Origin of the sequence: Flavobacterium sp. MFBS3-15, from assembly GCF_026107645.2 — a bacterium.
In the GTDB taxonomy this organism is placed as follows: domain Bacteria; phylum Bacteroidota; class Bacteroidia; order Flavobacteriales; family Flavobacteriaceae; genus Flavobacterium.
The window spans coordinates 1-57,671 of record NZ_JAPCHV010000021.1 but is presented as its reverse complement, the minus strand read 5'-3'; the positions used below and the strand labels follow the sequence as shown (position 1 = coordinate 57,671).

Genomic DNA, 57,671 nt, shown 5'->3' with positions numbered 1-57,671 from the left:
CCTCGATAATATTCGCCACCGAATAGCCGAGCAGTACGTTACGCACGTGGCCCAAATGCAGGGGCTTGTTGGTGTTTGGCGAAGCATACTCCACCATCACGGCCTTACCGCCCTCAACAGGTTTTTGCGTGCCGAAGTTTTCGTCGCCCTTGATGCCGTTGAAGAAGTCGATGTAAAATCTGTCGGAAATGACAAGGTTAAGGAACCCGCCGCCCGCTACATTGAACTTTTCCACCTCATCGGTGTTGTCCACAAGGTACTGGCCAATGGCGCTACCAAGTGCGGCCGGGTTGCTTTTTACCAGCTTCAGCAGTGGGAAAATAACCATGGTGATATCGCCCTCAAATTCCCTTCGGGTCGCCTGCAGTTCTATCTTTTCAACAGAAATACCGAACAAAGCTTCAACCGCTTTTTGTATGTGTGGGACAAGGATTTGTGATAACACCATTTTAGTATATTTTTTTAAGGGTGCAAAGATAAAAATTTTTAAGCAACGTATTGAGTGGAAAAAACTTAAATTATTCAGTCGAAAAGTCTTAATGTCGAAAGTTGTAAAGTCACACAAAGTTTTAAAGCCAAAAGTCGAAACGACGAAGCCCTATACAACTTATAGTTATCGACCTTAACCTTTCATTCCCAACTATGGCTGACTGCTTTTACTGTCTGTTTACGGCTTTAGAACTTTATGGCTTTTCGACTTGAAAACTTTCGACTTAAAAAAAATCACTTTTCCTGTAACAAAACGACCGATTAATGGTCTTATGGGTATATGCACAAGTTAGCGACATTAAAAAATCATTAATTTATGCATTAAAAGGTACTTTGTATTGCATATTAGTTTAAAAGCCGTACATTTGCACCATCATCAATCATCAATCAAAATACGAACATGAACTTCAAGTTGCTGTTAGTGCTCCTGTTTGGGGGCATCATGACCATGAACGCCCAAAACCCGGGCAGCATTTCCGGAAAAGTAATCGACTCTAATACAAAGGAAACAATCCCTTACGTAACTATTTCAGTTAAAGAGGGCGATGCCGTTATCTCCGGCGGCATTACCGACGACAACGGTACCTTTTCCGTAAAAAACCTGCCGCTGAAAAGCTACACGGTAGAGATCCTTTTCATGGGTTATAAAGCACAGCACCTTACAGCTAACCTTACCGCCGACACCAAAACCCTGGATCTTGGCACCATAACCATGGAAGAGGAAGCCACAATGCTGAACGAAGTGGAAGTGGTTAAGGAAATCTCGACCATTGAGCAGAAAATCGACCGCAAGGTGATTACCGTAGGCCGTGACCTTACGACCGCAGGGGGTACGGCAAGTGAGATCATGAACAACATCCCCTCGGTAAACGTAGACCAGGACGGCAAGATTTCCCTGCGCGGCAACCAGAATGTAAGGATACTTGTCGACGGCAGGCCTACTAATATCGACCCGGCGCAATTGCTGAAGCAGATACCATCGACCTCCATCAAAACGATAGAACTGATCACCAACCCGAGCGCCAAGTACAACCCTGAGGGCATGAGCGGGATCATCAACATCATCCTTCATAAAAACGCGAACGATGGCTTTAATGGTAACTTCAACGCGGGTGTGACCTTCGGCGAAACACCCAAATTCAACAACTCACTCGACATGAACTACCGTACCGGGAAGGTGAACTTCTTCGGCAACATAGGCAGCAATTTTGGCAAGTACTTCAATAACGGCCATGTAGAGCGCCACGACATCATGTCAGACCAGCTGGTAGATGTTATAAACGATAATGAAGGCGTATTGGGCAAAATCGGGATGGACTATTACATCAACGACAATAACACGCTTTCGTTCTATACCAACCAGAACTATTTTACCGGCGAGGCGACCATCGGGACCGACATTGTATATGGCGCAGGCACGGGACTTGACAATATTTCGCAGCGTTCGGCGCTGGATGGTGACAACAAAAACAACTCCTACAACGTAGCCTATAAGCATAAATTTACGAAAGAAGGCCACACGCTCGACTTTGAGGCCAACTATAACGACTCCCGCAGCACGCAGGATGTGCGCTACCGTACGGTTACAGGCACAGAAACGCCGGTACTTTACGCAGACCGCCTGATTGACGACCGCACCAACGTAACAGCCAACCTGGACTACGTGAACCCGCTTACCGAAAAGTCGAAACTGGAACTGGGCGCAGAGGCAAGGCTCATCCGTACCGATAACACCTACAACACCACCAACCCGAACGTGACCAACCCCAACCTGATGGATTCAGGGTACACGTATGACGTAGACATTTACTCGGCGTATGCCACCTTCGGGCAGCGATTTGAAAAGTTCAGCTACCAGTTGGGTGCGCGTTTTGAGAGCTACCAGGTAAACAACGACTTCAACAACGGCCAGGCCGTATTCAAGGACGATTACTTTACCGTATACCCGTCGGCTTACCTTACCTATACGCCAAGCGTGAGCAATATGTACCAACTGAGCTTCAGCCGCAGGGTAGACAGGCCAAGCATCGAGCAGACCAAGCCGGTGAGGGAATTCTCAACACCGCTGCTTACCTCGCTGGGTAACCCGGAACTGTTGCCGCAGTTCACCCAGTCGGTAGAGTTCAACTATACCCGTATGTTCGGGCAGGGCTCTTCCATTACCGGAGGCGTGTACTACAGGTTCATCAACGATGAGATCAACAGGATCTTCTACCCGGATGAGTCGACTGAAAATACCCAGGACCAGATCATGAGCTTTGGCAACTTCGATAAGAACAGCGCTTATGGGTTTGAGCTTTCGGCCAATTACAAGATATTCAAATGGTGGGACATCCAGCCGGCCATCGACTTCTCGAGCATCTCGCAAAGGGGTACGGTGTCGGTACTGGAACCGGGGTCTGATGACGATTACGAAATGGTAGAGCGCAGTGTGGACGTGAATGCCTTCAATGCGAGGCTTAACAGCAACTTCAGGGTCAACCAGCGCCTCAGCTTCCTGCTGTTCGGGTTTTACAGGGGAGCAGTGAACGGCGTGCAGAATGAGAGCAAGGATATGTACAAGATCGACAGCGGTGCACGCTACAGCCTGCTGGACAACAAGATGTCGCTCAGCCTTCGCTTTAATGATATGTTCAACATGATGCACTACGGCTTCAGCGCCGACAACCCATTCCCGCAAAGCGGCGAGTTCCGTTGGGAAAGCCGTACGGTATACTTCGGGCTTAACTACATGTTCGGCGCCGGTAAGAACAGGGCCATGCAGCGCAAGCAACGCGATGACAACACCAAGCAGAGCGGCGGTGGCATGTTCTAAAAAAGAATAGTTATTTTTTTCATATAATTAGGTTTAGTAGTTAGTTAAACCCCGGATAGTTGCGAATCCGGGGTTTTTTGTTTTTCATCCCCAAATATAAAAGGTCCTCTCCCCGGCCCTCTCCAAAGGAGAGGGAGACGGGATGTGCTTACTCAGGCGTAAATGTTGGCGATTCTTGGAGTGAAAGGTTTGGGTTTACCTCTCTGCTATATTCCTGCTTTCGGCTTTACCCCACCAAAAAAGCGGGGTACCGCCTCTATCAGGGCTAAGATGGAAAGTTTTTGGGTGTGTTTGGAGTGCTGTGTGCGCTCCGTGAAGTCTCCCGACTTTGCGGAAGTGGTGAAAGGTCTCTGTCCTTTTATTGCATGTCAGGAGACATGGCTAACGCCTCCACAAAGCCGGGAGATTTGTGGAGCGGGCTAAATTTTATATTTTTCCTTCGCTTCGTCATTACTTATATAGATTAATGATGGTGGCCCACCTCCATGCATTTCTGCAAACTCAAAACGCAGCTCCCAAAATCTTTTATCTTTTGGATCTTGATATAAAATTAGCCATTCAGAATTATCGCGGGCAATTTCTGTTAGATAATTTTTTCTTAACCAATCAATTCGTTCACAATCATTATTGGCTGCAAGTTCTTTTCCTGCCAGTATCCACTGACATTTTATTTCATTCTCTGTTACCAATATTTTCATGCAGTTAAACAATGTTATTTAATTTAAAAATATAAACCTTGAATATCAATCCTACCTCACCACCTTCACCATCCAGTCCGTTACTTCCTTCAAGGCAACAGGCGAAAAGGTCTGCTCTAATTCGCCATACTCGCTTGGAGCACCCGTTGCGCTTTCCTGGAACAGGTGGTTGAGGCCCGGCAGCACTTTGGTGGTCACCTTTTTGTTGCCGCTTTTCTGCGCCGCGCGCTTTACAGCATCCAGGTTGGCTGTTGGGGCCACCTGCAGGTCTTTGTCGCCGTTGAGGGCCAATATCGGGCACTGCACTTTTTCGAGTACCGGGGTAGGGTTATTGCGAATGAAATTGCTGTACCACGCTGATCCCATTTCGGCTACCTGTATGTCGATATACTGCCCTACCTGGTCTTTCGGGATGCCCTTGGATATGAAAATGGGCTTGAGCTGCTGGTCGAAAATGGTATATAATTTAGCCTTCAGGGTATTCGGCTGGTTTTCGGCCTTTATGGCATCATACAATTGGCGGTTGATGGCGCCCAGCTTGGTCAGTTCGTCTTCGGGCATGCCGTTGGCTTTACCCATCATATAATTTTGCAGCAGCATGAGTTCATCGCCCGGTATGGCAACGCCGGCCAGCATGACCACAAATGCCACGTCAGGATGTTGGGAGGCCACGAGGGGCGCGATGATGCCGCCTTCGCTGTGGCCCAACACGCCTATCTTGTTCTTGTTGATTTCCTTCCTGGTCTTGAGGTACTGGAAAGCCGCTTCGGTATCGGTGGCAAAATCTTCGGTGGTAGCTTTGGAAAACTTCCCCTCCGACTTCCCCACACCCCTGTCGTCATAACGGAGTACGGCAATGCCCGCGCGCGTAAGGTGGTCGGCCAAAACCAGGAACGGCTTGTGGTCCAATATCTCCGAATCACGGTTCTGGGGGCCGCTCCCTGTTATTAATATAACTGCGGGAAAGTTTCCTTCTTTTTTGGGGAGTGCGAGTGTCCCGGCAAGGGTTATGCCGGCTTTTTCGTTCTTAAAGGTTACATCTTCTGTGTGGTATGGGTAAGGCTTGGCGGGTTCCTGTGGGCGTACCTTGGCCTTCAGCACCACTTCTTCCCTGCCGAAGTCGAGCGGGATGCCCTGGCGGTTTTGCGTAAAGGTGCCTTTAAACACATTGTTTTCCAGTGTCCCCCTGTAATCAATGCCTGCCATGGGGATGGTAAAAGCAAAGATGTTATTCTCAAACAGTACAGTCTCAGCAGGTATGGGTTTATCGCTTTGTTCCGGCACCAGCATGGTTGCGGTGTAGGCACCGGCATCGTTCTTGGCTATGTTTACGGTGATGCGCAGCTGCCCGCCGGGAAACGTAAGCAGGCCATGCCACGGCCCGGTGATGTCCTGTGCAAAAAGGGTTGCGGAGAATAGTAAAAGGAAGAAGGCAAGGGTATTTTTCATCAAGAGTAAATTTTGATAAAGATAGCCAAGATTGCTTATAACCAAAAACAAAAAAACTCCCGTGCAGGGAGCTGTGTTTAAAACTTATTCCGGATATAGTATTTGGAATCCAGTTCGTCGTCTTCAATGATGTTCATCTGCGTCATGGGCTTGGGCTTTTTGGCCGCCACCTTTTTCTTCCAGCTTTCAAAATCATCGGCAGGCAGTTGTTTACGCATAATTTCGGTTACATCCTTTTCAGGCAGGCCGAATATTTTTTTGATCTCGTCAAAAGGTTTTCTTTCCTCCCGGGCAAGCGTTACGATCCTTTGTATCGCTTCCCTGTCCAGCTCCGGACGGCTGCTCTTTTTCATCAGGCAAAAAATTAAAATCAGGTAATTAAGTAAATGTTTACGATTCGTTAATCAATATTACTAAAAAAAATAATCCATTCGCAAAATACAATGTTATTTTTCATTTTTTTGGGAAGTTGGAATTTTCAGGCATATAACCGGATTAAAATTTACAAATCATTCAATCCTGTAGCCTTTTTATCTGATAATCAATGGCAAGATAGATTTTAAAACCAAAAACAAAGTAAGCAAATTCTTATGATTCGATTAAAATTTTGTATACAGCCATGCCCAATACAGCAATGCCAGCTGTAGCGGCAGCCTGAGCAAGAGTATCCATCCGGATATACCCATGCCTGCTTTTTCATTCATGAGCATGTATACATTGGCGGGGAAAACCGCAATAAGCAATGCGATGATGCCCCACGCGGCAAGTGCCGTAAATTCGGGGATGCACAGTAAGACACCGAGGAGGATTTCGGCAGCGCCGCTGATGTAATTAAGCGTCTTCGGTGCGGGAAATGCAGGCGGGATCATGCGCACGTACATCCTCGGCACCCGGAAGTGGTTGATGCCTGCCAGGATATACAGCGATGCCATCAGATAAAGGTGCCAGGGTAATGCCATGCGTGTGTTTTACCCAAAGATAGCGAATCAGGACCATCAAAACTAAAAAAATCCAACCACATAGAAACATAGGCTCTATAGCCGGTGACTGGCCTATAAAGGGAAAATATTTCCACATAGATGAAGCTTCGCTTCATTCTCTGTGTCGCTCGATAGGGCTTTATAATTGTACCCTATAAATCCTATGTCCCTATGTGGTAAAAAAAATTATGTAGTGCTGTCCCTGCCCGGCAGCTTTACATTCATCAAAACAATGGCACCGAGGATGAGTGCGATGCCCGTCCATTGCAGCAGGCTCACTTTTTCCTGCAGGATGAAAAACGCCATCATTACCGATACAGGAAGCTCCAGCGAGGCCACAATGCTGCCCAACCCCAGCCCGGCATGGGGGAAGCCTGCGTTGAGCAGGATTGGCGGGATGATGGTACCAAAAAGCGCCAGCACGATGCCCCAGGTAAGGAAGATCTCGAAGTTGAAAGTGCCTGTCCATGTGTAAGCCGTAAATGCCAGCACCACCACCGCACCGCCAAAAAGCATGAACAGGCTGCGCTGTGCCGACGATACGTGCGTAGCTATGGTATTGCTCGTAAACATGGTCGCGGTGAACGATGCCGCCGCGAGCAGTCCGAAGGATACGCCCTTGATATTAAGCGCGTCGATATTGCCGATGAGGTTGGCCGCCAGTACCGTACCCACAAGCACTATGGCCACAGCAAACAGTTTTTTGGCCGAAGGTATCTTTTTGGCGATGATGGCTTCCAGGAGCACGCTCATCCATACGGTTTGCATGAGCAGGACAATGCAGATGGAAACAGGGATGCCAAAATATACCGCGAGGTAATAGAACACGCTGGTAAAGCCCATCGATGTACCCGCAATCATCAGCTGCGAACGGTCTTTGGCCGAAGCCTTAACCACTTCCTGCTTCTTTTTCGCTTTTTGGAATATGTTGATGAGCAGCATGCCCAGTATGCCCAAAAACATCTGCGATGCGGTAACCTCGGCCGTGGTAAAGCCATCCTTGTAGGCCAGCTTTACAAACGTGGCCAGCATTCCGTAGCTGGATGCGCCAAGGCCAACCAGTATAACCCCCTTCAATACATTTTTTTGCGACATGGTGCTGAAAATTAAAAAGCGGGCAAAGATAGGGCTTAGATTTAATCCGGGCGTTAAAATGCGGTGTTCTTTTTATATATTTGGCCCAACTTATCACACACATAATGAAAAATGTTATTGTTTTCCTCCTGCTGGCTGCCTGTTTTTATGGCAATGCACAGGAAAAGATATATTTCGATAAAAACTGGAAAGAGACCACCGAAGCCAATGCCGCCTTTTACAGGACAACAAAAAAAGAAGGTAACTTGTATGTTATAAACGACTACTTCATAAAAGGGCAGCTGCAATTTACAGGCACGTCTTCTACCCCAACAGATCCACTGGCGCTGGAAGGCAGGGCAGCGTGGTATTATGCCAACGGAAACAAAGAGCGCGAAGGCACTTTTAAAGCCAATATGCCTAACGGAAAAATGACCACCTACTATCCGAACGGAAAAATAATGGATGAAACGGAATATGCCAACGGAAAACGGCACGGGATGCTGAAGGTATATTTCCCTACCGGCGAGACCAAGCTGGAGACGTATTATGAGAATGACAAGAACAACGGCAGCCATATATTATACGAATCGCCCAATGTAAAAAAGGAAGTGTGGCATTTTAAAAACGATGTGCCCCACGGCACCTATGAGATATATAATAATGGCAGGCTGTTTAACAAAGGGAGCGCCTTCGAGGGTTTCCAGGATGGTGAATGCATCGAAAACTATTACAGGGAAGAGGATAAGCTGCGGTGGAAATATACGGTTAAAGACAAAATGCTGCACGGCACTTATTATGAATATGAAACAGACGGCACCATTGCAATAAAGGGCGAATTTAAAAACGGGGTACCGCTTTCTTTTGAAGGCCGGTCGCTGGGTGTTGTCAACGGCAGCGAATTCAGTTCGAAGATGGTGCTTAAAAAAGGCATTGAGAACTGGGAGTTTTTCCGTGACGGAAAGCTGATACTGCAAGCCTACTACAAAGAAGGCAAAAAAACAGGCGTATGGAAAGCCTATACGTTTGACGGGAGCAAACTCTATGAAACCTATGACTATACCAATGCCGACTGCCGTGTACAGTATTTGCAGGGAGCCAAGCTTGGCTATACCACCCACCTGCCAATGGAAGAAAGGTTTCGCGGAAACGGCGATGTGCTGCGTGACAGGGATTGTGAAGGTGTCGTGATAACCGAAATGGCCAAGGCAAATGAAGCTGAATCGTACGACCTGCATCCGTTTTATCATTCCAAACCGTACGAAGACCGAAATACAACGGTGGCAGCCAATGAAAAAGTGAACCGGCGCACAAATGCGCCGGACGAAGATTTCGATTACAAAGAACCGGCACGCAAAAAGGAGTTCCTGACTAAAAACAACTGCATCGATAATTTTGATACAAAATTCCCCGGCATCACTAAATGCGAAAGAATGTTCGACGGGTATGTATTTAAAGTATTCACGTCCACAAATAAAGAGAGGCTTTTAGAACTTAAAAAGCAACTGAAGCCCGCAGAGAATGAAATATTGTTCTATTACCAGGAATACGAACAGCGGGTATATAAACCCGGAGAATTACCCAGGGACCGCTACATGGGCTTCGGCATTTCCGAAACCATGGTGGCCGCCCTTAAAAACAAGGTAATTGAAACATGGTACATCGGAAAACACCTTGAGCACGACTTTTTTAATATCGATGACTTTATGGGTTCATCGGCAGTCGATGCGCTCAAAAAAGAAGCAGGCATGTAACATAACCCAGTCCCAAATAAATAAAAAGATTTGCCCTAATAATTACTCACGCAAATTTCACAGACTTATAATGAAAAAAATCTCCCTACTTTTTGGATTATTCTTATCTCTCATGTCATTTACAGCTAATGATTGCAGCATTTTACACAACGGCACCTTCACTTATAAAGATGAAGACGGCGAGCCTATATTGGTAGTAATTGACGATAACAAACACACCGAATATCATAAAAACAAAAAATACACTATCCAGTCGACGATTAAATGGATAAATAATTGTGAATACCATGCCACACTTGTAAAGGCCACACTGCCTAATTTCCCCTTCAAAAAAGGAACGGTCATGAAAGTTGCAATAGACAAAGTAGATGGCGATGACATTTACCTGGCATGCTCTGTAAACGGATCCAAATTCGAAAGCAAACTCACTAAGAAGAAGGAAGCAACACCGGTTGAAGATTAATTCATCGGTAATAATAAATTAGCGCTTTATACAGTTATCAGGTAATACCCTACACCTTACCTATATGACCCGTACCATTACCCTTCTCCTGTTGGGGCTGATGAGCTGCATTGGCGCTCCTGATACCGACACAGCCTCAAAAAAGAAAATCCCGAAAGACTATACCTCAAAACACACGGAGGCACTGGCCTTTTGCAAAAAGGAAAAGTTCAACGAGGACTATTACTTCCTGCTGGACATGAGCATCCATTCGGGCAGGAACCGCTTTTTCATTTATGATTTCAAGGAAAAAAAGGTGATTGACTCCAATGTGGTAACCCACGGCAGCTGCGACATCCACGAGGATAATGATAAAAAATGGGAAAAGGCAAAGTTTAGCAATGCCGACGGCAGCCACTGTACCGCACTGGGCAAATATAAAATAGGCAAGCGCGACTACAGTTCGTGGGGCATCAAGGTAAAGTACTGGATGCACGGTCTGGAAAAGACCAATAACAATGCCGTAGCACGCGTAGTAGTACTCCACTCGTGGACGGCAGTGGCTGATACTGAAATATTTCCCGACTATTCGCCGCTAAGCTGGGGCTGCCCCGCAGTATCGGATAACTTTATGCGAAAACTGGATACCCGGCTGCAAAAGGCCGAAAAGCCTGTTTTGCTGTGGATTGTTGAGTAGTCACATCATTTTTCCGCCTCTTCCATGAGGTCGCTCAGGTGTACCCGTAGTGCGCGCACCGAGATGCTGATTTCCCAAAACGACACCGCAAGCGAGACCAGCAGGAGCAGCAGGCTCAACCCGAATACATAGGCACCCCAGTCCTGCACGCCGCCAAACAGCAGCGCCATGGCAAAAACCGAGAAGAACAGGCTCAGCACACCATACATCTGCATGTGACGGATGAGCGTGAGGCGCAGGCTAAGGTTTTTGATCTCGACCAGAATGCTTTTGTTTTGGTTTTGCTGGTAGCTCACCTTCAGGCCGCGTACGATGGTGGCTATGGTAAGAAAGCGGTTGGTATAGGCCAAAAGTATGAGCGATGTGGCGGAGAATAAGAGTGCGGGAGTTTCTATGGGGAGGGTCATTTGATTTTATATTTTTTATTGATTATTGTTTATTGAGGAGGGGAGCATTATATCTTCCAATTATGTAGAATACGTTATTCTATGATTTAATGTCTATACAGGTACCTCAAAAAGCCTTATAATTTTCTAACCAATACTTCTGGATGAAATCCCATTTATCGGCATAATATCCCGGTTCACGGGGAATCGATTTTACAAGTATCTCTTTTCCTTCGGTAATTTTTGAAACAAAAATACCATTTTTCTCTTCCTGCTCGCAGCCTATGCCTTCGATTTGACCAATGCTATAGGCCACATAATCATTAATGTAAAAAAGAATACTGTACCAATTCAAATCAGCACATCCCCCTGAACTGTAAGAGTAATAATAATTGGTTCCTTTCAGCTTATGTGTGTCTCTATAACTGCTAAATCCTTTGACAAGCTTAAAATTATTGGTTTTATAGTCAAAGAGTCCAAGTTCATATGCTATGTAGTTACCGTTATAACCAACAAACATATCTTTGTATCCGTCTTCGTTAAAATCATTAAATTTTATATGCCAAATACCCTCCTTTTCACTATACAGGGTATCGTTTTCATCATTAAGTACAAAAGCTCTTTCAGAAGTACCCCAGCAAGCTTTAAACCATTTATTATTAATATATGCGGAATCACATATGAGACGGAATTCATCTGCTTCAACCCTGTTTGCGGATTTGCCAGCATTATTGCCTGATTGCTCATTTTGAATCGGATTAATGATAATTTTAACTGGTTTTTCCTCCCGGCATGAGACTAAAAGGATTAAAATAAATAGTTTGATATAGAATTTCATTAGTTAAGATTTCCGGATATAAATATAAAACAAAAAAACCTGTAGCTCTCACTACAGGTTTCTATTATCTGCTTATATATACCCTAAGGTCATATCCAGATGCCCTTAAAATCGCATCGGCTACACCCTAAATTCATCTTATTATACCCCTAAAATTACTTTATTAGCTCAAAACTCCTCTTAACGAAGGCTGTAAGCTCCTCGCCTTTGAGTAAATTTTGGCTCAGCTTGGCAAGGTCGAGCGCCTGCTTCACCAAAGCCTCCTGATGCGACTTGTCATCGCTGTTCAGGATGCTGGAGGACAGCTCGTGATTGGTGTTTACCACAAGGTTGTACATGTCAGGGAAGTTGCCCATCCCGAACATCCCGCCACCGCCGGTCTGGCTCATTTCCTTCATGCGGCGCATGAACTCCGGCTGCGTAATCATGAAGGGCGCGGCACTGCTATCCATCGCCTCAAGCTGTACGGAGTACCCTGATTTGGGCACGAATTCCTCAATAGTGGTTTTTAGTTTTTCTTTCTCCTCATCGCTCAGTTTCGATAGCTGCTCCTCGTCTTTTTTGATAAGCTTGTCGATATGGTCAGCATCTACACGAGCGAAGGTAATGTTCTCATTATCAGCCTCCAACTTTTGGATAAGGTGCGACACGATTGGTGAATCCAACAGAAGCACCTCGTAACCTTTTTCTTTGGCGGCTTCGATGTAGCTGTGCTGCGCATCTTTGTTGGAAGCATACAGCACGACCAGTTTGCCGTCTTTATCAGTTTGTGTGGCAGCCAGTTTTTCCTTCAGTTCATCAAGGGTAAAGAACTTTTCGTCCACTGTAGGGTACAGCACAAAAGCGCCTGCCTTCTCATAGAATTTAGGCTCGCTCAGCATGCCGTACTCCAACACAATCTTGATATCGTTCCACTTCTGCTCGAAATCTTCGCGGTTCTCGGTAAAGAGTGACTTCAGCTTATCGGCCACTTTGCGGGTGATGTAGTTGGAAATCTTCTTCACGGCACCGTCTGCCTGGAGGTAAGAACGCGATACGTTCAGCGGGATGTCCGGGCTGTCGATTACGCCGCGCAGCATGGTAAGGAATTCCGGTACGATGCCCTCTACGTTATCGGTCACAAACACCTGGTTTTGGTACAGTTGGATCTTATCCTTTTGCACCTGTAGGTCAGAGGACAGTTTCGGGAAGTACAATATACCTGTCAGGTTGAACGGATAGTCTACATTCAGGTGTATGTTGAATAGCGGCTCTTCAAACTGCATCGGGTACAGTTCATGATAGAAGGCTTTATAGTCTTCTTCTGTCAGGTCTGCAGGCTGTTTTGTCCAGGCCGGGTTAGGGTTGTTAATAATGTTGTCTACCTCAACCTCTTCAGCTTTAAAGTCTTCAGGAGCATCCTCAGGCTTCGGAAGCGTCTCTTTGCGGGTACCAAACTTGATAGGCACCGGCATGAACTTGTTATATTTTTTAAGCAATTCGCGGATGCGGCCTTCCTCAAGGAATTCGGTAGAATCCTCGGCAATATGCAGGACGATTTCTGTTCCGCGGTCGGTCTTATCTGATGGCTCGAGGGTAAATTCCGGGCTGCCGTCGCAGGTCCAGTGTACGGCAGGCTCATCTTTATATGACTTGGTGATGATCTCAACCTTTTCGGCCACCATGAAAGCAGAATAGAATCCAAGGCCGAAATGGCCTATGATACCGGAATCCTTAGCAGAATCCTTATACTTTTCGAGAAATTCCTCAGCACCTGAAAAGGCTACCTGGTTGATGTATTTTTCAACCTCTTCGCCAGTCATACCAAGGCCCTGGTCGATGATGTGAATCTTTTTGCCTTCCTTATCGACCTTCACTTCAATAACGGGACTGCCATATTCTACTTTGGCTTCCCCAATACCGGTAAGGTGCTTTAGCTTAAGGGTAGCATCGGTGGCATTTGACACGAGCTCACGCAGGAATATCTCGTGGTCGCTGTATAGGAATTTTTTGATTAGGGGAAAGATGTTCTCTACTGAAACATTGATTTTTCCTGTTGTCATAAATCGAATCGTTTTAAAGTTTGTCGAAAATCCTACGTCAAATAAGATACCAATATTACTCCCGTGACAAATTGGCACTTATTATTTGATATCGTTTATCTTATATGTCCAATCATATTTTGTAAAAAATTTCAGGCCTTTTATAGCACATTACTAAACATTATAAAATGAGAAGGATTCTCTAATCTTTAGTTATGACAATATCTAAGTGTTAAAGAAAATATTTTTTAAGAAAAGATTAATATGCAGGAAATTATGTCATTACTCTGTTCATAAGACCTTAAAAAATAGCAATTTTTCAGGAAACTAAAAATATAACGTAAGAATAAATAAAACAATTCCTGTTAAAAAAATGGCATAGGTATTGTAAAGTACATGACATTCGTAGTAACTTTAATCACTGAAATACGAAAATCTTAAACTTTAAACCTGATTAACGATTATGAAAAAATTCCTTTTTTTAAGCCTGTTCATGATGGCTTTGGCATCATGCGGCTCACTTGACACCAAATCCCAATCCGGGCTTAAAGGCAACTGGACAATTTCAAGTGTAACCTATCCGGGGTCAGACTATATCAAAGTGACTTCATTTGACATTGCCGACTCAAAATGCCTTGAAGGCAGTTCGTGGAATTTTGTGCCTAATAATAATAAAGGCACAATGAGCATCAGCAAAGCCAACTGCCCTTCGTTTACCAGCCCAATTGTCTGGACAGTAACTAAGGAAGGTGCATTCACCCTGAAAATAACTAATGGCGAAAAGGCTAAAAGAGTAAGTGAAGGGTACTTCCTCCAAATGAGGAACCAAACCGAAAACTCATTCCAGCTTATTGATAACGTTAACGTTGGAGGTAAGAATGTAGAGGTGACTTATCAATTCTCTAAAATGTAAAAATCAATAAAACTAAAATAAAATAAGACTATTATGAAAACAATGAAAATTTATGCTGTTGCTGCTGCATTTATGTTCAGTATCGGCTTTACCTCTTGCGAAGCGGTAAAAAATACTAACAATACACAACGTGGTGTGGCTATAGGTGCAGCTTCGGGCGCAGTGATTGGGGGGGTACTTGGTAACAATGTAGGCAAAGGGGGTAATACTGCACTTGGAGCTATCATTGGCGGAGTTGTAGGCGGTGCTGCCGGTGGACTTATCGGAAACAGGATGGACAAGCAAGCCCAAAAAATAGACCAGGCGCTTCCAGGAGCTGAGGTTGAAAGGGTTGGTGAAGGTATTAAGATAACACTTGGTGAAAACTCAGTGAACTTCGACCTGAACAAGTCGACACTAACCTCTACTGCAAAAGCTAATCTTGACAAGTTGGTACCTGTATTCAACGAATATCCTGATACCAACATCCAGATTTTCGGATATACAGACAGTAGTGGTGCAGACGATTATAACCTAAAGCTTTCAGAACAAAGGGCTGCTTCGGTTAAAACATATCTTTCAGGAAAAGGCATCAGCTCGGCCAGGATAGTAACTATTGGACGCGGTGAAGCCGATCCTATTGCTGACAACTCTACGGCTGAGGGTATGCGCCAAAACAGGCGTGTTGAATTTGCTATTACAGCAAATGAAAAAATGATACAGGAAGCCCAACAACAGGCAGAAAAAAAATAAGGTTAACACAATGAGTATTAAGGGGCTTTCTTAAAAAGATAGCCCCTTTATTCATTCTGGTATTAGCCTTTAGTAAATATCATGCTGAAATTCTGTGTGGTGTCAACCATAACATGCAGCCTTTTGTCCTGGTAAACCACCGGCATTTCCTGTATTGAGCCATCCTCCATTTTTAGTGAAAGATATTGTTTTCCATCCTTTTCGGTCAACGAATAGCCATTGGTTTCAGATGTACCTGCCATACCCATTTTCATAGTAGTAGCATCAAAATCAACAAAACCTCCGTCAAATTGGCCTGCGGCCTCCTGCATACCCGCCTTCATTCCCTCCATAGCTTCCTCGTTTACCAGCGCTTTCATTTCTTCGGAAAGGACTATTTGCTGCGTAGCCAGTTCGTACTGTATGCCCGAGGCGCTGAAAGCGGCAATTTTCCAGTGGCCCTGAATGTCTTTACTGCTGATTTTTTGTGCAAAGGCAAATGTAGTTGCAAGGCAAAAAGCCATTGCAATAAAAAAATTGTGTTTCATGATTACTTTTTTTGATTGATAATTATTAGACGAAACACACATCGTTTTGTTACAGCAGTTTAAGACTTCGGCAAACTGTATTTATAGCATCCATTTGACAGTAACTTTAAATAGTATTAATTTTGGATAAAACAATCATATTATGGACATCAAAAAAGTTTTTGAAAACAATAAAGCCTGGGTTGCCCGTCAGCTGGAAACCAACGAAAAATATTTTTCAAACCTTTCAAAAGGGCAATCGCCGGCCATATTGTATATAGGATGTTCCGATAGCCGCGTAACTGCTGAGGAACTAATGGGTGTACAGCCTGGCGAAGCATTCGTACACCGTAACATTGCCAACCTTGTACCGAATACTGACCTAAATGTCATGTCGGTCATCAACTATGCTGTTGGTGTACTAAAAGTGGATCACGTAGTGGTATGCGGGCACTATGGCTGCGGGGGTATACTTGCCGCCATGCAAAACCAGGATTTGGGGATACTTAACCCGTGGCTGCGCAACATTCGCGATGTGTACCGTCTGCACCGCAAGGAAATAAATGCCATTGAAGACGAAAAGCGTAAATATGAACGCCTGGTAGAGCTCAATGTACAGGAGCAATGCATTAACGTGATCAAGACAGCCGAAGTGCAAAAAGCCATATCCGAACGTGGACTCACCGTTCATGGGTGGATTTTCGACATCCACAGCGGGTCACTCATCGACCTGTCTATCGACTTCAGGGAAATCATGAAGAACATTGCTGATATTTACAGGATTGGGGTGGCAGAATAATTTTGACAACAACGATTTTATTTGTTCGTCAAAACCAATATATTTGCACACCTTTCTTACAAAGGCAATCGGGATGTAGCGCAGCCTGGTAGCGTACTAGCATGGGGTGCTAGGGGTCGCTGGTTCGAATCCAGTCATCCCGACCGTAGAAGCTGAACAAAATGTTCAGCTTTTTTTTTTGAAAATAAGTGCACCTTATCGCCACATTCGAAAGAATTGGCATTAAACTAACGCATCTGCTACATGGCAGACTTTTACCTATTGAACTATAAGTCCGTACAATTCTTTTTAGTAGTTTTACAAAAAGCAACAAATTAAATGTCAATAAATTTTAAAACAATATTTACCCTTTTGGTGTCTTGCTTATGGTACTGTGCCGGTGTTGCCCAAAATTTTGATGCTCCTGTAAGCAACGCCACGGGCGACCTTAACAAAGACGGCATCGAGGACCTGGTTACCGTAATGCAGGATACCCTTCACGAAAATGCACCGTACAGGATAGCAGTTTTTTTTGGGATTGAAGATGGGAACCACAAACTTGTAGTATCGTCTGACCAGTTGATTGAACCGCAATATCCCGATGGCAGGGATGGCTACAGATACGGAAATGGTTTTGAAGGCATTGAGATTAAAAAAGGCATCCTGATTGTAAACAACTCCTTGCTACGTGGGTATTTTGAGTATAAATTCCGTTACCAAAATGGCAATTTTGAGCTTATTGGCTATACCAACGGCAGCAGCGATGGTGTGGGCAGAATTTACTCAGAGGATTTTAATTTATCTACGGGCGACAGGTTCCTCAAGGAAGAAAATTATGAAACGGGAAAAATAGTAAGAAACGAAAAAACCAAAAAGCTCATCCGGCCGCTGCCTAAGCTACAGGACGTGAAGGCTTTTGAGGATAACTGGTAATATATATCAGACCTTAGGTTTGCCTTTAAACATCCCTACAACCTTTTTACCTGCCATTACCACCAATACCGCAACAACACCTGCCGCAAGACCTATGACAAATTCTTTCAGCATCACAGGAATATTGGGCAGCAGCTCATGAAAGAAATGAATATTGTGCGCGAACAATCCGCCCGATACAAGCAGTAAAGCTATCGTACCTATCACGGCAAGGCATTTGATTACAATGGGAAGCAGCTTTACCAACAGATTCCCCAATCCGCCCAAAAAGCCTTTATTATTACTGCGTTTTATCAGGTTGAAACCGGCATCGTCCATGCGTACAATAAGCGCCACAAGTCCGTAAACACCTACGGTTGCCAATAGTGCCACTACCGAAACAGTGATGATTTGGGTGGTAAGGTTCTTTTCCAAGACAGTTGAAAGCGCAATGATGACAATTTCTACCGAAAGAATAAAATCAGTAATGACAGCCGAGCGTACTTTTTCTTTTTCCACATCAGCTGATTCCTGTTGCACCTCCTGCGATTCCGCAACTATTTTAGCTACTTCGCCTTTATTATGGTGCTTACGATGGAACAGGTATTCGACAATCTTTTCGACACCTTCGTAGGCCAGGTAAAAACCGCCGGCAATAAGTATATAGGTAATCGCTACTGGCAGGTAATAGTTAAGCAGGAAAACAACCGGCAGTATCATAACCTTATTAAGAAATGACCCCTTTGTTATCTTCCAAAGCACGGGCAATTCACGCGATGCCAAAAATCCTGTCGCCTTTTCTGCATTAACCGCAAGGTCATCCCCAAGGATGCCTGCCGTTTTACGTGTAGCAATTTTACTGGTTACGGCCACGTCGTCCATCAACGCGGCAATGTCGTCTAAAATTGCAAAAAAACCTGATGCCATAATTGTATATTGAAGCGTAAAAGTAGTGAGAATGCTTGTAAACGTAAAAGTTTTTCAGGCAGTTTAATACTATTTTATGCTGCAATAGCGATTGATTGGCTTTAGTCCCACTTTTCTTCTACAATTTCAGCTTTTAGTCGGTCATTGATATCGAACTTTGGCCTGCTAAATGCAAAAATGGTAGTACCGTATTCCCTTGCCAGCGGATTGGCAACAGAATCGGATACAAACCCTTTTTCGAAAAACGGGCCCGTCTTCTCAAGTTCGTCCTTTTCGTTTTGCAGCTCTTTTACGCGGATGACATTATATACCGGTTTGTCCAGTTCAAACCAGTTGATATAATCGGCATTGAATGATACGGCACCGATGTTTTTATCGGCGCTGTAATAATTGATGGCCCCGGCCTGCCCGTAATTGTCGCACAGCACAAGCGTATGCCCTTGCGGCAGCTGGCTTATAGCAGCGTCAACTTTCGCGGCAAGTTCTTTCCAGCCCAGCATGTCGGCCATGTCCTGCGGAAGCTCGTGGTTCTTGCCGTCTTCCCACCGGAGCAGACCTATTTTCATATAAGTATCCTTGTGGTTGATTATTTCCTGCGGACTTTCTATCGAAAAACCTATGTTAAAAGCCATTACATAAAATGCCACGGGTACTAGCACAAAAACCGGCTTCAGGTATTTTTTAAAGCCCACATTCAGCACATTACCCAAAAAAACTGACCCAAAAGCGATGTAAACAGGATACAGCCCAATCGCATAATACCCTTTCGCCCTGAAAAAAAGAAATGCACCCAGTGTAAATGCAAATATCCAAAAGAATACCCTGTATTGAGCAAATGGCTTGTAGGATAACAATGCATACAACGCTGCCAAAATTACAGGCAGTGCGCTGAAAAAGAAGATAAGCTGCTCTTTAAGGAACAGCCAACGGCTTACATGCACAAGCTGTGTGTCGGTGAGTTCCTTCATGTGGTGTATTACAGGGAAGTTATTGGCATACTGCCAGATGAGGTTGGGCAATATGAGGATAAAAGCAAGAACGGCGGCAAGATAAATATCTTTTTTGGCGAGCATTTTACGCTGACTTGTGATGAGCAGTGCCGGAAGGAGCCCCAGTGCCAGGAACGCGACATTGTACTTGTTTAGGAAACCCAGCGCAAACACCACACCGCCCCACAGCAACCATTTTGGGCGTTGCGTATTAATGTATTTGATGAGGAAATAATAGATGGCCGTCCAGCAGAGTATGTCGGCCGAGTTGGGCTGGTAGAGGAAATTGATGCGCACCAGCACCGAAAGCAGCACGCAAACCGCGCCAAGCACCAGCGTGTAAAGGCTGCCCCTCAGTTCCTCAATGGTTTTCCAGACGACGAGCAGGGTGAGCGCCCCGAACAATGCCGGAAAGAACTTTACTGCAAATACCGAACTGCCCAGCAGCTTTATGAACCAGGAAAGCCACGATGTGAGCGGTGGTACGGACAGGTAGCCCCATGCCAAATGGTCGCCCTGGTCCAGGTGGAGGTATTCGTCGCGGTGAAGATCATAGTCCGGGTTGATGAGAGTAAACTGCAATATGAACTTCGCTGCAATAAATGCCAAAAGTATCCAGGCCGTGTTACTGGCAGGTTTGCTTTGCAATGTTTCCATGTCCATGTTTTTAAGACGGTAAAACCGTCCGGTTGCATTACAAATAAAGGGAAATACTTTCAATGCTTTAAACCACAGACAAAAAAATGCGCATTATTCCTTTATAAATTTTGCCGCATACACACCCTTATCTGTTGCAATGCTGATATGATAAATGCCATTGCTTAGGGCCCAAACCGCTACGGCAGCAATATTTCCCGAATGGCTGTAAACCGTTTGCCCCAGCATATTGGTTATCGAAACATATTGCACTTCAATTTCTCCCGCTTCCGCGAATGCGATATTGAGAATGTCTTTTACCGGGTTGGGATAAAGCAATACATTGCCTTTTTCAAAGCTATCTACGCCCAATACTTCTGAAAGCTCCCCTTCAGTAGTTTTAGCATACAGCCCAATCGTTCCTGGCTTTGTTATTTTGAATTCTACAAAAGCATAGCCATTCTCGGTGCCGGAATTTACAGGTATAATTTTCTCTGCGCCGGGAAGCATATAAGTATTTGTCGACATCGAAGCCACTACTCCCATAGCTGTGTTATTTTGCGAAAGGAACCAGCCCGCATCTACAATTTCACCGACAGGCGGAGGCGTTAGAAGGATATTGGTATATTCTGCCGCCGAATAAAACACCCTTACCGTCAGGCCTTCATTCTCAACATAGTTTTCCGTATCGCTTATCGATACCATGCGGTTGCCCACACGTATGCTGTTAGCTCCACTGCTTTTTTGGTAATAATTATTAACCGATGTTATTCCCGTCGGCAGTGCGCCTATGCCATTATTATTGATGACTACGGATTGGGGAGAAAAGGCATTCCCGTTATCGGTAACCGTCAGCATCTTTCGTGCGCGGTCAGCCGGATTGGCCCAATTATAATTGCATTCGGTGGATATAAGCGTAATATTGCTGTTGGATGGGGCAAGGATTGGTGTCGAAGCCGCCAGGTTGGTATCGCCGGTTATGGTCCAGCCTTTGCCACCGCTTGCAACAGGCAACACAAGATTGGCCCGTGCCGCCGCGCCCTCATTGCAGTAATACATGCCCAGGGCGCCCATTACGATACCATCGGGGCCATTCTCGCTAAAGCCTGTAAGTGTTTCATCATAATTGGCTACGCTCATGCCGCAGTTATCGAATATGCCACCAAAGAAACTATTCATAGATACGGCCGGATTCAGGTTATAGGCCCATTCTGCCAGGCTTTGGTTGAAGGAAGTGGCGTCTTTAAACATGGCTTCCATATACAATGCCGCCGAAACATCCCACCCGCTGATATCCTGATTGAAAGCTGTTGCCCTCTGGAACATCCCCATCATGTTCCATATCGATGAAACATTCCAATTACTAATATCCTGATTGAAGGAAGCAGCATCTTCAAACATCCCGCCCGCAGTCTCTGCATTACTTACATCCCAATCTCCAATAGGCTGATTGAAGGCATCGGCATTCATAAACATGCCACTGATGTTAGTGACCGACGAGAGGTTCCAGCTACCGATTGGTTGATTGAATGCCACAGCATCGCGGAACATAGACATCATTGAAGTTACATTGCCCGTTTCCCAGCCCCCTATGTTTTTGTTGAAAGATGATGCTCCCTGAAACATCGATTGCATTTCGGTAACATTGGAGGTATCCCAGCCACTCAGGTCTCCATTGAAAGATGTAGCACCCTGAAACATCCCGAACATATTGGTAACCGATGATGTATCCCAATTGGTAAGGTCCCGGTTGAAGGATGTGGCCGAACCAAACATATAGTTCATATTGGTAACCGATGATACATCCCAATTGCCAATGGGCTGGTTGAATGCCGAAGCACTGGCAAACATATTCATCATGTCGGTCACAGATCCTGTATTCCAGCCACTGATATTTTGATTAAATACGGTATTGCCGTTAAAAAGGTTGCTCATGTCAGTAACATTGGAAGTATCCCAACTCCCGATGTTGGCAGGGCCATTTAGCGCCAGGCAAAACTGAAACATTTGTGCCATGCTCGTCACTCCCGAAAAATTAGGCACATCAGCAGCCGTTATGTCAAGGTACATGCAGCCGTAAAAAGCTCCTTTTAAGTTGGTCCAAGCACTGTTGCCCCATTGTGTTACCTTTCTCAGCTTAAAGCGCTCGCTGCCATAGTTAATATATATTCTGGGGAAACTACCTGTGATTTTCACCACATAGTCGGTATTGTATTCAAGGTTGTTGAAAACAGCATTGCCTGTTACATTATTCAGTGTGGTGATTATAGTGTTGGGGCTGGCAGCCAATGCTATAGTAGCGGTATAGTTGTAACCACTTCCCGTGGTAGGCACGGTAATGCTTGTTGATGCCGTGGTATTCCATTCGGTAATGAACTGGCCGAATGCCGAAAAGGATAGTATGAGTAATGCGAAAAGGAATTTTATTTTCATAAGGATCGATTATTGTTTAATGAACTTCCCGTTCCAATTGCCTTTATCTGTAGCAAGCTGGATTTGATATACTCCAGATGCAAAGGCGCTTACATCTATGGTAGTGCTATTACCTCCATAAACCGTTTGTCCCAACATGTTTACCACCAAAACCTTTTGTATTAAAAAAGAAGCATTATCCGGCAACTGGATGTTTACTACAGAACTTGCAGGATTAGGATATAGCTTTATCGGGCGCAGGCCGGTAAAGTCATCCGCGCCCATGCAGGCCTCTACGGTAAGCTGTATTGGTACCGTTATGGTAGTACCGCATTCGTTGGTCATGGTGCAGGTATAGATGCCCGAGTCAGCAACTGTAGTATTGGCTATGTAGAGTACCGCCGTAGTCTGTGAAGCTTGTACCGCAGAGCCTTTACGCCACACATAGCTTGTAGCATTGATGTTTTGGGTATCAAAGGTAAATGGATCGCCTTCGCAAATAAGGAACGATGTCGTTTCGAATAATTGGTAAGATGGCTTGCGGCATACCTCTATAAGAGGCTGGTAATTGTTTGAAGTGCCTCCTGTTACCTTTAAAGCAACACCCTGTGTGGCGGGGTCGTACTCAAAATGCCCGGTTTGACAGGGACCGTAAATCTTGCCATTTGTAGCTTTCACGAGCATATGCTGGGGAAGCCTAACCACCCCGCCTTCGGCAAAATTGTGTAGGAGCGCAAAAGTTTCTGTCGCAATATCATACGTAAATATCGACCCCCTGCGGTTGGGATAATTGGTGCTGTCATCATGAAAACCAGCCAGTGTGCCGTATAACTTTCCCCCATCCAAAATTAGCGGACTTGGTCCACGCCCGATGGTAGCGTAATCAAAATCGAATTTCTTTACCATTGTGGCGGTAGCGATCGTGTACTCGAAAATGGTACCACTGCCACCCGGGGCTACACCCTGTGGCCCTACGTGCGCACCACCTGATGAGGTGCCGTATAGCTTGCCCGGTGAAGCCTCAATCAATTTAGTACCCTCTATAGGACTTTGAACATCTGACCCATTCCACCCAAACACGAATACTTTGGTAAGCTGCTGCGTGTTAAGGTTAAGCCGGTAAATACCGCCCGGATAAGGCACGTTTTGCGGTGATGGTGCCATGGAAGTAGTGATGTACACATGGCCGTCCGAAGCTTTCATCAGCTCGCCATTGAACGTGGGTTGCAGGGTACTGAGCTGGTAAGGAAACTGCGGGATTGTTGCCACAATGCTTGCCTCCTCTGTATCGATGCTGTATTTGAATATCGACCTGCCACCATTGGTAGTGCCATAAATCCAGCCCGGAACAGCCTCGGTCAGGCCAAACAGATTGCCACCGCCGTTACCGTTAATTATGGTATTGTTGAGCACCCGGTATTCTTCGGTAACAGGGTCGTATTCAAACAACACTCCCCACGGAATGTCCTGCCCGCCCTGCGATGTGGCTATGCCGTACAGTTTGCCGTTGGATGCCTGTAACATCCTGCCTTTTGGATACCTCCCCAAAATTCCGGTAGGGTCAAATGTGTGGTACACCTCAACATCGGCAGAAGTGCCCTCGACTGGTACGCCCACCATTTCATAATTGTCGGGTATACCCCTGTAGCCCAATAGTTCTTTTTGGCTGTAGGCAGCTGTAAAGACAAATAGTGCTGCAAACAGCGCTACTGCCTGCATTGGTTTGGAAAAATTGTACATCGGTAGGTTTTAATGGTCTTATGCTAATAACCACCCAACCATTAAATACCCTACCGGAACAATGTTATGTTTTTGTTTCCAGCTATTTTCTGTGCTCTTCCAGCAGAGGTAGAAGGCGATCAATTACTTTTATCTCACCGCTGGCAATAAGGTCAAATATGGTTTTACCGTCACGGTTCGGAAAATTGGGGTCGGCACCGCCTTCCAGCATAGTTATTATGGCGTCTGTAGCAATGGGAGAATACCGCAGCATGAATTCCAGTAAAGTTTCACCTGAATGGGGGTCAATAACGTTGAAGTTCACCCCGTTTTTCGCAAGGGCATCCACATACTTTTTATTGCGCACATACGAAAAGAAGAGGTCAAACAGCAGGTCGGTCCTTTCAGCACGCATCATAGAAGGCACATTGGGCGTCGCGCCATATTCGAGCATCAGCTTAAAGGCCGGGAAATATCCCGAATTATGTGCCACCGACAGCATTGGGTATTTAAAATAGGAATCGTAATAATCAGGGTCGGCACCGTGTACCAGCAGCGCTTCAAACACATCCTTTTCCTTCATGTATTTGAACAAAATGTTATTATCCACCGGTAGCAGGCCACGGCTTTGAAGCAGTTCCAACGTTTGCTGCTTTTTCTTTTCGCTTATTTTTTTCATGGGTATCGATTTCAAAACAAAGATAGGATTTTCGGCAAAAAGGGCAACTGTGCTGTTAAATCTTCTGCAAACGAATTCCTTAAAAAAACAATCCTTTGTAACTTTAAATAAAAACTAAAGCCATGCCCGAAGGACCCAGCATCATAATCGCCAAAGAAGAAACGGAAATTTTTGAGAACCATGTGGTCATCTCGGCAACCGGCAATGCAAAAATAGATTTGTCGCGGCTGGAGCACAAAAAACTCTTAGGCGTACGAACATGGGGCAAACACCTGCTGCTTTGCTTTAGCGGGTTTACCATCCGCATCCACCTTATGATGTTTGGCACCTATCTTATCAACAAGAGAAAAGCTACAAAACTCAGGCTGGGTTTAGTATTTAAAAGCGGCGAACTCAATTTTTACACTGTAAATGTAAAGTTGTTGGAGGGAGACATTGACGAGCATTATGACTGGAGCGCAGATATAATGAATGATAAATGGGATTCCGGAAAAGCTAAATCGAAATTAAAAGACATTCCGGAAAAACTTATATGCGACGCGCTACTTGACCAAAATATATTTGCTGGTGTTGGCAATATCATAAAGAACGAAGCGCTTTACCGTGCTCGTATCCATCCAAAATCAAAAGTTGGAAAGATACCGGCAAAAAAGCTTTCTGAACTAATTGACGCTGCAAGGGACTACAGTTTTGATTTTCTTAAATGGAAAAAGGAAGGCACTCTTAAAAAACATTGGGAGGTATATACAAAACACAAATGTAAACGCTGCGACCTTCCTGTAACTAAGGAATATACCGGCACAACAAGGCGTCGGAGCTTTTTTTGCGAAAACTGCCAGAAACTTTATATATGAAACCCGAAAACATAATCACTGGATGCTCAAGCTATAATACCGCTTCGTGGAAAGGGCTTTTTTACCCGGAGGATATCCCAAAGAGTAAGTGGTTCCAATACTATTGCGAACATTTCAGTACCTATGAGCTGAACAGCACTTTTTATAAGTTCCCAACTGTAAAAACACTACAGAACTGGTACAATAAAACACCCGGGGAATTCCTGTTTTCGGCGAAAGCCTTCAAAGGCATTACCCATTACAAAAAATTCAGTAACTGCACGCAGGAGATTGCCGACTTGTATGGAACGTTAAGTGAAGGCCTTGCAGAAAAGCTTGCCTGTGTGCTGTTTCAGCTGCCACCATCTTTCAGCTACAGTGAGGAACGGCTGGCGCTTATCATTGAATCGCTTGACTTTTCATTTAAAAACGTAGTAGAATTCCGCCATGAAAGTTGGTGGAGACAGGATGTGGCGGAAGCATTAGCCAATGCCGGCATAACCTTTTGCAGTGTCAACTATCCGAAATTGCCCACTGATATTATAGCAACAACATCAACCGGTTACGTAAGGATGCATGGCAATCCAAAACTGTTTTACTCAAAATACAGTGAAGGGGACCTGCAGGATCTTCACAAAAAACTTTTAGCCCATAATTTTCATGAAGCATTCGTATATTTTAATAATACCGCAAGTGAAGCGGCTATTGAAAATGCAATTTACTTTAAGGAAATGCATTAAGGCGAAGTTTAATGAACACTCTAAGGATCAATTATTATATTTGCTGTAATAAAAACCAACGCTATGAAAAAACTATTTTTATTCGTAACGGCTTTAGCCTTTACACTGACGGGTTGTGAGGACAATGAATCCCCTTCAACCATTATGACTTCTGAAATCACTGTAGATGATGTGAGCTTTAAGCCTTCGCGCACCGGCTTGCTCACCTATTTTATGGAAGGCACCGACGGGGTACAGGATGTGAGGCACCTCAACCTCATAAAAACTAACGGCAACATAATAACCCAGGGCATTTACATCAATCTGGACCTTAAAGAAGGACGCACTAACGAAGGCGGTTCGTATATTTTTCACATTGGTGAAACAGCGACCAACCTTTTTGCTAATGGAATTTATGTAGAGGGCGAGATGTCCTATGGCATTGCCGGCGGAACGGTACACGTAACCGAAATGACCGATGGTTATTACAAGCTTATATTTGAAGACGTTGAAGCCCGCGATGTTTTTAACCCGTCAAATAACCGAATGATAAACGGCGAGTTTAAAGGTAAATTCAAGGTTGTTAACCCGACAATAGAGTAACTGGGAAAAAGCATGATAAAGCCTCTGTTTACACAGGGGCTTTTTCTTTGTACAATAAACGCACCTCGCATAAGTTTACTATATTTGAGGAACTTAATGACCAACCGCATGAAACGCCTTTATACGCTGTTTTGCGTTATTTTGCTTATCATTACAGCGTCAGCACAAAACCTTATCAAGTGCGATGACGGCAGTTCCTATTGGATATTGAAAGGCAAAGGGAAAATGTTTGTCCTACACCTTCGCGGGGATGTAGCACAAGCCAATATTCCGCAACTGCTTAATATAGAGGAGACAGGCCTGCACTATAACATCCTCAACAAATCGGAATACCTAAAAAAAGGCGGCGGCGGCAGTGATGCAGCGGTGCTGACCCGTTTCATACAGGGGGAGGAAAAGTTCCTGGGCGAAAAGATGAAGCCTGAATATGAACTTAAAAAGCTGCCCTCCGGGAAAAACTGCCTGCTGTGGCACCACGACTGGTTTGGCGCTGATGAGGCCACCGAGCAGCAGGTGCATGTAACCATCATCCTCAATGGTGCCATAGTGTGGCTTTCGGCACCAAAGTTTGTGGGACAGGACCGCACCAAAATTGAGTCCTTTTTACTCGAAACCATTGCGACTTTGAGGTCAATTAAGGATACAAAAGGGTTATGCGGCAAGTAATTTATGGTCCATAAAAGAGGATTTTATAACCGTTGAAAGGAGATTTTTTATACCCTTTCCAAATACTTTAAAAATTTTCAAATCCAACCTTATGCGAAAAAAAATATTTTTCTTTTTTGTCTTCGTTTCCGCAATCGGAATGCAGGGCCAGGAGCTTGTAAAATGCAGCCGGGGTAAAACATTTTGGTCAATTCCTGCCCTCGGAAAAAACTATACCCTCCAACTGGCCGGCAACGCTGAAAAAGCCAACCACGAAAGACTGATAACCGTTGACGGAAAAAACCTTCAGTTCCTGGTAGCTGATAAAAAAGCTCATGTTGAAAATGCAAAAAGTGAAGACGACCTGAAGGTGCTTGTATCGTTTGTTAGGGGGGAGTCAAGCTATATCATATCTCGGCTCATGGTCACAATGGAGATAAGGAGCGAGGCGGTTACCCTCTCAAACGGCAAAAAAGCCATATTGTGGTCGTATCAGATGCCTGATGGCCACAACGACCAGGTAACCATGCAACACTACATCAACGTTATTGAGGGCGATATGATATTCGGGCTGGCCTCTGCTGATTTTGAAGGCGATGACCCTGAAAAAACCAGGCAAATGCTGGTGGATATCCTTGGAACGCTGATATCGGTTAAAGATCCAAAAAAACTATGTGACCAATGAAGAAAGCCCTTCTGCTTTTAGTAGCCTTTGCGGCAACAGTAAGCGCGCAGATTACAACCGACCTTGCCTCTATCCCTGCTGACTGGACAAAAGTAACCGAAATGGAAGACGGCCCGGCAGTGTACCAAACCTGCGACGGCGGCAACCTCAGGCTGAAGCTTTATAAAGAAAAGGGCAAATGGTACCTGCTTTGTTACGGACAACAGGAGGATTACCTGTTTGAAGTGAAAAAAGCTTCGGGAACAAAAAAGATAGTCCTGGATGGGGTGTGGGACGGCTCGAAAGAAAAGCAGCAGTTCACCTTCTCCTGGACGGATAAGGCAAAAGGACTGGGCATATGGGAGGCTAAAGGCTGGGATTGGGATTTCGCCTTTGTAACGCTTTGGGACGAGGTGAACTACCCGCACATTGCCCAGCCCTGTATGGAATGCTGGGAAGAGGAATGCGAAGGCATGGAAGACTACTACGACCCTATAGACCGGATAAGGGCCATATTCTCCAACTATGTGCATGATGGAGAGTCGACCGACGGTAATGAGAATAAGACAAAAATGGCCAAAGCGCTCGATGAGCTTAAAGGCAAAAAACTATCCCAAACCGACCTGCAACTGCTCATAAATGTTTGGATGTATTATGACCCAACCGATTTTGATACCGCAATAAAGAAATCCAAAGCACTGCTTGTGGCTAACCGAACCGAAAGCGTAACGGCAATAAAATACATGATTGCGCACAAACGCGAATGGGAAAGCGCGGACTCTGCCCCCTACTCCGAACTGCCGTTGCTGCTCGTAGAATTGGAAGGCAAAAAATAACTTGCTTCGTTCCCAACCTTTACCTTAAAAAAATGCTCTATAGCTGTAAGGCCAAAATAAGCGGCCATTAAAACCATGAAACAGCTATTTGCATTCCTCGTCCTTCCCTGCCTGTTGCTTGCAGGTGAGATAAAGCCAAAATCGACCATTAAGGAAGTTACCGTGTACCGCAATGGTGCCCAGGTAACATCGGAAGCAGCGGTCAGCTTGCCGAAGGGCGTATCCGAAGTGTACCTCACCGGACTCTCACCGCTCATCGACCAGAACAGTATACAGGTAAGCGGGCTGAAGGATGCCTCCATATTAAGCATCAGCTATGCCGTAAATTATGTTGACAAGAAGGCCGACACCGGCAGGATAAAGCAACTGGAAGCTTTACTGGCCGAAAAGCGCAAGGAAAATTCGGTGGTGCAGAACCTCATTAACGGGCTTAGGGAAGAGCAGACGCTGCTTACCTCCAACCGTGCCCTGAAAGGCGAGCAGCAGGGACTGACCGTATCACAGGTAAACGCCTTTGCCCAATACTATCGTGAAAGGCACGCCGCCATACAAAACGAAATATATGACGCATCGCTGAAAAACGCACAGCTCAACCGCGAGATTAACGACCTCTCGCAGGAGATGGGCAAGCTGCAGACTGAAAGCCGTGAGCAGCGCGGCGAGATACTGGTAAAGATCGATGCTCCCGCTCCACTTATGTTGAACCTGGTTACCAAATACAACGTTTCACAGGCAGGATGGTTCCCTGTTTACGACATCAAGACCGCTGGCATCAGGCAACCGATAAGCATTTTTTATAAAGCACACGTATTCCAGCAAACCGGTGAGGACTGGACCGATGTGAAGGTAACGCTATCTACAGGCGACCCCAACGGGAACAACATAAAGCCAACCGTTGATCCGCAGTACCTCAACTTTGTACAGCAATACCGCCAGCCGGTAGTCAGCGAAAAGAGCTATGGTTACAAGTACAACCCTACTATTAAAAAAGTAACCGGCGTTGTATACGACCAGACCGGGATGCCGGTGCCGGGGGTGAATGTAATAGAACAGGGAACAAATAACGGGACCCAAACTGATATTGACGGCAGGTATTCGATCAATATTAATTCCGGGCAAAATATAGAATATTCTTACATTGGAATGAGAGGCCAGACCCTCCCTGTCTATGCGCAGCAGATGAATGTAACCATGCAGGAAGATGCACAGTTACTGGAGGCTGTGGTGGTTACGGGGTATGGAACACAAAGTAGAAAAGCTGATGGCTATTTTAATTCGGCTTCTTCAACTATTGTAAACAGGGATGACCTTGACCAGCAAACCGCTACCGGAGACATAAAAGAAATGGGCGTCACCAATGCCGTGTTCAAAATTACCAAGCCGTACAGCATTGCCTCGACACAGGAAGTGACCGTCATAACCATCGACCAGTTTGACATGACTGCAGCCTACGAATACTTTACCGCACCGTTGCTCAATGAAAATGTATTCCTTACCGCCAAGGTGAAGGATTGGGAGAAATTCGACCTGCTTCCGGGCGAAGCGAATGTATATTTTGAAGGCAGCTTTGCCGGCAAAACCTTCCTTGACCCCTTGCAGACCACCGAAGAGCTTGTAATATCGCTTGGCGTTGACCCGAATGTCATCGTAGAACGCAAACAGGTGGATAACCTCAAAGCCAAATCATTCCTGGGCGGTACGCGCATCGTTACCAAAAACTATGAGATTACTGTGCGCAACAACAAGGCTACCGACATCGACCTGGTGCTGATGGACCGCATTCCGGTTTCGCAAAACAAGGAAATTAAAGTGGAAGAGGTAAAAACCGGTGGCGCTGAATATGACGAAAAGAAAGGCCTGCTTACCTGGAAGATCAACATGGCACCAAAAGATGCCATCAAGAAGCAGCTATCTTATGAGATACGCTACCCTAAAGATAAGAGGGTTAATATGTAGGCAGACATACCGCAATCGGTCATATATAACAAAAGCCGGTGCATTGCTGCACCGGCTTTTGTTATATATGGACTTTTTAGAAAGAAATACTGCTTTTCACCACAATGCCTGAAATGTCGTTAGGGTTGAGCTGGTATCAAATTTTAATAGATAATTCCAAATGCCCTCCTAATCCCTGCTCAACTATTTCTTGCAATGTTGAAAGGCGGGCTTCCTTAACATTGTTTTCAATCTTTGAAATATAGGATTTGGTTGTACCTGCCTTCTCTTCTTCCTGTGTCAGGCCTTTTTGAAGGCTTCCCGTATCATCGCGGCCTGCACTAAAAACTATAGGCAAAAACCGCTGATAAACTAGCCATATGCCTATGCTTCTGCTATTTTAATACAAGTAAGTTTGAGAAACTTTAAAAATCAAATTTATGGCAACAACAGTATTTGCTGAAGAATCAGCTATTAGCGAAGAATGGCTAACTTATATCACAAATGAGGCATATGCACTATCAAGGCTTAGTGACTTTGAAATTGAGAACTATGCTGACAGGGAAGTACTTAATCCCGAAGTAGGACAATATCTTGACCAACTGGACATTGATACCGAGGAACAGGAATTTGTGTTTAAGTCCTTTACTGCACTATCCTCGGCAGGGGCCTTCAATACTTTTTCTTTGTCTTTTAGCGAACAAAGGGAAACAGCTCAATTTGGGATAAGGCTATTCAAATTTAGCAGGATAAAAGAAAAGATCCGCAGAATATTATGCCAAATCCTTTCCGAGCTGGAGGAAGACGGAACCATCAACTGGAAAGAGATTATCAAAGCAGTGTTGCTTGCCTTAGCCGGTGGTTTTTTTGGTGGCGCACTAGGAGCCATATTGTTACCAGTACTTATTTCTCTGATTGCCAAAATCATCAGGATGGGCCTTGACAGCGTTTGCCCGATAGCTTAAGGGCAAATAAAAAACAAAAGCCGGTGCATTGCTGTACCGGCTTTTGTATGTATTGACTTTTAGAAAGAAATACTGCTTTTCTCCACAATGTCTGAAATGTCGTCAGGGTTCAGCTGGTAGCGGTACAGCCCGAACTCGCCTATGGCAAAAAGGTCATCGCCACGGATGATAACATCGTGGCAGATCCTCTGGAGGACACCTACCTGCACAAGGTTTTCAGGGTTGGTAATGTCGAATATCTTTATTTTGTCATCGCACACAAAAAGGTAATTACCATACAGCCCCAGCCCTTTTGGGTAGCTCAGTTCAACCATGTTAATGAGTATGGGTTCATTGGGGTTTGAGGTATCATAAACATTGAGCACATTCACCATGTTGCCGCACCAGGAGTTGGAGTGCAGGGTAACAAAGGAGTGCGTTTCGTTGGCCACTACCGGGTCACACGCTGTGAAGTGCTGCACAGCAGAAACAAGTGTAGGGGTTTCAGGGTTCGCCAGCGAATAGATGTACATGCCGTCTTGTGAACCGATATACAAATAGTCTTCGCGGGCAAACAGCGTTTCGATGTTATTGCCAATGGAGACCGTATTCACCTTAACGGGCTCTGACTCGTTTATTACTGAAAAGACATTGAGGCTGGAATGGTCTACCGTATAAAGGTAGTTATCCACCAATGCAAACACGGCAAGTGAACCTCCCTGACCGTCACCTTTGTCGATCTCAGCGCCGTTATTCACCGTATCGGCACCACTGCCGTCACCGGAACATCCGAAAAGCAGGAATATAAAAGCTGTACAATAGTATATGTAATTTTTCATGATGCTGCTTTTTAAATTTGTTCCCATCCTATTATCACTTCATCATCGGCCACATTGTCTATTGTCCCATCTGGCGACGGCATCGACGGGAATACGTCCCTGTTGCGTCCTACCAATGTAATCGTACCGTCTTCACTATAAGACATCACCACCAGGTCGGTCGCCTGGTTGATGTAAATAACATGTGCCCTCATGGCAAGGTCGGTCGACCCGGGGATATTGATGAAACCCATCGGCACGGGATTTGCCGGGTCGGTATAATTGTACACATGGAATCCTTTACGCACATCGTTGATGAACAGCAACCCATTCTTGATGTAGATTTTCCCGGCTTTGGTAATGGCCTGCTCAGGCATTACCTGCACGGCAGCTTCAAATTCGTCACGGTTCATGACTATAGGCTCAAATTGCTGCGGGGGCGGGGTGGTAAGCACCACATTGTCGGGGTCGCCGTACCCCTCACAGCCTGCCAGCAGCAATACGGGAAGCCCGGCAAGCATTAGTCGTAAATGTTTCATAAATAATTGGTTTATAGCAGGTTTATTTCATTATGATGCCAAAAAGCTAAAACGGTTGCGTCAGGGCATATTAATTTTAGACTAAAGATAATGAACTTGTTAATACAAAAAACAAAACAATAAGGCGCGCATAATATTTTATATATTTACAAAACAAACAACATTCATAAAAAACTATGGGCTATACAGATAAAATGCTTCGTGACAATGCGCTCGAAGGCAAGGTAATAGTAGTAACCGGCGGTGGCAGCGGCCTGGGCAAATCGATGACAAAATACTTCATGGAACTGGGCGCCAGCGTAGCCATCACATCGCGCGATCTCGAAAAACTGCAGGGAACTGCGAAAGAACTGGAGGAGCAAACCGGCGGGAAATGCCTTGCCGTACAGTGTGATGTGCGCCACTATGACCAGGTGGAGGCCATGCTGAAGGCTGTACTGGATGAGTATGGCAAAGCCGATGTACTGCTGAACAACGCCGCGGGCAACTTCATTTCGCCAACCGAGAGGCTGTCAGCGAATGCCTTTGACACCATCATCGACATTGTACTGAAGGGCAGCAAGAACTGTACGCTCGCTTTTGGCAAGCACTGGATAGATACCAAACAGGAAAAATCGACCATACTGAACATAGTTACGACCTATGCATGGACGGGTTCGGCCTATGTGGTGCCGAGCGCAACAGCCAAAGCCGGCGTACTGGCCATGACGCGCAGCCTTGCGGTGGAGTGGGCCAAATATGGCATCCGCTCCAACGCCATTGCACCGGGGCCCTTCCCTACAAAGGGTGCGTGGGACAGACTGCTGCCGGGCGACCTGAAAGACAAGTTTGACCTTGCAAAAAAAGTACCGCTTAAGCGCGTGGGTGACCACCAGGAATTGGCCAACATTGCAGCCTACCTGGTTTCCGATTTTTCTGCGTATGTAAATGGAGAGGTGATAACCATCGACGGTGGTGAATGGCTGAAAGGTGCAGGGCAGTTTAACCTGCTTGAAGCCATACCCGAAGAAATGTGGGACATGCTGGAGATGATGATAAAAGCTAAGAAGGATAAATAGTTGATGGTTTCTCATTGATTATTGCCAAACCTTCATTTTTTTTAGACATATATTATAAAATAAGCAGGCCGAAACAGCCTGCTCTTTTTTTACCATAATTTTTAATTCTTATTTAGACTTACTTTAAATAATTTCTATATTTGCAACACAAAATTATTTTTAATCAATCTAAATAAACATCCAATGATGAAAAAATTACTTTTAGCAGCCACTATGCTTACAGGTATGTTTGCTACGGCTCAGGAAGGCTATACACAGGTTACGGTTGAAATGCAGCCGGCATATGCCAACCAGGTATATTATAAATTTGCTACTAATACACAGACCCCTGTAGCTGCAGCCAACTGGGACCTTTCCTTTGAAAAAGCCGCCGGACAAATGGCTCTTGGAGCAATCCGTGTGAACGATGCCAGGATAAAAGTATTCCAGGCAGCAAGCACCGAAGCCGGATATGCAACTGTTGATGTTACGCAGGAAGCATCATGGACCGAACTTTACAACAGCCACCTGACATGGAGTGAAGGCGCTTTTGACAATGCCGTGAACAATTCGCCCCTTGCCTACGGTTGGGGCAACTACAACCCGGGCAATCACCACGTAGAAGGCGTTATTGTATTTGTATTGAAATATACCGACAACACCTACAAAAAGATATTCATTGACGATTACAACCCTTTCAACGGGAACATTGAATTCAAATATGCATCGTGGGATGGGGCTGCCTGGAGCGCTGACCAGGTTAAAACAGTTAACCCTGCGACTGACGCAACACATAATTTCACCCACTTTTCGCTAACGGCAAACGATGTGGTGGCCGTAGCTCCTGCCGATGCTGACTGGGACATGGTATTCAGGCAGTATTATTCTCCTGTAACTGCAGGCGGAGAAACAGTAATGTACAAAGTTACAGGTGCACTGCAAAGCCCGCTTGTAACTGTAGCGCAGGTTGCCGAAACAGGAAACACGGCAGAAACCCCTGCCCTTCCTGCCGCATCGGCTTATGCTGCTGACATCAACACTATTGGTGACGACTGGAAAGCTTTTTCAGGCGGTGCTTATGTTATCAACCCGACGAATACGTACTATATAAAACATACAGACGGCAATATCTACAGGATGTTCTTTACGGCATTCTCAGGAACTGCCGCAGGCACACTTGCATTCAATTACAAAAACGTATCATCGACAGCAGGCATGGAAGGTTTTGACAAGAACGCATTCGGCTTCTACCCTAACCCTTCCTCTGATAAAAACATCACGCTCATCTACGACCTGCAAAACAGCAATGCCACCAAAAATACGGTAAGCATCTACTCCATGACAGGCGCTAAAGTGTTTGAAACCGAACTGGCTGCCGATGGTTTTAATGCGAAAGAGATCAGCCTTTCGAACCTCACTTCGGGCATGTACATCGTTACGCTGGAGTCGGGTAAAAATACAGTATCTAAAAAACTGGTTATCCAATAACCCAACTGAAAAAGAGGGAAAAGCCATGCAGCGATGCGTGGCTTTTTTTATTTGCCCATGTTAACAATTTCCGTTTTCACGAACCATAAATAATTGTATTTTTACGGTTCTAAATTCTGAAACGATAAATGGGTAAAATAATAGCAATTGCCAACCAAAAAGGCGGCGTAGGCAAGACGACAACAACGGTTAACCTTGCGGCTGCGCTGGGTGTGCTCGAAAAGAAGGTGTTACTGATAGATGCCGACCCGCAGGCCAACGCCAGTTCGGGCCTTGGCATTGACGTGGAAGGCGTTGAGATAGGCACCTACCAGATACTCGAGCACAGCAACACGCCTGCAGAGGCAACACTGGAATGCACTGCCCCTAACGTATGGGTGATACCCGCGCACATTGACCTTGTGGCAATTGAAATTGAACTTGTGGACAAGGAAAACCGCGAGTACATGCTGAAGCAGGCGCTGGAAAGCGTAAAGGATGATTATGACTACATCCTGATTGATTGTGCGCCCTCATTAGGCCTGCTGACACTGAATGCCCTTACCGCTGCCGACTCGGTGGTGATACCCATCCAATGCGAATATTTTGCACTCGAAGGGCTTGGCAAACTGCTAAATACCATAAAGAGCGTACAAAAAATACACAATCCTGCGTTAGACATTGAAGGCCTGCTCCTCACAATGTACGATTCGCGCCTGCGCCTGTCCAACCAGGTGGTAGATGAAGTGCAGAAGCACTTTAACGAGATGGTGTTCGACACCGTGATACAGCGCAACATCAAGCTTAGCGAGGCGCCGAGCTTTGGCGAAAGCATCATCAATTATGACGCGACAAGCAAAGGGGCGGTAAACTACCTGAACCTTGCAGAAGAAATTATAAAGAAAAACAGCACTAAAGTAGGTTTATGACAAAAGCTATAAAGAAACAGGCATTAGGAAGAGGATTATCGGCATTGCTTAAAGACCCTGAAAACGACATCAAATCGGTTGAGGACAAGAATGCAGATAAGGTGGTAGGCAACATCATAGAGCTTGAGCTTGATGCCATTGAAATAAACCCTTTCCAGCCGCGCACCAACTTCAACGAAGAAGCACTGCAGGAACTGAGCACATCCATCAAAGAACTGGGTGTGATACAGCCTATTACCGTGCGCAAGCTGGATTATAACAAATTCCAGCTGATATCGGGTGAGCGAAGGCTGAGGGCATCAAAGCTTGCCGGCCTTGCCACAATCCCGGCCTACATACGCCTTGCCAACGACAACGAATCGCTCGTTATGGCACTGGTAGAAAACATCCAGCGCCACGACCTTGACCCTATAGAAGTTGCGCTGAGCTACCAAAGGCTTATGGACGAGATACAGCTTACACAGGAGCAGATGAGCGACCGTGTGGGCAAAAAACGCTCTACCATTGCGAACTACCTGCGCCTGCTAAAACTGGACCCCATCATCCAGACGGGTATACGCGACGGCTTTATTTCAATGGGCCATGGGCGCGCCATCATTAACATTGAGGATCACGATGCTCAGGCGGACATTTACCAGAAGATTGTGAGCCGCAACCTTTCGGTACGCGAAACCGAGGCTTTGGTAAAAAGCTACCAGGAAAGCCTTAAGCCTGCGCCTGCAAAACCTGCCAAAGGCGAGCCTTTCAAAATAGAAGAAGAGCAAACCAAGGCCATAACCAGCTTTTTTGGAGCTAAGGTAGATGTGAAGGCTGACAGCAAAGGCAAGGGTAAAATAACCATACCTTTCCACTCGGAAGAGGACTTCAACAGGATCATCAAACTTATAAAAGGGTAGTGAGAAGCATACTTTCCATAGCCATATTGCTTTTGCTACTATCGCCGGCAGCTGTTTTTGGGCAGGATGATGACATTAAAGTCATCAATCTTACAAAAAATGACTCCCTGATGCTGAAGCCATACACCATAGACCCCCTTGCTCCAGGCAGGGCGGCGTTCTATTCGGCTGTCGTACCGGGCCTGGGGCAGATATACAATAAAAAATACTGGAAGCTGCCGCTGGTTTATGGCGGGATGGGTGTGAGCCTGTATTACTACTCCTTTAACAACGGTAAATACCACGAGTACCGCAATGCCTACAAGAACAGGCTGGCAGGAAAGCCGGTAACGGGTGAGCTTGCCCCATTGAGCAACGACATCCTCATCCGGGGGCAGAAGTTCCACCAGCGCAACCGCGACCTTTCGATGCTGATTACAGTGGGCATTTACATCCTCAACATCGTGGATGCCAACGTAGATGCGCACCTGAAGCAGTTCAACGTAAACGAAAACCTCACCTTTAAGCCGACTCTCGAGCAAAATCCGCTCGACATGCAATACAATGCCGGCTTTTCCATAAACTATCAATTTTAGAATACATGAAGATCGCATTATTGGGCTACGGTAAAATGGGAAAAGTAATAGAGCGCATCGCATTGGAGCGCGGCCATGAGATCGTACTCCGAAAGCGCAGCAGCGATACCTTCGAAGGCCTTAATGATGCCGATGCAGCCATCGACTTCAGTGTGCCGGATGCGGCAGTGGGCAACATAGCTGCCTGCCTTAACAGCGACATTCCCGTGGTATCCGGTACAACGGGATGGCTGGAACACTACCACGAGATGGCACAGTTGTGCGAAGAAAAAAACGGCGCATTCATTTATGGATCGAACTTCAGCCTTGGCGTGAACATCTTTTTTGAATTGAACGCCCACCTTGCCAAAATGATGGGTACCCTGAAGCAATACAGGGTTTCGATGGAGGAGGTACACCACACGCAAAAGCTCGATGCCCCAAGCGGCACGGCAATCACATTGGCCAAGGACATCATTGCCCACTCCGATTATTCGAGCTGGGCAATAGGCAACCCGAAAGAAGATGAGATATTCATTGATGCCAAAAGGATTGAGGGCGTGCCGGGAACGCACACGGTAACCTACGATTCTGACGTAGATTCGATAGAAATAAAGCATACTGCCCACAGCCGCGAAGGGTTTGCCCTGGGCGCTGTAGTAGCCGCAGAATGGCTAATGGGTAAAAAAGGCGTGTACAGCATGAAAGATGTGCTTGGCCTTTAGTAACATTTTTGAGAAAAAGATACTTATAGAAAAAATCAAGATACAATGACATTACTTCAGTGGTTCATTTTTTTCCTCGCAGTACAGGTGGTACATTTTGCAGGAACATGGAGATTATATGAAAAAGCCGGTAAAAAGCGCTGGCAGGCGGCAGTGCCGGTTTACAACGCCGTAGTGCTGATGGACATCATCCGCAGGCCGAAATGGTGGACGATACTGCTGTTCATCCCGATTGTAAACCTTATCATGTTCCCGGTAGTTTGGGTACAGGTGCTGCGTGCATTCGGCAAAAGGTCGGCTACCGATGCTGCGATAGGCATCGCCACGCTGGGGCTGTACATTTTCGCCATCAATTATAACGACAAAACCGCCTACACTCCGGAAGAAGAAGAAGAGCGCAAGGACAGTACGGTAGGTTCGCTGCTGTTTGCCATTGTGGTGGCAACCATCGTGCATACGTATGTAATGCAGCCGTTTACAATCCCTACTGCATCGTTGGAAAAAACACTATTGGTGGGCGACTTCCTTTTTGTGAGCAAGTTCCACTACGGTGCCCGTACGCCAATGACCACCGTTGCCGCACCGATGGTGCATGACAGCATACCGGTGATCAATACAAAATCGTACAGCAACTGGCCACAGCTGCCGTATTTCAGGCTGCCCGGATTTGAAAAGGTAGAAAAGAATGATATAGTGGTATTTAACTGGCCGATAGATACGGTTGTAAAATTCAGGGACAGGTCGGGTGTACGCGTTAAGAAGCCAGTAGACAAGAAATCGAACTATGTAAAGCGTTGTGTAGGTACCCCGGGCGACACATTCGCATTGAAAGGTGGGGTAGTTTATATCAATGATAAAGAATTAAAGCTAAGCGACAGGGCGAGGCTGCAGCATGTTTATTTTGTTACAACCAAAGACGGTAATATGCTTGATGCCAAATACCTGGTTGATGAATTACAGATAAACAGGTCAGACTTCGGTTATGACTCAAGCAATAACCGATATGTTTTCAGAGCTTTAACAGGTGAGAACGCCGACAAACTAAAAAACAATCCACTTGTAACAAGTGTGGAAAAATATAAATTTACTTCCAACCCGAATGCGGGAGATACTTCAATATTCCCGCACACAAGACCGGATTGGACCCAGGACGACATGGGGCCGATATACATTCCGCAGGAAGGAAAGACCGTTGAGCTGAATAACGAAACGCTTCCTTTCTACAAAATGGTCATAACGGATTACGAGCACAACACGCTTGAGGTAAACGGTAACCAAATCCTGATCAATGGCAAGCCTGAAACAACTTATACTTTCAAACAGAACTATTACTGGATGATGGGTGACAACCGCCACAATTCAGAAGACAGCCGCTATTGGGGTTTTGTTCCGGAAGACCATATAGTGGGTAAGCCGGTATTCGTGTGGATGAGCATCAACGGGGAAGAATCGTGGAAAAACATTGGCAAGAAAATCCGTTGGGACAGGATGTTTACTACTGTAGGCGGTGATGGCGAGCCGGTGTCATATTTTAAATATTTTGTTATTGTAGTGGTGCTATGGTTTGGATTCAGCTATTTCAGGAAAAAGAAAAAAGAGAAAGTTTAATTTGGTTATTTGTGGATTTGGTTATTTGACCATCAGCACGCAATAGGTCACCAACTTAAAATTTGCATTATGTATGTATATTCATTTGAAAAGTTGGACATGTGGGTGGAGTCTAAAGAATTCACGAAGGTAATTTATAAAATAACTTCATCATTTCCTGATTCCGAAAAATTTGGATTAACAAATCAAATACGACGTGCAACAGTCTCAATTTGTTCGAATATTGCAGAAGGGTCGGCGAGAAGCACATTTAAAGACAAAGCCCATTTTACTACAATGGCATTCGGATCGTCAGTAGAGGCTCTAAATCAATTAATAATCTCTTTTGAACTGGGCTTTGTGACAGAAAAAGATTATTTGGATTGCAGATCACTGCTCGAGAGTATAACCAATAAGCTAAATGGCTTGAGAAATTACCAGCTCGGGCAGATCAAATAACCAAATCCACGAATTACTGAATGGACATTCTAATACACTCGACATATTTTCCCTCCATAAGCCATTTTGTGGCGATTGCACAGGCCGACAAGGTTGTTTTTGAGGTGGAGGACAACTTCCAAAAGCAGACCAACCGCAACCGGATGTACATATACAGTCCTAATGGTGTACAGCTGCTCAACATTCCCGTGAAGCATAGTGCCGACGGCAACAGGCAGCTGTTTAAGGATGTTCGAATAGAACCGGCGTTCGACTGGCAGAAACAGCATTTCAAGTCGCTTGAGGCGGCCTATCGGTCCTCTCCTTTCTTCGAATATTTTGAGGACGACATACGCCCGGTATTCGAAAAAAAGCATGACTTTATGATGGACCTGAACTTTGAGATCATGGATATCGTGACCTCCTGCCTCGGGATGGATTATAACCCTGAAAAGACGGTGGAATATTTCCGTGAGGCGAATGGGCTGCAGGACTACCGCTACCTCGCAGACGGAAAGAAGGATAAATCCCAATTTGAGCCGTATACGCAGGTGTTTGGCGACAAGCACGGTTATATCAATAACCTGAGCATATTGGACCTATTATTCAACGAAGGGCGGTATGCATTGGAGTATTTGAAAAAGCAGGGATTGTAGTTTACCATGTTGCAATAAAAAAGCCACTCATCATAAAGTGGTTTTTCACGGGGTTTAATCTTTCTTATTTTTCTTTTCCCTTTTCTCCTCTTTCTTTTCCTTTGCGGTTTTAAGAGGCTCTTTCTTTACATTCTTTTTCGAATCCTGACTTTTTGCCATGGGTATAATTATTTGATTATAAATCTAATTTAATCAATTAACACCGAAAGAAAATGAAAAACAAGATATTTTTATATCCCCAGTTCTTTTATTACCTTTTCACTGAACAGCTTTGTTTTGATCGGGCCATCGCTGTTGTTCACAAACATCCATTTGCCATTAGAATCTTTATCCCATACGGCAACGGACTGCGACTTTTTGATTATGTTGAACGAGTTGTCCCTTTTATCGAAAGTAACATCATCGGTCTTAAGGTTGGTTTTAAAAGAAGCGAGTAAAAAGTCCAGCTCGCTGTCTGCTACAGGTTCCGTAAACCTCATTTTCATCGCAAGGTCGTAGGTAATGACACTGTATGACGCATCGTCAATTTTTTTAATCTCTCCGAAATTAAAGCGGGGTGCAACCGGCGCAATTGTAATGACAAACCCGTCCCCCTTGGTCATACGCTGCATTATCTCCACCATTTTTTCGCGCGGTACCAGGGTAAAGATTTTTGGATGGGTAAAATCCATAAGCTTTTCATATTGTTCCGATGCCGTGTAGCTGTAATTGAGTACCGTGCGTTCCTCCAGGGATTTTTTATCCTGGGCGAATGTGTTTAGCGAAGTAATAAGCAAAACCGAAAAAAGGAAGGATTTTTTCATATTGTAAATTTTGGTAAAGATAGTCATAGGAATTAAAAATACTGTTCCATTTCGACGAAGGAGAAATCTCGGTAAAAATAATTTGCTTTGAGATTTCTCCTTCGTCGAAATGGAACAGCGTAATATTAAAAGGAAGTTACCTGCTCAGGTACATTTTCCTTCTTGAGTACAGCTCGTAGAACTGGTCGTCCTTCAGGTCATCGATAAAGAGGATGCTCTCCCCTGTCGATTTCATTTCAGGACCCAGCTTCTTGTTTACGCCCGGGAACTTGTTGAACGAGAACACCGGCTGCTTGATGGCATAACCCTTCAGCTGCGGGTTGAAGGTAAAGTCGGTTACCTTGTTGTGGCCCAGCATTACCTTTGTGGCGTAGTTCACATACGGCTCGCCATACGCTTTCGCGATGAACGGCACGGTGCGCGATGCCCTCGGGTTGGCCTCGATGATGTACACCGTATCGTCCTTAATGGCAAACTGTATGTTGATCAACCCAACCGTTTTCAGGGCAAGGGCTATCTTCTTCGTATGGTCTTTTATCTGCTGCATTACGAACTCGCCCAGGTTGAACGGCGGCAGTGTCGCATTTGAGTCGCCCGAGTGCACCCCGCACGGCTCTATGTGTTCCATGATCCCGATGATGTACACGTTCTCGCCGTCGCAAATCGCATCGGCTTCAGCCTCAATGGCACCATCGAGGTAATGGTCGAGCAGCAGCTTGTTGCCCGGTATGTTTTTCAGAAGGTCGATAACGTGCTCTTCAAGTTCCTGCTTGTTGATCACGATTTTCATGCCCTGGCCACCCAGTACGTATGATGGGCGTACCAACAGCGGGAAGTCTAGCGTATCAGCCAATTTTGACGCTTCGTCAGCATTTTCGGCTACCCCGAATTTAGGGAAAGGTATATTCAGTTCCGATAGCAGTTCCGAGAAGCGCCCGCGGTCTTCAGCAAGATCGAGTGCGTCAAAACTGGTACCCAATATTTTGATTCCGTAGCGGTCCAGCTTTTCGGCCAGCTTAAGCGCTGTCTGCCCACCCAATTGCACGATAACGCCTTCCGGCTTTTCGTGACGGATAATGTCGTAGATGTGTTCCCAGAATACCGGTTCGAAGTAGAGCTTGTCGGCGGTATCGAAATCGGTCGATACGGTCTCCGGGTTACAGTTGATCATGATCGTCTCGTAGCCGCATTCTGATGCCGCCAGTACACCATGCACGCACGAGTAGTCGAACTCGATGCCCTGTCCTATCCTGTTCGGCCCGGAGCCCAGCACCACTACTTTTTTCCTGTCCGATACAATACTTTCGTTATGCACGTAGCGTGTACCGTCGGCCTTCTCGATCTCGGCCTCAAAGGTAGAGTAATAGTAAGGTGTTTTTGCCTCAAATTCAGCCGCACAGGTATCCACGAGCTTGTAGACGCGCTTCACGCCCATCTCCTCGCGCAGGTTGTACACCTGGCTTTCCAGGCAGCCCATCATGTGCGCGATCTGCCTGTCGGCAAAGCCTTTTTGCTTGGCTTCCAAAAGCAATTCTTTCGGAAGGTTGTCTATTTTGAATGTCGAGATTTCCTTTTCAAGCAGGTACAATTCTTCGTACTGCTTCAGGAACCACATATCGATCTTTGTTATTTCGTGGATGCGGCTCAACGGGATACCCATCTGTATCGCATCGTATATTACAAACACCCTGTCCCAACTTGCATTGGTCAGTTTGTCGATGATCTGCTCGTAATTCTTATAGCCTTTACCGTCGGCGCCAAGGCCATTGCGTTTAATTTCCAGCGACTGCGTAGCCTTGTGTAATGCTTCCTGGAACGAGCGCCCTATGCCCATCACCTCGCCCACCGACTTCATCTGCAGGCCAAGGGTACGGTCGGCACCTTCGAACTTATCAAAGTTCCAGCGCGGTATCTTTACGATCACATAGTCAAGCGTAGGCTCAAACAGGGCCGAAGTTGATTTGGTGATCTGGTTTTGCAGCTCGTCAAGGTTGTAACCCAGTGCCAGCTTCGATGCGATCTTGGCGATCGGGTAACCTGTTGCTTTTGATGCCAGTGCCGATGAACGCGACACACGCGGGTTGATCTCAATGGCAACGATGTCTTCTTTTTCATCGGGGCTTACGGCAAACTGCACATTACAGCCGCCCGCGAAGTTCCCGATACTGCGCATCATTTTTATCGCCATGTCGCGCATTTTTTGATACGTTTTGTCCGATAGCGTCATGGCCGGCGCAACGGTAATACTATCGCCTGTGTGGATGCCCATCGGGTCCATGTTCTCAATGGAACAGATGATCACCACGTTGTCGTTCTGGTCGCGAAGGAGCTCCAGCTCGTATTCCTTCCACCCTAAAAGCGCTTTATCTATAAGCACTTCGTGGATTGGCGAAGCCTCAAGGCCGCGGGTAAGCAGCTCATCGAAATCTTCTTTATGGTGCACGAAAGCCGCCCCGGTACCTCCCAGTGTAAAGGAAGGGCGGATAACCAGCGGGAAACCGAATTCCTGCGCGATCTCTTTCCCCTTCAGGAACGAGTTGGCCGTTTTGGCCGGTGCGGCAGGTATTTCAATCCTTTCAAGAAGCTGCTTGAACTGCTCCCTGTCTTCGGTAATGTTGATAGCATTGATGTCTACCCCTATCAGGCGCACATTGAAGTCGGCCCAGATGCCTTTTTCCTCTGCTTCAAGGCACAGGTTGAGCGCGGTTTGCCCTCCCATGGTTGGCAGTACGGCATCGATGTTCGGGTGTGCCTTTAAAATTTCGATGATCGACTTGGTGGTCAGCGGCTTCAGGTACACATGGTCGGCCATGGATGGGTCGGTCATGATGGTAGCCGGATTGGAGTTGATGAGGATCACCTCGATACCCTCTTCCCTGATGGAGCGCGCCGCCTGTGAGCCGGCATAGTCGAATTCGCAGGCCTGGCCTATGATGATGGGACCGGAACCAATGATCAGGATGGATTTGATGGATGTGTCTTTAGGCATTGTTTGTGTTGTCGTTGTTGTTTATTGCGTGCAAATTTAGTGTTTTTTCTTCAGACCCCAGCCGTGTTTGTCCTCTCCCGACCCTCTCCAAAGGAGAGGGTGACGGGACGTAACACTCTTTCCGATTTTTTTTCTAGAAGCTGGGGTGAGGTCATTATAAAAAAAAGGCGTTACCAATACAGGTAACGCCTTTATGTATGCTTGTATCCAAACATTATTTTTTGTGCCTAGGTTCGCTTGAAACGGTTAGTTTATGCCTTCCTTTAGCCCTTCTGCGAGCAAGCACTTTTCTTCCATTGGCAGAAGCCATTCTTTCCATAAAACCGTGCTTGTTCCTTCTTTTTCTTTTCGATGGTTGAAACGTTCTCTTACTCATTGCTTTGTATCTTTAAATCTTATTGAAATATCTTACTGGGGCCAAAAGGAAAGCGCCTTTCCAAAACCGAGTGCAAATATACAAAGCTTTTTTTACCTCACAAGCAGTTTATTAAAAATATTTTTTAAATCTATACAACTGCTTTTATTACCTTTGCAACCGCAAAAACACACAGACATCATGTTCAATAAAAATATAAAGCTCGTTATTGCCGCATTATTATTGGCAACCGCGGTATGGCAATTTACCGAAGGAAACATTGGCAACGGGATATTCCTGCTGCTGATCATCGGCCTTGTGATACTGCTCTACTTTAAGAACGAGTACATCATCATGGCGTTCCTGCAACTGAGGAAGCAGAACTTTGACGGCGCCAACAAATGGCTCGATAAAATAAAGAACCCGGAAAGCGCACTGGTAAAAAAACAACAGGGGTACTACAATTACCTGAAGGGGCTTATGCTTTCGCAGACCAACCTTACCCTTGCCGAAAAACACCTTAAAAAGGCGGTGGAACTTGGCCTGAGCATGGACCAGGACATGGCGATGGTAAAGCTGAACCTTGCCGGCATTGCGATGAGCAAGAACCGCAAGATGGAAGCCGAAAAGCTTTTGGCCGAAGCCAAAAAACTTGATAAGCACGGCATGCTGAAGGACCAGATAAAAATGATGAAGGACCAGATGAAGAAAGGCCCGCAGGTGCAGATGAGAAGATATTAAGAATGACCGTCCGGAAGGGCGGTTTTTTTATGCTTTTATTTTTACATTTGGCTAATGGCAAAAACTTATGAAATACTAAAACACCTTCCTGCTACAGGTCCAATGTACGTGACGGTTAACGATGGCAGATCATACGACCCAGACTATTCCGAGGGATTTGTTGTGAAATTTTTCAAATCCAATGGCCATGAATGGGTAGCCAATTTTAAAACCGGAATAAAGAAATTCAACACTGTAATTGAACTTTCAGAATCAAAACTACTAGTCATTGCCGGTGGTGCTGGTTATATAATGAATCCGGAACAGGAAACACCTTTGTCGGTTTTAGAAAGCAATTATAATGGCGCACTTCCATCAAGCAAAGGCCAAATAATAATGTATGACGATATGCAGTTAACTATTCTTGAAAAAAATAGCAGTGTTTGGATTTCGGAATATATTGCACTTGAAGGCTTTCAAAATCTTTCTCTTGAAAACAATATTTTGAAAGGACTTTATTCGGAATACGTATACAGCCACGATGAACCCGACTGGCTGGAATTTGCCCTCGATATAGATACTAAAAAAATCACTGGTCTAAAAACAGCGCCATAGTATAAAACCATGGTGGAAAATATGGTAATCAATCAAAAATCAAAAATAGAAAATGAACACTCCCCTCACCCTCATTGGCCTGAAACTCGGCTACAAGACCACCAACAAAAACGAAAAAGCCATGGAAGACTGTGGCGCGCTGTGGCAGTCGTACATGGGCGGGTTTGTGACGAATAAGATACCTAATAAACTTAATGACGATACCTATGCCGTGTACTTTGAATATGACGGCGACCACACCGACCCCTACTCCTACTTCATTGGCTGCCCGGTGGAAGATGGAACCGAAGTGCCTGACGGACTCGACAGCATTACCATCCCCGTACAGAACTATGAGGTGGTAACCGCCAAAGGCAAAATGCCGAATTGCGTAGCAGAGGCCTGGCGCGACATCTGGCAGCGCGACATTGACAGGGCCTATGGGTATGATTTTGAGATTTACCGCGGGAATATGGACTGGAACAATGCGGAAGTGGAGATTTATTTATCAGTGAAGTAAATCTGTGTATAAAAAACTGCCTCAAAATAATAAATTTTGAGGCAGCAGAATTTCAATAGTATTACTTCTGTGTTTTTAAAAGCATATGGTATGTGCGTTTAGCGTATGCTAATTCACTTTCCTTCTTTTTGCCATCTTTGGCATCCGGCCACTGGGCTTCTGCTATTACTTTATGGTTCTTATCATAAAATTCGTTGGCAATGCGCTCCTTTTCCGCAGGCTCTAATGTTTTTGACGAAATCAAAAGATTATAGAAACCGGCAAAATGTGCCAGATTGTCTTCAAGCGCCAATTGTTCATTGATGAAAAACAATTTTTGCTCTTCAGTCCCTTCATTGTAAACCCTCGGATTAATGATGATCATCCACATATTCTTAAGATTGGTCATGTAATCCGGTCTGGCACTACCTATGTCTTTTCTGTATTCTGCTTCAAGTTCGCTAACTGAATATTCAGCAGATTTTGTCAGGACACTATATATCAGCCTGTCCCTGGGAACTTCGCCTTTGGCATTTTCAGCAGAAACAGCTACACGGCTTGCGGGTTCCGCTAAATTTACCTCTTTTTCATCAGAGCACCCTACGATTACAGCTGTTGCAGTCAAAGCCGCACAACCTATAAAAATAAACATTTTTTTCATGATGTAAAATTTAGATTGTTAAGTTAAGATGCCGGTGGCCTGCAACATTCAGCCTGGGCTTCGGCACTTGTATCATAAACGGTAGTGGTACTCATGATGTAGCTACCTCTCCCTCCTGAAATCCAGGTAATCTTAAACGCATTTTTAGTACCGATAGCTCTCTCGTTGCAACATTCAACATTTTCCGTCCCCGGATCGAGAATTTCATATTCGATGGTTGTACCCGATGCCATACTACCGCACGAACATGTTAGGCTTTGCGGTAACACTGTAAAGGTTATACCGAAAAGCATTAATGTGGTTAAAATTTTTTTCTTCATAAAAATAAATAATTGGTTGATATACACGAAATTAAAAAAAAAAAAAAAAATCACCTAAATGTTAATGAAAAGTTAAAGAGGTTTTGTTAAGATATCGTTTCATATGGTTTTACACTCATATTGGTTATCTGATAATACATCACTGATTTGCTACAAATTTTCCTTACTTTTACTCCTCAGCAAAAACCATTTATATGCCCGAAACCATCACCTTATTACTCGCCTTTATCATTGCCCTTGCCATCGGGATATTTGTTGGCAAGGCTGTATTTTCATCCAAATCCGCTGCCGAAAAAAAGGTGCTGGAAGAACGCAACAACAGCCTGCAGATGCAGATTGAACAGGTAAGGCAGCAATCGCAAACCGAACGCCTGAACCTTGAAAAGCAAATTGCCCATACCCAAACCGAGCGCGACGACCTCCGCCAGGCTAAGGACGCACTTACAGTACAGCTGACCAAAAAGGAAACCGACTTCGACAACCTTTGGGAGCGTATGCGGGAGCAGCGCCAGGAGACGGATGAGCTGCGTGAGAAATTCACCAAGGAATTTGAGAACCTCGCCAATAAGATACTCGAAGAGAAATCGAACAAGTTTACCGAGCAAAACAAGGAAAACCTGAAAAACATCCTGTCCCCGCTACAGGAAAAGATTCACCTGTTTGAAAAGAAGGTAGAGGATACCCACAAAGAAAGTATCGACTACCATGCTGCACTCCGCCAGCAGATCATTGGCCTGAAGGACATGAACGAACAAATGAGCCGCGAGACCCTTAACCTGACCCGCGCCCTGAAAGGCGACACCAAAATGCAGGGCAACTGGGGTGAACTTATCCTCGAGCGTGTACTGGAAAAGTCGGGCCTTGAAAAGGGCCGCGAATATTACGTACAGCAAAGCCATGCTACTGAAGAAGGCAGCCGGGTGCAGCCGGATGTGGTCATCAACCTGCCGGATGGAAAAAAGATGATCGTCGACTCGAAGGTATCACTTGTAGCTTACGAGCGTTATGTCAATGAGGAGGACGATGTGCTGAAGGCTGTACACGTAAAAGAGCATTGCAACTCCATACGCCGCCATATTGACCAGCTTAGCGAGAAAAACTACCACGACCTTTATAAGATTGAAAGCCCGGATTTCGTACTGCTGTTCATCCCGATGGAGCCGGCATTTGCCTGCGCGTTGCAGGAAGATCCATCACTGTATAACAAGGCTTTTGAGCGCAATATCGTGATCGTTACCCCAAGCACGCTGCTGGCTACCCTGCGCACCATTGACAGCATGTGGACCAACCAAAAGCAGCAGGAGAACGCTTACGAGATAGCCCGCCAGGCCGGTGCGCTGTATGACAAATTCGAGGGCTTTGTAAGCGACCTGACGAAAGTAGGCAACAAGATGCGCGATGCCCAAAGCGAGTACCAGAATGCCATGGGCAAGCTTGTAGACGGCCGCGGGAACATCATCACCAGTATCGAAAAGCTGAAGAAAATGGGCGCCAAAGCGAAAAAGTCGCTGCCTGAAAATATACTGAGCCGTGCCTTGCAGCAGGAAGAAGACGGAAATATTGAAGACGAATTATTAAACCAATAAAAAATATTTTAACCACATAGATACATAGGCTATAGTTTCCGCGGAAAGGTTGTTATAGTCCACAAAGATGAAGCTACGCTTCAGCTATATGAAGGTATTTTTACTTATAACTATGTACCCGTGTGGTTAATGCACTCCTTATTGTTACTATGGAAATCTCAAAAAAAGTAAGTGCTTCAAAAATCACCATATCCGAACTGATGCTGCCCTCACACACCAACTTCAGCGGGAAGATACACGGCGGGTATATACTGATGCTGATGGACCAGATCGCATTTGCGTCGGCATCAAAATACAGCGGTAGCTATTGCGTAACAGCATCGGTAGATACAGTAGACTTCCTGAACCCCATTGAGGTGGGCGAGCTCGTGACCATGAAAGCCTCGGTAAACTACGTGGGCAACAGCTCGATGGTGGTGGGCATTCGGGTAACTTCGGAAAACATACAGACGGGCAAGGTAAAGCACTGCAACTCGTCGTATTTTACCATGGTCGCAAAAGACGATTCGGGTAAAAACGTTACCGTACCAAAGCTGATACTCTCGGGTCAGGAAGAGGTGCGCCGCTTTTGCAACGCCCTGAAGCGCATAGCCCAAAAGAAGGAGCATGAGCAGCATGAAACCAGGTTTGGTTACACCTCTGCCGAATCATTAGAGTCCTTAAAACAGTACCGGATAGTACTGGACTTGTAGCAGAAATTTTCACGCAGCCGCAAACCTCTCGGGATTTTTATATATTTGCCATCGGCTCAACCCATTAAAGGCAATGAAAAAAAACTACTTCTTACTACTATCACTCCTTACCATAGCATTAGCTATAGTGATATCCTGTGGCACCGACGACAGCAGTGAAGGAGAATATGAGCCGGTATCACCCGTAGTCCTGGACCTGGCCTCAGTGCCTTTCGACAGCCTTTCGAAATACAAATTCTTTGAGGGTGATATGAAAAACCTCCAGCCTGCTTATGGCGTGTTGCCTTATGACCTGAACAGCTCGCTCTTCACCGACTATGCACAGAAGAAAAGGTTTGTATGGATGCCGAAGGGGGTTGCGGCAACGTATAATGAGGACGGAAAGGTGCTTGATTTTCCTACCGGAAGCATATTAATAAAGAATTTTTATTACGAAAATACCATCCCAAGCGGAACGACAGTTATTATAGAAACACGCCTGATGATAAAAAAAGCTGAAGGATGGATTTTTGCTACCTATAAATGGAATGGCGAACAAACTGAAGCGGTGCTTAATGCAGGCGGTACGGTCAGGGTAGCATGGAACCACAACGGCAGTCCGCGAAACATTAACTACAAGATCCCTACTGCCATGGATTGTTACTTGTGCCACCGGAGTAATGACAGGGCGGTACCAATAGGCCCCAAGCCTCAAAACCTGAATAAGGCGTACAATTATCCTGATGGGGCCGAAAATCAGCTAACAAAATGGGTAAAAGCTGGATATCTTGCTGAGGGTTATTCTACAAACATTTCCACAACGATCGATTGGGAAGACACAACAAAACCTTTAGAACTCCGTGTACGCTCCTACCTTGATGCCAACTGCGCTCACTGCCATACCGATGGGGGCCAATGTCAGGGCACACCTTTAAAACTCGACTTTTTGCATACTGACAACCCTGCTAACCTGGGGGTTTGCATAGAGCCACAGGATTATGTAACAGGTGATCAGACACATTTGGTTGCAAAGCAAAATATTGAAATGTCGCTATTACATTTTCGCATGAGCACTAACGATCCCAATGAAATGATGCCCATTACCGGCCGTACGGTGATACATGCCGAGGCACTGGCATTGATAGAAGAATGGATAAATTCAATGGAAGGGACATGCCCCTAAACTTTATCCGCTTTTTTTGTATTTTGACGGATAAACTTTTAACACACAAGATACTAACATTTCTTTAACAAAACCTGCAAACAAAAGGTTAAAATATTATATTTGTTATCGTTTTACACAAATTGCTACGATAACGCTATGAAAAAACCTTACGCTTTAAAAATTTTATTGATTTTACTTCCATTCATTGCACTTACTTCATGCGGAGAAGATGAAGACTACAAAAGGGTCTCACCCGTTCAGCTCGACCTGAATGCCGTACCTTATCCCAAGCTTTCCGATTACAAATTTTTTGAAGGGGAAATGAAAAACCAGGATCCTGCCTACAAGGTTCTTCCCTACGACCTGAACAGCGCGCTTTTTACCGACTATGCGCATAAAAAAAGGTTTATCTGGATGCCCGAAGGCGTGAATGCTACCTACATTTCGGATTCGGAGACGTTAAACTTTCCTGTCGGCACTGTGCTGATAAAGACTTTCTATTATGATAATGTGCAGCCATCCAATACTACACGAATAATAGAAACCAGGCTGCTTATAAAAAAAGGTGATGCCTGGATATTTGCCAATTACATTTGGAACGATGACCAGACCGAGGCAGTACTTAATACCGACGGCAGCTATACTAATGTATCCTGGACAGAGAATGGAATTACAAAATCTGCTGACTACAGAATTCCTTCGCAATCGGAATGCCTCACCTGCCATAAAACAAACGACAGCCCTGTACCCATAGGCCCCAAGCCGCAAAACCTGAATAAGAATTTCTCCTACCCTGAAGGGCAACAGGACCAGCTTTCGCGATGGGTAGAAGAAGGTTATCTTGACGATAAGCCCAACGGGGTAGTATCGACCGTAGACTGGACTGATACAAGCAAGCCCCTGGATTTGAGGGTACGTTCCTACATTGATATCAACTGCGCTCACTGCCACAAGGAAAACTCACACTGCGACTATATGTCGATGCGTTTTGCCTTCAGCGAAACAGGCAGCCCTGAAAACCTTGGCATATGCGTACCCCCTCAGGACAACATTAACCCTTCGCTAAGTTATATTGTTGCGAAAAGAAATACGCTTCGCTCTGCCCTGGCCTACCGGATAAAGTCGGTGAACCCGAATGAGAGGATGCCTTTGCTTGGGAGGAGCATTGTGCATGAAGAAGCGGTTGCTATGATAACCGAATGGATAAATTCTATGGACAGCCCATGTCCGTAACATAACTACTAACTAAAATAATTGACTATGAAACAAATTTTTACCCTTGCCCTGTTGTGTATGGCTCCACTTGGTTTGCTTGCACAGCAGGACTGCGGCCATCCGCAGGTTGTTACCCCCGGTACTCACAGTGTCGCGCTGACGGCCGGCAGCCAGGTACCATCACCCATTTGTACCAACGGCACTAACAACACAATATCCAAAGGGGCATGGTTTGCCTACACCCCAACCGCGCTCCATACCACCACCGTAAGTACCGCGGCATCGATGTTTGATACACGCGTACACATTTACAGCGGAACCTGCGGCACGCTTAGCTGTGTGGGGGGCGATGATGATGGTGGCCCAGCCTATACCTCCATTGCAACCTTTATGGCCCAGGCAAATGTTACCTACTATATTGTTTTTGACAACAACTGGGAAGGAACAGGCGAGTACAGCGACAATTTTTCCTTTACCCTTACCGAAGCAGAGTTTATTGCTCCTGCCTTTACGCAGCAGTCTGTAAACATCAACGGGATTACAAATTGCGTTGTCGACATGAACGGCGACTACCTTGACGATATTATTGGGGTAGACAACGGCGTAGTCCATATTTTATACCAGGCTGCAAATGGAAGCGGCTTTACACCGGCCAACCTTACTTCGCCCAACACGATGAACATGCCCTACTGGAGCATAGCCGCAGGCGATTATAATAAAGATGGGTTTAACGACCTACTTTACGGAAGCGGGGGCGGGGGAACAGTAATGCTCTCTAACAGCACCGGAACGGCATTTGACGCTAAGCTTGACACACCTGAAAGCTTCCTTGCGCAACGTACCAATTTTGTTGACATTGACAACGACGGTAATCTTGATGCTTTCATTTGCGATGACAATGCCGCAAACGTATATTTTCTTAATACAGGTAACGGAGGCGGGAGCTTTAAGCGAAGCGGCATAAATGGTGCACCCGACCTTGGGGTTTACTTTTCAGGCGGAAACTATGCCTCTTTATGGACTGACTACGACAATGATGGTGATATCGACCTGTTTATCGCTAAATGCAGGGGAGCAAACAATGATGCAGCCAAAGATGAACTGCACCGCAATAACGGCGACGGAACCTTTACGAACGTAGCCCAGGAACTCGGCTTTGCAGACTTCCATCAGGCATGGTCGAGCGCATGGGGGGATTTTGACAATGACGGCTACATGGATGTACTTGTGGGAAGTAATGCCGGACTTGACGGATCACTGTTTACGCAAAAGCTTATGAAGAATAACGGCGATGGTACTTTTACTAATATTACCACCGGCTCGGGGCTGGATACTTTTACAGGGACCAGCAGGGACTATGTAACCCATGACTTCAACAATGATGGCTTTTTAGATATACTTGGCGGAGGGCATTATATTTTATACAATAACGGCGACATGACCTTCAACATTGTAAATGTAGCGCCCGGAACCGGCCCTGTAGGCGACCTTAATAACGATGGTTTTTTGGATATACAAAACGGAACTACATTGCACTTGGGGTATGATAATGGCAACAACTGGCTGAAAATACACCTTAAGGGCGTGCAAAGCAACAGCAACGGCATCGGTGCCCGTGTAGAAGTATATACATCGCCTGATCATAAGATGATTCGGGAAATACGCAGTGGCGACGGCTTTGAATACATGGGGTCGTTGAATGCCCATTTTGGACTCGGAACCCATGAAACGATTGAAAAAGTTGTCGTTAGATGGCCTTCAGGGACTGTGGACGTGATAGAAAATGCCGTTATAAACCAGTCGCTGTTAGTGGCAGAAGGGGCATTTCCGCTTAGCGTGGGCGAAGCGGGCAGGGAGCTTTTCAGCCTGTATCCCAACCCAGCCAAAGATGTCCTGAACATTAGCGGCGACAATCTTGACATTGTAAAAGCAAACATCTACGACCTGACAGGCAGGCTGGTAAAAACGGCTGATGTAAATGACGCAACAGTGCCGGTACAACAACTGGCTAAAGGCACATACATCATCATCCTGAATGATAAATCAGGAAAGCAACATACGGCAAAGTTTATTAAAGAATAGGAAAAATTTTATTTAAATATAATCCTGTTTCATAGCAATATGGAACAGGATTTGTTGTTAAACAAATAACCACCAACTCAATTAACACATGAAGCAAATTTTTACCCTCACATTAACCCTATTTTCATTATGGCTGCATGCACAGCAAAATTGCACCAATGCACTTGCAGTAACCCCGGGGATACATAATGTAACATTCATGAACGGGAGCCAAGTACCACAGCCTGTATGCGCCAGCGGAAGCAACAATTCACCATTTAGAGGCGCGTGGTATGCTTACACCCCAACAGAACTCCTTACGGCTCATGTAAGTACTGCCGGATCTGACAGCGATACACGGGTACACATTTACAAAGGAAGCTGCTCAAGCCTTGTATGTGTCGGCGGTAATGACGACAGCAGTCCCGGCTACTATACATCCTTTGCACAATTTACCGCTGAACCCGGAATAACCTATTTCATCGCTTTTGACGACAACTGGGACAGTGATGACTTTTCCTTTACGTTAGGGGAAAATGAATATACTCCACCCTTATTCACCCCATATCTTTTAAATAGCAACATTGAAGGGTACAGGCGCTATGTTGCAGACATGAACGGTGATTACCTTGATGATATTATCTTTCCAAATTATGCGGGCAATTTGGTAGAAATAATGTATCAAAGATATGATGGTAGTGGCTTCGATATGGGAACACTAACGAGTACAGAAAATAGCATGTCGAACTATAATCCATCCTGGAGTATTGCAGTAGGAGACTATAATAATGACGGTTTAAATGACTTATTATACGGAAGCCAGGGAGGAGCAATGGTATTACTTACGAACTCTACCTTAACTTCTTTTGATACATTAATAAAGACCCAACAGTATGTTTTCTCCCAACGAACTAACTTTGTAGACATTGACAATGATGGTAATCTGGATGCGTTTGTATGCCATGACACAGGCGCTAACATTTTTTTGATGAATGATGGAAACGGTGGTGGCATTTGGAAACAGAGTGGTGTTAACGGTGCTCCCGATTTGGGATCCTATCCTACAGGAGGTGATTACGGATCGATATGGACAGATTACGACAGTGATGGCGACATTGACCTGTTCATAGCCAAATGCCAGGGGGCAAATAATGATGCTGCAATAGACGAACTACACAGGAATAATGGCGACGGCACTTTTACTAACGTAGCCGATGAACTTGGCTTTGCAGATTATCATCAATCCTGGGCTAGCGCATGGGCCGACTATGACAATGATGGAAACATGGACGTACTTGTAGGAGGACACACTTCCCTCAACGTCGGCAACATAATAGTGACCTCATCTAGTAAATTAATGAAGAACAATGGGAATGGCACATTTACCAATGTAACCCTAGGGTCGGGTTATGATACGCTCACTACGACAAGCCGTGAATACCTGGCTCATGATTTTGACAACGATGGTTTTGTAGACATCATTGGCGGAGGAAGTGCTGTTTCAGGGATAGGCAACATAATAATGTACAATAATGGCAATTTCTCTTTCAGCCCGGTTATAGTACCTTTCCCTCCCGGCCCTGTGGGCGACCTGAATAATGACGGGTTTCTTGATGTTCAAAATGATAATAAAATCTATTTTGGGCACGATAACGGCAACAATTGGCTCAAAGTAACCCTTCGCGGAACAGAAAGTAACCGAAATGGCATTGGTGCCCGAGTGGAAGTATTTACCAGCGCTACAGAGAAACAAATTCGTGAAATAAGAAGTGGTGACGGATTCCAGTACATGAGCACGCTCAATGCCCATTTTGGACTTGGGTCAAACGAAGCGATAGATCATGTTGTCATTAAATGGCCTTCGGGAATCGTAGACACTATTGAAAATCCGGGTGTGAACCAGACAATTCACATCGTAGAAGGAATAGGACTGGGCCTTACCGAAAAAAACAGCCCGACGATTTCACTTTACCCTAACCCTGCGAAAGACCTGCTGAGCATCAACGGTGCCAGCCTTGACATTGTAAAAGCAAACATCTACGATCTGACAGGCAGGCTGGTAAAAACAGCTGATGTAAATGACGCAACAGTGCCGGTACAACAACTGGCTAAAGGCACATACATCATCATCCTGAATGATAAATCAGGAAAGCAGCATACGGCGAAGTTCATTAAAGAGTAATTTTTACTTATAAAATTATCATCCCCGTTTTGCATTGCGTAAAACGGGGATTTTTTTAACATTGTCTCGTCCTGAAAAAAGTTGACTAATAAATGTCAATATTATGAAAAAGCAGGATTCTAAGGGGACAGGTTTATCCCCGAGTATTAGGTACAGTGAAGCCTTTAAACGAGCTGTTG

The 57,671-nt window shown here is 45.3% G+C and carries 56 protein-coding genes, 1 tRNA gene and 1 pseudogene (1 of these 58 running past the window's edge); 35 read left to right on the top strand and 23 right to left on the bottom strand.

Annotation, left to right across the window (positions count from 1 at the left end):
• Positions 1-448, bottom strand: a pseudogene (gene argS, locus OGH69_RS16405) (arginine--tRNA ligase) (its annotated part extends 197 nt beyond the left edge of the window); the annotation flags it as partial.
• 441 nt (positions 449-889) lie between these two features.
• Between argS and OGH69_RS16400 the strand changes: the two are divergent.
• The gene (locus OGH69_RS16400; protein ID WP_265175575.1) at positions 890-3,304 is read left to right on the top strand and encodes a TonB-dependent receptor; all 2,415 of its coding nucleotides are present in this window, start codon (positions 890-892) and stop codon (positions 3,302-3,304) included.
• Positions 3,305-3,723: 419 nt separating this feature from the next.
• Here OGH69_RS16400 and OGH69_RS16395 read toward each other — a convergent pair whose 3' ends face one another.
• The 5 genes from OGH69_RS16395 to OGH69_RS16375 form a co-directional block, all read right to left on the bottom strand.
• Complete coding sequence (locus OGH69_RS16395) at positions 3,724-4,002, bottom strand: Imm27 family immunity protein (protein ID WP_265175574.1); 279 nt, start codon at positions 4,000-4,002, stop codon at positions 3,724-3,726.
• Positions 4,003-4,053: 51 nt separating this feature from the next.
• A complete protein-coding gene (locus OGH69_RS16390) occupies positions 4,054-5,451 on the bottom strand; it encodes an alpha/beta hydrolase family protein (RefSeq protein WP_265175573.1) in 1,398 nt (465 codons plus the stop codon).
• 77 nt (positions 5,452-5,528) lie between these two features.
• Positions 5,529-5,804 carry a DUF2805 domain-containing protein gene (locus tag OGH69_RS16385; RefSeq protein ID WP_265175572.1) on the bottom strand — a complete coding sequence of 92 codons (276 nt, stop codon included), beginning with the start codon at positions 5,802-5,804 and terminating at the stop codon, positions 5,529-5,531.
• Between the two features lie 246 nt (positions 5,805-6,050).
• Positions 6,051-6,410: a DoxX family protein gene (locus OGH69_RS16380; RefSeq protein WP_265175571.1), complete on the bottom strand. Its 360-nt coding sequence runs from the start codon at positions 6,408-6,410 to the stop codon at positions 6,051-6,053.
• Between the two features lie 207 nt (positions 6,411-6,617).
• Positions 6,618-7,526 carry an EamA family transporter gene (locus tag OGH69_RS16375; RefSeq protein ID WP_265175570.1) on the bottom strand — a complete coding sequence of 303 codons (909 nt, stop codon included), beginning with the start codon at positions 7,524-7,526 and terminating at the stop codon, positions 6,618-6,620.
• A 104-nt stretch (positions 7,527-7,630) separates the two neighbouring features.
• Here OGH69_RS16375 and OGH69_RS16370 point away from each other — a divergent pair, with 104 nt between their 5' ends.
• From OGH69_RS16370 to OGH69_RS16360, 3 genes are all read left to right on the top strand, one after another.
• Positions 7,631-9,259, top strand: a complete 1,629-nt coding sequence (locus tag OGH69_RS16370; protein ID WP_265175569.1) for a toxin-antitoxin system YwqK family antitoxin — start codon at positions 7,631-7,633, stop codon at positions 9,257-9,259.
• 112 nt (positions 9,260-9,371) lie between these two features.
• Positions 9,372-9,722: a hypothetical protein gene (locus OGH69_RS16365; protein WP_265175568.1), complete on the top strand. Its 351-nt coding sequence runs from the start codon at positions 9,372-9,374 to the stop codon at positions 9,720-9,722.
• Positions 9,723-9,786: 64 nt separating this feature from the next.
• Positions 9,787-10,398, top strand: a complete 612-nt coding sequence (locus OGH69_RS16360) for a murein L,D-transpeptidase catalytic domain-containing protein (protein WP_306354397.1) — start codon at positions 9,787-9,789, stop codon at positions 10,396-10,398.
• Positions 10,399-10,403: 5 nt separating this feature from the next.
• Here OGH69_RS16360 and OGH69_RS16355 read toward each other — a convergent pair whose 3' ends face one another.
• The 3 genes from OGH69_RS16355 to htpG all read right to left on the bottom strand — a co-directional run bounded on the left by OGH69_RS16355 (position 10,404) and on the right by htpG (position 13,664).
• Positions 10,404-10,805 (bottom strand): DUF2721 domain-containing protein, encoded by a 402-nt coding sequence (locus OGH69_RS16355; protein WP_265175567.1) that lies wholly within the window; start codon positions 10,803-10,805, stop codon positions 10,404-10,406.
• Positions 10,806-10,911: 106 nt separating this feature from the next.
• Complete coding sequence (locus OGH69_RS16350) at positions 10,912-11,622, bottom strand: hypothetical protein (protein WP_265175566.1); 711 nt, start codon at positions 11,620-11,622, stop codon at positions 10,912-10,914.
• Between the two features lie 155 nt (positions 11,623-11,777).
• Positions 11,778-13,664: a molecular chaperone HtpG gene (htpG, locus tag OGH69_RS16345; RefSeq protein WP_265175565.1), complete on the bottom strand. Its 1,887-nt coding sequence runs from the start codon at positions 13,662-13,664 to the stop codon at positions 11,778-11,780.
• 442 nt (positions 13,665-14,106) lie between these two features.
• Between htpG and OGH69_RS16340 the strand changes: the two genes are divergently transcribed.
• Together OGH69_RS16340 and OGH69_RS16335 are read left to right on the top strand one after the other, a co-directional pair.
• Positions 14,107-14,556, top strand: a complete 450-nt coding sequence (locus tag OGH69_RS16340) for a lipocalin family protein (RefSeq protein WP_265175564.1) — start codon at positions 14,107-14,109, stop codon at positions 14,554-14,556.
• 33 nt (positions 14,557-14,589) lie between these two features.
• A complete protein-coding gene (locus OGH69_RS16335; protein ID WP_265175563.1) occupies positions 14,590-15,288 on the top strand; it encodes a YiaD family glycine zipper/OmpA-like lipoprotein in 699 nt (232 codons plus the stop codon).
• Between the two features lie 62 nt (positions 15,289-15,350).
• Here the strand turns inward: OGH69_RS16335 and OGH69_RS16330 are convergent, their stop codons facing one another.
• Entirely contained in the window at positions 15,351-15,815 is a 465-nt protein-coding gene (locus OGH69_RS16330) for a hypothetical protein (RefSeq protein WP_265175562.1), read from the bottom strand.
• A 142-nt stretch (positions 15,816-15,957) separates the two neighbouring features.
• Here OGH69_RS16330 and OGH69_RS16325 point away from each other — a divergent pair, with 142 nt between their 5' ends.
• The 3 genes from OGH69_RS16325 (at position 15,958) to OGH69_RS16315 (ending at position 17,505) form a co-directional block, all read left to right on the top strand.
• Positions 15,958-16,593 (top strand): carbonic anhydrase, encoded by a 636-nt coding sequence (locus OGH69_RS16325; protein ID WP_265175561.1) that lies wholly within the window; start codon positions 15,958-15,960, stop codon positions 16,591-16,593.
• Between the two features lie 69 nt (positions 16,594-16,662).
• Positions 16,663-16,736, top strand: a tRNA-Pro gene (locus OGH69_RS16320).
• Positions 16,737-16,911: 175 nt separating this feature from the next.
• Positions 16,912-17,505 carry a hypothetical protein gene (locus OGH69_RS16315; protein WP_265175560.1) on the top strand — a complete coding sequence of 198 codons (594 nt, stop codon included), beginning with the start codon at positions 16,912-16,914 and terminating at the stop codon, positions 17,503-17,505.
• A 6-nt stretch (positions 17,506-17,511) separates the two neighbouring features.
• Here the strand turns inward: OGH69_RS16315 and OGH69_RS16310 are convergent, their stop codons facing one another.
• The 5 genes from OGH69_RS16310 to OGH69_RS16290 all read right to left on the bottom strand — a co-directional run bounded on the left by OGH69_RS16310 (position 17,512) and on the right by OGH69_RS16290 (position 24,846).
• Entirely contained in the window at positions 17,512-18,411 is a 900-nt protein-coding gene (locus tag OGH69_RS16310) for a DUF808 domain-containing protein (protein ID WP_265175559.1), read from the bottom strand.
• A 101-nt stretch (positions 18,412-18,512) separates the two neighbouring features.
• The gene (locus tag OGH69_RS16305) at positions 18,513-20,057 is read right to left on the bottom strand and encodes a glycosyltransferase family 39 protein (protein ID WP_265175558.1); all 1,545 of its coding nucleotides are present in this window, start codon (positions 20,055-20,057) and stop codon (positions 18,513-18,515) included.
• Positions 20,058-20,150: 93 nt separating this feature from the next.
• On the bottom strand, positions 20,151-22,469 hold the full coding sequence (locus tag OGH69_RS16300; protein ID WP_265175557.1) for a BspA family leucine-rich repeat surface protein: 2,319 nt from the start codon (positions 22,467-22,469) through the stop codon (positions 20,151-20,153).
• 9 nt (positions 22,470-22,478) lie between these two features.
• Positions 22,479-24,188 (bottom strand): T9SS type A sorting domain-containing protein, encoded by a 1,710-nt coding sequence (locus tag OGH69_RS16295; protein ID WP_265175556.1) that lies wholly within the window; start codon positions 24,186-24,188, stop codon positions 22,479-22,481.
• A gap of 82 nt (positions 24,189-24,270) precedes the next feature.
• Positions 24,271-24,846 (bottom strand): ankyrin repeat domain-containing protein, encoded by a 576-nt coding sequence (locus OGH69_RS16290; protein ID WP_265175555.1) that lies wholly within the window; start codon positions 24,844-24,846, stop codon positions 24,271-24,273.
• A gap of 122 nt (positions 24,847-24,968) precedes the next feature.
• On the opposite strand from OGH69_RS16290, the gene OGH69_RS16285 reads away from it, so the two are divergent.
• The 7 genes from OGH69_RS16285 (at position 24,969) to OGH69_RS16255 (ending at position 31,102) form a co-directional block, all read left to right on the top strand.
• Positions 24,969-25,700: a DNA-formamidopyrimidine glycosylase family protein gene (locus OGH69_RS16285; protein WP_265175554.1), complete on the top strand. Its 732-nt coding sequence runs from the start codon at positions 24,969-24,971 to the stop codon at positions 25,698-25,700.
• On the top strand, positions 25,697-26,419 hold the full coding sequence (locus OGH69_RS16280) for a DUF72 domain-containing protein (protein WP_265175553.1): 723 nt from the start codon (positions 25,697-25,699) through the stop codon (positions 26,417-26,419). The genes OGH69_RS16285 and OGH69_RS16280 overlap by 4 nt, the downstream gene beginning before the upstream one ends.
• A 63-nt stretch (positions 26,420-26,482) precedes the next feature.
• Positions 26,483-27,001, top strand: a complete 519-nt coding sequence (locus OGH69_RS16275) for a hypothetical protein (RefSeq protein ID WP_265175552.1) — start codon at positions 26,483-26,485, stop codon at positions 26,999-27,001.
• A 108-nt stretch (positions 27,002-27,109) separates the two neighbouring features.
• Entirely contained in the window at positions 27,110-27,667 is a 558-nt protein-coding gene (locus OGH69_RS16270) for a hypothetical protein (RefSeq protein ID WP_265175551.1), read from the top strand.
• A 91-nt stretch (positions 27,668-27,758) separates the two neighbouring features.
• The gene (locus OGH69_RS16265) at positions 27,759-28,331 is read left to right on the top strand and encodes a hypothetical protein (RefSeq protein WP_265175550.1); all 573 of its coding nucleotides are present in this window, start codon (positions 27,759-27,761) and stop codon (positions 28,329-28,331) included.
• Complete coding sequence (locus OGH69_RS16260) at positions 28,328-29,146, top strand: hypothetical protein (RefSeq protein ID WP_265175549.1); 819 nt, start codon at positions 28,328-28,330, stop codon at positions 29,144-29,146. Before OGH69_RS16265 ends, OGH69_RS16260 begins: the two co-directional genes overlap by 4 nt.
• A 75-nt stretch (positions 29,147-29,221) precedes the next feature.
• Entirely contained in the window at positions 29,222-31,102 is a 1,881-nt protein-coding gene (locus OGH69_RS16255; protein ID WP_265175548.1) for a DUF4139 domain-containing protein, read from the top strand.
• Positions 31,103-31,238: 136 nt separating this feature from the next.
• Here OGH69_RS16255 and OGH69_RS16250 read toward each other — a convergent pair whose 3' ends face one another.
• Positions 31,239-31,439, bottom strand: a complete 201-nt coding sequence (locus OGH69_RS16250) for a helix-turn-helix domain-containing protein (RefSeq protein WP_265175547.1) — start codon at positions 31,437-31,439, stop codon at positions 31,239-31,241.
• Between the two features lie 82 nt (positions 31,440-31,521).
• Here OGH69_RS16250 and OGH69_RS16245 point away from each other — a divergent pair, with 82 nt between their 5' ends.
• Entirely contained in the window at positions 31,522-32,046 is a 525-nt protein-coding gene (locus OGH69_RS16245; protein ID WP_265175546.1) for a hypothetical protein, read from the top strand.
• Positions 32,047-32,105: 59 nt separating this feature from the next.
• Here OGH69_RS16245 and OGH69_RS16240 read toward each other — a convergent pair whose 3' ends face one another.
• Together OGH69_RS16240 and OGH69_RS16235 are read right to left on the bottom strand one after the other, a co-directional pair.
• Positions 32,106-32,864, bottom strand: a complete 759-nt coding sequence (locus tag OGH69_RS16240; protein WP_265175545.1) for an LVIVD repeat-containing protein — start codon at positions 32,862-32,864, stop codon at positions 32,106-32,108.
• A gap of 11 nt (positions 32,865-32,875) precedes the next feature.
• Positions 32,876-33,382 (bottom strand): hypothetical protein, encoded by a 507-nt coding sequence (locus OGH69_RS16235; RefSeq protein WP_265175544.1) that lies wholly within the window; start codon positions 33,380-33,382, stop codon positions 32,876-32,878.
• Positions 33,383-33,558: 176 nt separating this feature from the next.
• Here OGH69_RS16235 and OGH69_RS16230 point away from each other — a divergent pair, with 176 nt between their 5' ends.
• The 9 genes from OGH69_RS16230 to OGH69_RS16190 all read left to right on the top strand — a co-directional run bounded on the left by OGH69_RS16230 (position 33,559) and on the right by OGH69_RS16190 (position 41,671).
• The gene (locus tag OGH69_RS16230) at positions 33,559-34,440 is read left to right on the top strand and encodes an SDR family oxidoreductase (RefSeq protein WP_265175543.1); all 882 of its coding nucleotides are present in this window, start codon (positions 33,559-33,561) and stop codon (positions 34,438-34,440) included.
• A gap of 183 nt (positions 34,441-34,623) precedes the next feature.
• Entirely contained in the window at positions 34,624-35,907 is a 1,284-nt protein-coding gene (locus tag OGH69_RS16225; protein WP_265175542.1) for a T9SS type A sorting domain-containing protein, read from the top strand.
• Between the two features lie 128 nt (positions 35,908-36,035).
• Complete coding sequence (locus OGH69_RS16220) at positions 36,036-36,815, top strand: ParA family protein (protein ID WP_265175541.1); 780 nt, start codon at positions 36,036-36,038, stop codon at positions 36,813-36,815.
• A complete protein-coding gene (locus tag OGH69_RS16215) occupies positions 36,812-37,711 on the top strand; it encodes a ParB/RepB/Spo0J family partition protein (protein WP_265175540.1) in 900 nt (299 codons plus the stop codon). Before OGH69_RS16220 ends, OGH69_RS16215 begins: the two co-directional genes overlap by 4 nt.
• On the top strand, positions 37,711-38,286 hold the full coding sequence (locus OGH69_RS16210) for a DUF5683 domain-containing protein (RefSeq protein ID WP_265175539.1): 576 nt from the start codon (positions 37,711-37,713) through the stop codon (positions 38,284-38,286). The genes OGH69_RS16215 and OGH69_RS16210 overlap by 1 nt, the downstream gene beginning before the upstream one ends.
• A gap of 5 nt (positions 38,287-38,291) precedes the next feature.
• Positions 38,292-38,990 (top strand): 4-hydroxy-tetrahydrodipicolinate reductase, encoded by a 699-nt coding sequence (gene dapB, locus OGH69_RS16205; RefSeq protein ID WP_265175538.1) that lies wholly within the window; start codon positions 38,292-38,294, stop codon positions 38,988-38,990.
• A 45-nt stretch (positions 38,991-39,035) separates the two neighbouring features.
• A complete protein-coding gene (gene lepB, locus OGH69_RS16200; protein ID WP_265175537.1) occupies positions 39,036-40,598 on the top strand; it encodes a signal peptidase I in 1,563 nt (520 codons plus the stop codon).
• Between the two features lie 69 nt (positions 40,599-40,667).
• The gene (locus tag OGH69_RS16195; RefSeq protein ID WP_265175536.1) at positions 40,668-41,036 is read left to right on the top strand and encodes a four helix bundle protein; all 369 of its coding nucleotides are present in this window, start codon (positions 40,668-40,670) and stop codon (positions 41,034-41,036) included.
• 20 nt (positions 41,037-41,056) lie between these two features.
• Complete coding sequence (locus OGH69_RS16190; RefSeq protein WP_265175535.1) at positions 41,057-41,671, top strand: WbqC family protein; 615 nt, start codon at positions 41,057-41,059, stop codon at positions 41,669-41,671.
• A gap of 230 nt (positions 41,672-41,901) precedes the next feature.
• On the opposite strand, the gene OGH69_RS16185 is transcribed toward OGH69_RS16190, so the two are convergent.
• The 3 genes from OGH69_RS16185 to rpmH all read right to left on the bottom strand — a co-directional run bounded on the left by OGH69_RS16185 (position 41,902) and on the right by rpmH (position 45,839).
• On the bottom strand, positions 41,902-42,474 hold the full coding sequence (locus OGH69_RS16185) for a hypothetical protein (protein ID WP_265175534.1): 573 nt from the start codon (positions 42,472-42,474) through the stop codon (positions 41,902-41,904).
• Between the two features lie 136 nt (positions 42,475-42,610).
• On the bottom strand, positions 42,611-45,463 hold the full coding sequence (gene carB, locus OGH69_RS16180) for a carbamoyl-phosphate synthase large subunit (protein WP_265175533.1): 2,853 nt from the start codon (positions 45,461-45,463) through the stop codon (positions 42,611-42,613).
• A gap of 214 nt (positions 45,464-45,677) precedes the next feature.
• Complete coding sequence (gene rpmH / locus OGH69_RS16175; protein ID WP_026979292.1) at positions 45,678-45,839, bottom strand: 50S ribosomal protein L34; 162 nt, start codon at positions 45,837-45,839, stop codon at positions 45,678-45,680.
• A gap of 180 nt (positions 45,840-46,019) precedes the next feature.
• On the opposite strand from rpmH, the gene OGH69_RS16170 reads away from it, so the two are divergent.
• Genes OGH69_RS16170 through OGH69_RS16160 form a run of 3 tightly spaced genes read left to right on the top strand, consistent with a single transcriptional unit; the run spans position 46,020 to position 47,652 of the window.
• Positions 46,020-46,559 (top strand): DUF2892 domain-containing protein, encoded by a 540-nt coding sequence (locus tag OGH69_RS16170; RefSeq protein WP_265175532.1) that lies wholly within the window; start codon positions 46,020-46,022, stop codon positions 46,557-46,559.
• A gap of 54 nt (positions 46,560-46,613) precedes the next feature.
• On the top strand, positions 46,614-47,153 hold the full coding sequence (locus OGH69_RS16165; protein WP_265175531.1) for a hypothetical protein: 540 nt from the start codon (positions 46,614-46,616) through the stop codon (positions 47,151-47,153).
• Positions 47,154-47,205: 52 nt separating this feature from the next.
• A complete protein-coding gene (locus tag OGH69_RS16160; RefSeq protein WP_265175530.1) occupies positions 47,206-47,652 on the top strand; it encodes a GyrI-like domain-containing protein in 447 nt (148 codons plus the stop codon).
• Between the two features lie 61 nt (positions 47,653-47,713).
• Here the strand turns inward: OGH69_RS16160 and OGH69_RS16155 are convergent, their stop codons facing one another.
• Both OGH69_RS16155 and OGH69_RS16150 read right to left on the bottom strand, forming a co-directional pair.
• Positions 47,714-48,292 (bottom strand): hypothetical protein, encoded by a 579-nt coding sequence (locus tag OGH69_RS16155; protein ID WP_265175529.1) that lies wholly within the window; start codon positions 48,290-48,292, stop codon positions 47,714-47,716.
• Positions 48,293-48,315: 23 nt separating this feature from the next.
• Entirely contained in the window at positions 48,316-48,612 is a 297-nt protein-coding gene (locus OGH69_RS16150; RefSeq protein ID WP_265175528.1) for a hypothetical protein, read from the bottom strand.
• 194 nt (positions 48,613-48,806) lie between these two features.
• Here OGH69_RS16150 and rmuC point away from each other — a divergent pair, with 194 nt between their 5' ends.
• The 6 genes from rmuC to OGH69_RS16120 all read left to right on the top strand — a co-directional run bounded on the left by rmuC (position 48,807) and on the right by OGH69_RS16120 (position 57,492).
• Positions 48,807-50,198, top strand: coding sequence for a DNA recombination protein RmuC (gene rmuC, locus OGH69_RS16145; protein ID WP_265175527.1), 1,392 nt, complete (start codon positions 48,807-48,809; stop codon positions 50,196-50,198).
• Between the two features lie 149 nt (positions 50,199-50,347).
• The gene (locus OGH69_RS16140) at positions 50,348-50,890 is read left to right on the top strand and encodes an acyl-CoA thioesterase (RefSeq protein WP_265175526.1); all 543 of its coding nucleotides are present in this window, start codon (positions 50,348-50,350) and stop codon (positions 50,888-50,890) included.
• A 73-nt stretch (positions 50,891-50,963) separates the two neighbouring features.
• A complete protein-coding gene (locus OGH69_RS16135) occupies positions 50,964-52,052 on the top strand; it encodes a hypothetical protein (protein ID WP_265175525.1) in 1,089 nt (362 codons plus the stop codon).
• Between the two features lie 138 nt (positions 52,053-52,190).
• Positions 52,191-53,267 (top strand): hypothetical protein, encoded by a 1,077-nt coding sequence (locus OGH69_RS16130; RefSeq protein WP_265175524.1) that lies wholly within the window; start codon positions 52,191-52,193, stop codon positions 53,265-53,267.
• A 27-nt stretch (positions 53,268-53,294) separates the two neighbouring features.
• Positions 53,295-55,331 (top strand): FG-GAP-like repeat-containing protein, encoded by a 2,037-nt coding sequence (locus OGH69_RS16125; protein ID WP_265175523.1) that lies wholly within the window; start codon positions 53,295-53,297, stop codon positions 55,329-55,331.
• 88 nt (positions 55,332-55,419) lie between these two features.
• A complete protein-coding gene (locus tag OGH69_RS16120; RefSeq protein WP_265175522.1) occupies positions 55,420-57,492 on the top strand; it encodes an FG-GAP-like repeat-containing protein in 2,073 nt (690 codons plus the stop codon).
• Positions 57,493-57,671 lie beyond the last annotated feature (179 nt).

Coding starts and splice junctions, on each gene's coding strand:
- OGH69_RS16400 (WP_265175575.1), top strand. CDS start 890: ATGAACTTCAAGTTGCTGTTAGTGCTCCTGTTTGGGGGCATCATGACC.
- OGH69_RS16395 (WP_265175574.1), bottom strand. CDS start 4,002: ATGAAAATATTGGTAACAGAGAATGAAATAAAATGTCAGTGGATACTG.
- OGH69_RS16390 (WP_265175573.1), bottom strand. CDS start 5,451: ATGAAAAATACCCTTGCCTTCTTCCTTTTACTATTCTCCGCAACCCTT.
- OGH69_RS16385 (WP_265175572.1), bottom strand. CDS start 5,804: ATGAAAAAGAGCAGCCGTCCGGAGCTGGACAGGGAAGCGATACAAAGG.
- OGH69_RS16380 (WP_265175571.1), bottom strand. CDS start 6,410: ATGGCATTACCCTGGCACCTTTATCTGATGGCATCGCTGTATATCCTG.
- OGH69_RS16375 (WP_265175570.1), bottom strand. CDS start 7,526: ATGTCGCAAAAAAATGTATTGAAGGGGGTTATACTGGTTGGCCTTGGC.
- OGH69_RS16370 (WP_265175569.1), top strand. CDS start 7,631: ATGAAAAATGTTATTGTTTTCCTCCTGCTGGCTGCCTGTTTTTATGGC.
- OGH69_RS16365 (WP_265175568.1), top strand. CDS start 9,372: ATGTCATTTACAGCTAATGATTGCAGCATTTTACACAACGGCACCTTC.
- OGH69_RS16360 (WP_306354397.1), top strand. CDS start 9,787: ATGACCCGTACCATTACCCTTCTCCTGTTGGGGCTGATGAGCTGCATT.
- OGH69_RS16355 (WP_265175567.1), bottom strand. CDS start 10,805: ATGACCCTCCCCATAGAAACTCCCGCACTCTTATTCTCCGCCACATCG.
- OGH69_RS16350 (WP_265175566.1), bottom strand. CDS start 11,622: ATGAAATTCTATATCAAACTATTTATTTTAATCCTTTTAGTCTCATGC.
- htpG (WP_265175565.1), bottom strand. CDS start 13,664: ATGACAACAGGAAAAATCAATGTTTCAGTAGAGAACATCTTTCCCCTA.
- OGH69_RS16340 (WP_265175564.1), top strand. CDS start 14,107: ATGAAAAAATTCCTTTTTTTAAGCCTGTTCATGATGGCTTTGGCATCA.
- OGH69_RS16335 (WP_265175563.1), top strand. CDS start 14,590: ATGAAAACAATGAAAATTTATGCTGTTGCTGCTGCATTTATGTTCAGT.
- OGH69_RS16330 (WP_265175562.1), bottom strand. CDS start 15,815: ATGAAACACAATTTTTTTATTGCAATGGCTTTTTGCCTTGCAACTACA.
- OGH69_RS16325 (WP_265175561.1), top strand. CDS start 15,958: ATGGACATCAAAAAAGTTTTTGAAAACAATAAAGCCTGGGTTGCCCGT.
- OGH69_RS16315 (WP_265175560.1), top strand. CDS start 16,912: ATGTCAATAAATTTTAAAACAATATTTACCCTTTTGGTGTCTTGCTTA.
- OGH69_RS16310 (WP_265175559.1), bottom strand. CDS start 18,411: ATGGCATCAGGTTTTTTTGCAATTTTAGACGACATTGCCGCGTTGATG.
- OGH69_RS16305 (WP_265175558.1), bottom strand. CDS start 20,057: ATGGAAACATTGCAAAGCAAACCTGCCAGTAACACGGCCTGGATACTT.
- OGH69_RS16300 (WP_265175557.1), bottom strand. CDS start 22,469: ATGAAAATAAAATTCCTTTTCGCATTACTCATACTATCCTTTTCGGCA.
- OGH69_RS16295 (WP_265175556.1), bottom strand. CDS start 24,188: ATGTACAATTTTTCCAAACCAATGCAGGCAGTAGCGCTGTTTGCAGCA.
- OGH69_RS16290 (WP_265175555.1), bottom strand. CDS start 24,846: ATGAAAAAAATAAGCGAAAAGAAAAAGCAGCAAACGTTGGAACTGCTT.
- OGH69_RS16285 (WP_265175554.1), top strand. CDS start 24,969: ATGCCCGAAGGACCCAGCATCATAATCGCCAAAGAAGAAACGGAAATT.
- OGH69_RS16280 (WP_265175553.1), top strand. CDS start 25,697: ATGAAACCCGAAAACATAATCACTGGATGCTCAAGCTATAATACCGCT.
- OGH69_RS16275 (WP_265175552.1), top strand. CDS start 26,483: ATGAAAAAACTATTTTTATTCGTAACGGCTTTAGCCTTTACACTGACG.
- OGH69_RS16270 (WP_265175551.1), top strand. CDS start 27,110: ATGAAACGCCTTTATACGCTGTTTTGCGTTATTTTGCTTATCATTACA.
- OGH69_RS16265 (WP_265175550.1), top strand. CDS start 27,759: ATGCGAAAAAAAATATTTTTCTTTTTTGTCTTCGTTTCCGCAATCGGA.
- OGH69_RS16260 (WP_265175549.1), top strand. CDS start 28,328: ATGAAGAAAGCCCTTCTGCTTTTAGTAGCCTTTGCGGCAACAGTAAGC.
- OGH69_RS16255 (WP_265175548.1), top strand. CDS start 29,222: ATGAAACAGCTATTTGCATTCCTCGTCCTTCCCTGCCTGTTGCTTGCA.
- OGH69_RS16245 (WP_265175546.1), top strand. CDS start 31,522: ATGGCAACAACAGTATTTGCTGAAGAATCAGCTATTAGCGAAGAATGG.
- OGH69_RS16240 (WP_265175545.1), bottom strand. CDS start 32,864: ATGAAAAATTACATATACTATTGTACAGCTTTTATATTCCTGCTTTTC.
- OGH69_RS16235 (WP_265175544.1), bottom strand. CDS start 33,382: ATGAAACATTTACGACTAATGCTTGCCGGGCTTCCCGTATTGCTGCTG.
- OGH69_RS16230 (WP_265175543.1), top strand. CDS start 33,559: ATGGGCTATACAGATAAAATGCTTCGTGACAATGCGCTCGAAGGCAAG.
- OGH69_RS16225 (WP_265175542.1), top strand. CDS start 34,624: ATGATGAAAAAATTACTTTTAGCAGCCACTATGCTTACAGGTATGTTT.
- OGH69_RS16220 (WP_265175541.1), top strand. CDS start 36,036: ATGGGTAAAATAATAGCAATTGCCAACCAAAAAGGCGGCGTAGGCAAG.
- OGH69_RS16215 (WP_265175540.1), top strand. CDS start 36,812: ATGACAAAAGCTATAAAGAAACAGGCATTAGGAAGAGGATTATCGGCA.
- dapB (WP_265175538.1), top strand. CDS start 38,292: ATGAAGATCGCATTATTGGGCTACGGTAAAATGGGAAAAGTAATAGAG.
- lepB (WP_265175537.1), top strand. CDS start 39,036: ATGACATTACTTCAGTGGTTCATTTTTTTCCTCGCAGTACAGGTGGTA.
- OGH69_RS16195 (WP_265175536.1), top strand. CDS start 40,668: ATGTATGTATATTCATTTGAAAAGTTGGACATGTGGGTGGAGTCTAAA.
- OGH69_RS16190 (WP_265175535.1), top strand. CDS start 41,057: ATGGACATTCTAATACACTCGACATATTTTCCCTCCATAAGCCATTTT.
- OGH69_RS16185 (WP_265175534.1), bottom strand. CDS start 42,474: ATGAAAAAATCCTTCCTTTTTTCGGTTTTGCTTATTACTTCGCTAAAC.
- carB (WP_265175533.1), bottom strand. CDS start 45,463: ATGCCTAAAGACACATCCATCAAATCCATCCTGATCATTGGTTCCGGT.
- rpmH (WP_026979292.1), bottom strand. CDS start 45,839: ATGAGTAAGAGAACGTTTCAACCATCGAAAAGAAAAAGAAGGAACAAG.
- OGH69_RS16170 (WP_265175532.1), top strand. CDS start 46,020: ATGTTCAATAAAAATATAAAGCTCGTTATTGCCGCATTATTATTGGCA.
- OGH69_RS16165 (WP_265175531.1), top strand. CDS start 46,614: ATGGCAAAAACTTATGAAATACTAAAACACCTTCCTGCTACAGGTCCA.
- OGH69_RS16160 (WP_265175530.1), top strand. CDS start 47,206: ATGAACACTCCCCTCACCCTCATTGGCCTGAAACTCGGCTACAAGACC.
- OGH69_RS16155 (WP_265175529.1), bottom strand. CDS start 48,292: ATGAAAAAAATGTTTATTTTTATAGGTTGTGCGGCTTTGACTGCAACA.
- OGH69_RS16150 (WP_265175528.1), bottom strand. CDS start 48,612: ATGAAGAAAAAAATTTTAACCACATTAATGCTTTTCGGTATAACCTTT.
- rmuC (WP_265175527.1), top strand. CDS start 48,807: ATGCCCGAAACCATCACCTTATTACTCGCCTTTATCATTGCCCTTGCC.
- OGH69_RS16140 (WP_265175526.1), top strand. CDS start 50,348: ATGGAAATCTCAAAAAAAGTAAGTGCTTCAAAAATCACCATATCCGAA.
- OGH69_RS16135 (WP_265175525.1), top strand. CDS start 50,964: ATGAAAAAAAACTACTTCTTACTACTATCACTCCTTACCATAGCATTA.
- OGH69_RS16130 (WP_265175524.1), top strand. CDS start 52,191: ATGAAAAAACCTTACGCTTTAAAAATTTTATTGATTTTACTTCCATTC.
- OGH69_RS16125 (WP_265175523.1), top strand. CDS start 53,295: ATGAAACAAATTTTTACCCTTGCCCTGTTGTGTATGGCTCCACTTGGT.
- OGH69_RS16120 (WP_265175522.1), top strand. CDS start 55,420: ATGAAGCAAATTTTTACCCTCACATTAACCCTATTTTCATTATGGCTG.